Origin of the sequence: Bradyrhizobium australafricanum, assembly GCF_020329495.1 — a bacterium.
GTDB classification, from domain to species: Bacteria; Pseudomonadota; Alphaproteobacteria; order Rhizobiales; family Xanthobacteraceae; genus Bradyrhizobium; species Bradyrhizobium australafricanum.
Genome location: NZ_JAGKJL010000013.1, coordinates 112,825 through 166,861, shown reverse-complemented (window position 1 = coordinate 166,861; position 54,037 = coordinate 112,825). Strand labels below are relative to the sequence as shown.

Genomic DNA, 54,037 nt, shown 5'->3' with positions numbered 1-54,037 from the left:
GTCGATATGGATGAAGCCGATGCTGGCGGTCTCGAAGATGCCGGCCTTGGGTTTGTCAGGCTTGGCGAGCCGGCTGATGCCATTGCGCTGCAGGCAGCGGTGAATGGCGCTGCGGGACAGCTTGGCATTGATGCATCGCTGCATCACCTCGACGATGTCATCCAGCGGCAACTGCAGCGACGTCCGCAGCTCGCAAACCGCCCTTTCTTCGACAGCCGACAGGCTGGTCACCAGGTTCTTCGGCCGGTGCGAGCGATCTTCGACCGTCGTGCGGTCGCGCCAACGATAGATCGTGGTCTCGCTGACCCCCAGTTCCGTCGCCAATTCGGCAACCGACTTCCTGCTGCGCTGGATATAGGCGCGCGTCTTCGGCGTCGTCGTGGCGTTCGCGTGCAGGCTCAGTTCCATGACGCGAAGCGCTCCCTGACAAAGGCCACGCCTCGTTCTACACCGATTCCATCAAACCAATCAGCAGGGACCAAACACGAACGCAGGGACCCATAACCACCGCATTCGGTGATGACCGGGATCGTGGCCCCAGCCAGCGCAACAATTGAGATTCGGGGTAATGGGTCCTGGCTTTCGCCAGGACGACACGGGGTGTGTGGCGCGGCCTGCATCCACAATCGTCGTCCCTGCGAAAGCAACACGCGCTTCGACCAGCCCCGTCCTCCCGAGGTGTGTGCCTTGCGCCGCAAGGCTCGCACCTCAGGGTGACGGGGAGAGAGTTAGCCTTCTACGACTCCCGCCGCGCCAGCGCCATCAGCGTTCCGCTCATGGTCGCGACCAGCGTCTCGACGCCGTCCTGGATCGCGTAGGCGCGGCCGTCGCAGACCGTCAGTGTGCGGCCGGGCTTGACCACGACGCCGCAGAACATGAACCGCTCGCCGCGGGCCGGCGCCAGCAGATTGGTCTTGAACTCCACGGTGAGGATGTCGGAGCCTTCGGGCATCAGCGTGAAGGCGGCGATGCCGCAGGCATTGTCGAGCCCCGCGGTGATGATTCCGGCATGCACAAAGCCGTTCTGCTGGCAAAACTCTGGCGCATAGGGCATCGCAAGATCGACCTCGCCGGGCTCCATGCGCGCGATCGAGATACGAAGCGTCTGCATCGCGCGCTGGCGCGCGAACGTATCGGTCGCGACGGCGCGATAGTTTGGATTCTTCGGTTCGAAACGCGGCATGGCGGTCACGCGATTGCAGGCTCGGACGGCACGAGATGCGGCATCGCCGCGTAGCGGATCGCCGGCGCAAACGGCGTTGACTTCCGCGCGGCACGGTCGATATGCACGGCCGCGATCTCGCAGGTCGCGGCGATCTCGCCGGTCTCCGCATTGCGCATTTCGTGCAGGATACGGATCGACTTGTCGCGGAACTCGACCAACCGGCTCTTGACCTCGACGAGGTCGCCGGCGAGCAGCTCGCGCTTGTAGGAGATGTTCTGTTGCACGGCGGCCATGCCTCGGCCGGACTCGCGCAGGTAGCTCGGCGTCAGGCCGAGCCGCGCGAACATGTTCCAGCTCGCCTCGTCGAACTTGCCGACATACCACATGACGTTCATGTGGCCGATATGGTCGCAGTGCCAGGGATAGACCGTGCCGCGATAGGTCGCCTCGCCCTCCATCGGATCCCTCCTTCGATTTTTGATACGGTAGCGTATCAGGGACGAAGCAGGGTAGCAATACGGTACCGTATCAAAGCATGATCCGGAAAAGTGCGAAGCGGTTTTCCGAAAAGGCCATGCACAAACAAGCGATTAATGCGTGATGACGATCCCATTGCGCATTATGATGCGCGGAGATCGCATGACTGAAAGCAAAGGCGACGTCTGGGTCGCGGCCGGCTTCGCCGAACTCGCGCATAGCGGGGTCGACGGCGTGCGGGTCGAGGTACTGGCGAAGAATCTCGGCGTCACCAAGGGCGGCTTCTACCGCCGCTTCAGGGATCGCGCCGCGCTGCTCGAGGCCATGCTGACGCGCTGGCGCGACGGCCGCATCGCATCGATCGAGAAGCACACCGCGCTCGACGGCACCAGCGCGCGCGAGCGGCTGAAGGCGATCATCACGCTGTATTCGGAGCGCATGAACACCGAGGCGATGGCGGTCGAGCTCGCGATCCGGCAATGGGCGCGCACCGATGAGGCCGCTGCCGCTGCCGCCGCGAGCGTCGATGCCGCGCGGCTGAAGAATGTCGCCCAGCTCTATCGCGCCACCGGGCTGCCGACTGAAGAGGCCGATGCGCAGGCCTTCCTGTTCTACTGCTTCATCTTCGGCCAGAGCCTACTGTTTCTCGAGCGCGGCCCGCGCAAGCGCGCGCAATTGCTGACGCAGTCGGCGGACAAGCTGCTGACGGAAAACCCGTAGAGAGAGTTGCAGCCAATAGAGCCGGTGCAAACGGAAAGCGGCCGGCTTACGCCGGCCGCTCGCCAAACTCGGTCGGCTCGCTCAGGCGCCCTTCAGGCGCTTGTTGCATTCGCTGTAATAGCCGCCGCCCTTCTGGATCCACTTCAGGCCGCCATTGCCGCCGGTGGCCTTGTTGGCGTTGTACTGGTCGACGCAAGTGTGCATGCGTCCCTTGCCTTCGGACTCCTTGGCGTATTTGGGATCGATGGCGTTCGGAAATACGGCGGGTCCTGCCGGCGCCGCCGGTGCCGCGGCGGGCGCCTGCTTGGCTTCCTTCGGCGCGGCCGGAGCGGGCGCGGCGGCTGCCGGCGGCGGAGCGGCGGGCGCCGCAGCCGGGGTCGCGTCGGCGCCGCACTGCGCCTTGCGGAAATCATTCCACTTCTGGCCGCCGAGGGTGCCGGCCGACTTGGCCGCCTGGTACTTGGCGCTGCATTCCTGCGCGGTCAGGGCCTGCGCCGGCGCGCTCGCCGCAAAGGCTGCAAAGCCCGACACCGCAAGCACGCACAACAATCTGGTTTGAATGGTCATCGCTGGTCTCCCGTCATCCCTGGTTTCCCGTTGGTTTCCCGTAGGGAGCATTGGCGTAAGACCATTATCCTAGCGCAACCCCGACTTGCGACAACGCACCTGCGCGCCTGCGCGTTAAAATATTGTGGCGGCGGGACCGCCGCATGTTCATCCACCGTTCAGCATCGTCGCGCGACGTTTCGGCCCTCTTTCCCTCACGAGGTGCCCCATGAAGACGATTTCCACGCTCGCGTCCGCAACCGCCCTGGCCTCCCTGCTGCTGATGGGCGGAGCTTTCGCGCAAACGGCCGCGCCCGCCGCCAAGGACGCCGCTCCGAAGGCCGAGACCAAGGCGCCGGCCGAGAAGAAGCCGCGCACCGCCCAGTCGCTGGAATGCTCGAAGGAAGCCGACGCCAAGGGGCTGCACGGCAAGGAGCGCAAGAAATTCCGCTCCGAGTGCAAGAAGGAGAAGTCGGGCGGCGCCGCCGCTGCGCCCGCGGCGACGAAGTAAACATCCGGGCAGGTTTGATGCGATTCGCTCTCCCCATCGGGGAGGGCAGTCGCAACTGCGCTCATTCGCTCGACGAACCCGTGATGCCCGGCCTTGTGCCGGGCATCTACGTGTTGGATTGCGCGTGGCAAAGGCGTGGATGGCCGGGACACCTGCGCGAAGACGCGCTTCGCGCTTCTGCCCCGTCATGACGAGTTTGTGGCGATACTGATCGCAATCCCCGGCCCGTTTCGAAGGGTGAAAATCTGTGCGCCGGGCGAGCCGGAGCGCAATGCTGCAATCGCGAGATGCATTTGTCGCGTTCACGCGAATTTGCCATAAGGCGGCGTGACCCTGATCCGCGCTTCGATGGCAACGGCCATTCCCGACCGCAGCAAAGTCCTGAACGGGCTCGAGACCCTTGTCATCGGCACCGTCGGCGGCTTGCTGTTTCTGTGGGCAGAATTGCCGGGCGGCCTGATCTCGGGGGCGATGGTCGCGGTCGCGATCGCCGCATTGGCCGGACGGCCGCTCGCGGTGCCGGCGGTGCTGACGCAATCGGTGCTGCTGTTGCTCGGCATCTCCCTCGGCTCGCTGATGTCGCAGCAATTGCTGCAGCACATGAGCTCCTATCCGCTCACCATCGGCCTGCTGGCGCTGGCGACGTTCTGCTCGACCTTCGGCTCGAGCCTCTATCTGCAACGCGTCCATGGCTGGGACCAGACCTCGGCTTTCCTCGCCGGCAGCCCGGGCGCGCTGTCGCAGATCACGATCCTCGCCGCGGAAAAGGGCGCCGACGTCGCGGCGATCGCGGTGGTGCAGACCATGCGCGTGATCATCTTGACCGCGGCGCTGCCGCTGGTGCTGGCGCTGACCGGGGTGACGCATGCAGCGCCGCCGCCATTGCCGACGACGGTCGCCTCGCCGTTCGGCCTCGTCGCGCTGGTCGCCTTATCGATCGGCGTCTCGCTGCTGCTGCGCTGGATCAAATTCCCCGCCAGCTGGATGTTCGGCGCGATGCTCGCCTCCAGCCTGCTGCACGGCTCCGGGCTGGTCGATGGCGGCCTGCCGCCCTGGCTCCGCAACGTCGCGCTGGTCGGCATCGGCGCCATCATCGGCACCCGCTTCGCGCGGATGAAAACCTCGACCCTGCTCAGTCACGTCAATGCCGGGCTCGGCTCGTTTGCGATTGCCATCCTGATCTCGGCCGTGTTCGTCGCGGTGATCGGCTTCACCACCCATGTGCGGCTCGCCGATGTCGTGGTCGCCTTCGCGCCGGGCGCGATGGACGCGATGCTGGCGCTGGCGTTGACGCTGCACATCGACCCGATCTTCGTCGGCGCGCATCATCTGTCGCGCTTCCTGTTCGTCACCATCTCGACGCCGGGCATCATCCATCTGTTCGGCCGGCCGCAGGACGACGTCGACGATTAGCTCTACCAACCGTCATCCTGAGGAGCGCCACCGGGTCCGCGCGAAGCGCGGCCCGATGACAGGCTCCGCGCGTCTCGAAGGATGAACAGCCCGGCTGGTGCCCGTCCATGCTTCGAGAGGGCCGCTTCGCGGCCTCCTCCAGCGACAAAGGCGAAGCCTTTGCGCGGGCATGACGGATAACGAGAAAACCGTACGGCCCGACCTCAGGCCCTCGCGGCCTTCATCACGCCCCAACCGGCGATCGCGGCCATCACGAGCGAGATCAGCACGTTGTAACCGGCCAGCGAAATGCCGAGGAAGCGCCACTGCACCTCGTCGCAGCGCACCACCTTGACCTTGTCGAGCTGGTCCAGCAGCGAGCCGGCCTTGCCGAAATCCACCATCGGGCCGGTGCAATCGGTTGGCCCCGGCCAGAACCCCCATTCGACACCGGCGTGATAGGTGCCGAGCCCGGCATTGGCGAGCGCGGCGAGGCCGAGGATCGCAAGGCCCGCGAGCAGCACCGGACGCGGCGCGCCGCGGGCGGCCGCGAGCGCCACCAGGGCGCCGAGCGGCACCGCGAGGTAATAGGCATAGCGCTGCTCGAGGCAGAGCGGACAGGGCATGATCTCCAGCACGAGCTGGAAGAACCAGGCGCCGGCCAGGGTCGCCGCCGCGATCACGGCAATCGCCAGCGCCGAGGTCAGCGCCGGATTGCCAGCGGCGGAAGCATGCGACGGATGGGCGGTGGCAATCGTCACGTCGGTCCTCCGGGGAGCATCGTTCGGGAGGGTCATGGGCCCTGCTCCAAGGTCGTCGATTGCGGTCGTATCGCGTGAAAATACCGCTGTCGAGGCGCGGGACAATCACATCCGCGCGGGTTGACCGTGACGACCGCCGTCCGCCGCGGTCAGATCGCGTTCAGTCGATGATGCGTGGGAACGCGCAGGCCCCACTGGGTCATCGCCGCCTGCAGCTCATCGGAAAAGAAAAGGCTCGGATTGAGCAGCCTGCGTTCATGCCAGAGATGGGCGCCGACGCTGACACGCTTCAAGACCGTCAGACTGCCATAGCCCTTTTTCGTGGGATTGTTTGCAAAATACGCCGTCGATCCCTCCGACACCTGATGGACGGCGCTTTGTTCCGGCACGAAGCTGTCGATGTAACGGCGGACGATGATGCCGTAATACGGAACGGGGTAGTCCTTGCCCTTCGGCGTGGTGATCCGTAGCGGCCAGAACTGGTGCACGCCCGGCTCCAGCTTCTCGATGATGGCGTGCAAGGTTGCATCGACGGCACGGACGCCGTTGGTCAAATGCAGCAGCGATCCGAGCGATTTGCGTGACTCCTCCATCCTGAATTCCAACGGACGTTCGTGCGGCTCGAGCAGGCCCCTGTCCTCCCTGAACTTGCGAGCCACCTCCCCAATGTAAGCGACGTGCCAGTCGTTCAGCGCCGCCCTTTGCTCCGCAGACATCTGCTCGTCGAAATATTGCTTGAGGCCTTCCTCCCAGCCCACATAGTCGCCGTTCGGGAAGAAGTCGCCGAATTGGCTGCGCTCGTACCATCCCCACACCATGTTCAAGTGCCCCTTGCTTCAAGTGCCCCTTGCTTCATCGAGATCGACGAACCGGACAATACCGTTACGCTCGCGCCTCCGTCTCGAAGTAGGTTGCCGCAGCCGCGGCCAGGCTTGGGGACGGTGGCAGCGGCTGCCGCCGCCGGGCAAACTCTTCCGTGACTGCCATACGGACGGCAACGGCCTCGCGTCGTCCTCGGGGTCACACCCACCGGAAATTCCGCTGCCGGGGCGCGGGACATCCCGCCCGCGCGGGTTGACCATGACGGGCCGCCCGCTATAGTCCGCCGCGCTTCGCGACCCCGGCCTTCCCGGCCGGGACCATTGCGAATGCCCCTGTGGCGGAACTGGTAGACGCGCTCGACTCAAAATCGAGTTCCGCAAGGAGTGCTGGTTCGATTCCGGCCAGGGGCACCATTCAGCGCAGCCGTAGCCGACAAGCCGTCCGCATGAAGGCTCGTCCCGGCGTAGCCCGAAGGGCGAAGCCGAATCCCGCCGCTGGGCGCCATTCGCGTGCGATCGAGGCCGTAAACATTCGAAAGACCTCCCCTTAGCTAGAGGGGGCCGGTTTCCTGCCGCGCCCGAGCGCGAATTGACCGACCGGGCCCTCCACGTGGAATTCAAGCCCCGTCATTTTTGCAAACAGATCGATGTTGCAGGTGCCGATTGCGCAGCCACCAAGGCCCATGTCGGTCGCCGTCAGATAGAACGTCTGGATCAGGTTGCCGACGTCCTTCAGGATCAACGAATATGCGATTGAGCTGTATTTCCAGGAGATCCGCCCAAAGCGCGCGGCGATCGTGATCAAGACCTGCGGTGGACCGGATGCGTCCATGGCAAACTCGGCCGCCGTAGAAAGCGCTTGGAGTTGTTGGGCGGAGGTGTCGATCGCGACAAGCGCGTGGCTGCCCGCGTCATAGTGGTAAAGTCCACGTGCAAGCTCCCCGCAGTTCAAGACCGCCAAGTATAGTTCCAGCTCATACGCGCCGCCTGCCGACGGATAGGGTCTTGCGCTGTAGGTGACCTCGGGACCGCCGTCAAAATCTGCGCCGATCTTCCATTCCGACAGCACGCGGGCTGTCGTGTCGAGAAACTGCGCGAGCTCGGCGAGCGTGACCGGATGCTGGTCGTCGAAATCTCGTATTGAATGGCGTTCGCGCAACAGCTTCGCGAAGTGCGAGGCCGACCCCGACGTGGAGAATTTGCCGAGGTCGATCTTCTTGCCGGGCCAGGGCGGACGCACCGCGGGTAGCGGTGGAACGACGCCCGCATGGGTGAACGCGCCGCCAACTGGATTGGAGTGCCGGCCCTCCGTGCTCCTCGTATGAAACACGAGATCGTGGAAGTCCCAGAGAACGAGATTGCCGTCGCCTTCATTCACCCGAAGGCCGTCGCCGTCTTTCGCATTGAGCTTGATCAGCATCTTGCTGTCGATCAGCAATCCGAGCAGATCGAGGTTCGCGGAGGCCGCATGGCGGCGAAGGTTGCTGATCTTCTGAGGCCGCGACAGGGCAGCGAGGGTGGCAGCGATGGCGGGATCGAAAATCCGAAACAGCGCGCCGGCGCGCGGTGATTCCAGCACCATCTCGCTGCCGAGCCGGCGCAGATAGGCGAAGCGCGACAGCACAATGGTATCACCGCTCCCCAGCTTTGCGCGTTGTGGCCAGTATTCGGCGACCTGCGGCTCGATGACCACGAGGTCTTGCTCGTCACGCGGAGAGCATAAGCGGTATTCGAGAAGTCCATGCCCTGCCAGTCGCCGCACGAGGGCATGAACCTGCCTCGCGAGGACGCCTTTGCCCGCAAAGGAGGCGAGCGGCAGGCCGCTGGTGAGATGTCCCGCACGGTCGACCGCTGCCGCACTGAATTGTCCCAGATTGATCGAGTAGCCGCCCAAGCCTGCAGCGATGCTTCCGTCCGCCTGCATGTGAAGGGAGCAACGACCGTTCAATCGGGCGACGATGACGGGTGCGATCTTCCTGAGCTTCGTTTTCCGGAAGTTGCGCAACGGGCCAGCCTTCAGGTGTGTGGAAGGAATGGCGTGAGCTCGCTTTCCAGTCGCGGACGATTCAGCAATCCGAGCTTCATCGGAACATCGTAAAGTCGGCCGGGCGCGAAGCGGCGATAGAAATGCCGCAACCCCGGAACGAGCACTCTGACGACGGGCACCTGGACATCGGGCCGCGTCTGGTCGAGCACGAGGAAATCAAATCCCGCGCCGGCGGCAATCTCGATGCAGGCATTGACCTGGTCGCGCGCGTTGTCGTGAACCTTGAGGCTCGGCGCCGACGGCACGATCGGATTGTCGCTGGGGATCAGGAACGGATAATCGTCCAGTCGCAGCGGCGTGACACCGTCCAGCGTCGGCTTCTCGCCACTTCCGCCGCCCATCATGCCAATCGACATGAACTGGGTCAGTTCGGTGAGGGAACGCAGCAGGGCTATGCGGCGATCGAAATGCGAGCCGGAACCGAATTCGATATTTTCGTGTCCGTTCTGCATCCAATGGATGATCGCCACGTAAGAGGGAATGCCGAGATCGCTGGTGATGTCGAGCACCCAAAGCCTGCGCCCTGCATCGGCAAGCTGGGCTTGCAGATCCCGCACATAGGGATCTTCGAATTGCGCGAGGTCGACTTCTGCACGTTGCAGCCGGTTGTACCACCAGATCGCGTAGGCGTCGCGTTCGACCAGTTCGAGGAAGCCTTGAACGATGGCTTCCTCCCGGGTGTTGCCGGCGGCGCATCCGTTGGAATCCGTGTGGAAGCCGCCATAGAAGAAGTACAAGAGGCCCGTTGGAAGATGTTTGAAACGCTTGTCCCGTAACGACCAGACCGGCGACCACTCCGTCTTGGTCGAGGGATCGAGCGGCTCAGGCACCAGATGTGAATCGTCCGGCTGCGAGGTATGTCTGTTTTGAAACTGCGCGTCGCTGAAAAGCTGTACTTCATTGGGAAGAAGAGCGTCGCCGGGGACGAAATCGACAAAGCGGCGCTTCGTCCTGATCTCGTCGCCCTGGAAAATACCCGAATAGCGCTCGATCGCCTCCATCAACGCGCTGGCCTCGCCCTGCTCGGCTGTGGAGCCCTTGCCGAAGCTGCCGCCGCTCAATCCGGATCTGAGCTGGTCGACGTTCCAGGCCGGCGCCGAGAAATTGTGGTAGGCGAAAAAGTTCGTGTTCATCGGCAGATCGGCCTCGATCCGCTCGAGCCGCGAGACGACGCCGGTCAGCGGACTGACGTGCTTGCGGAACCGTGCTACGGTGGCTCGCGACGTCACGGCGCGGTAACCGCCGCTGGTCATGACGAGCTTTCCGCCCTCCGCGATCTCGATCGGCGCTGCCGCCCGGCGCGGACTCTGCAGCTTCCTGCTGCCGCAGGTAGGACACTGCGGGCGTCGCGCGACGTAATGCTTGGCAATGACGGCACCGGTCAGGTCGAAGCTTGCGATGTGATCGCGCAGATCGGTACGAAATCCCGAGGCAATCGCTTTTGCAATTTCAACAGCAGCGAAGTGGATGCCGATTTGTCCGACGGCGTCGCCGACCAGGGGCGATACGGCGACCACCTGCGCCGCTCTGCGATCGAGAAATCCCTTGATTTCCCGATTGCGTATCATGCGATCGAACAGGCAAGTCCAGCAGGCGCTCTCGCCCGGCTTGAACACGGGTCCCACCAGCGGAAACACGCCGGACGGCTGCGCCAGCAGCCAGGGCGTCCCATCGCCAAAGCGCTTTCCGTTCAATTCGACGAGCCGCCGGTCAAGATAGTCGCTCGCCAGTGTGATCGTGAGCTTGGGCGACCGCTTGGTGATCCGAACACCGAGCTTGCTCAAGGCCGCGGCAAGTTCGTTGGCGCCTTTGACATCGATGGCTTCGACCCGCACGGGGCAATCGCGGAGATTCTGTTCTGCGACCTCGGGGGGGAGGCCGAGACTCGCCCAATATCCATCGACGGCGCCTGCGAACGCGTGCGGCGCGCCGCTTACGACATATCGGCGCTCCAGCAGCCGCCTGATCGCTTCCTCGATCTTGTCGGCGGGAAAATTCTTTGAGAGCTGGCGAACGATCTCTGCTGCAGCCTTACCATTTTTGCCGATCGCCGCGGCCACCGCACAATAGAGATCACCGTGCAGGAAGAATTTGCGGTTCTCGGAGTAGAGGCAGACCACATCGGGAGGAATCACATAGGCGGTGAAGTTCGGCGCGAATCGCAAAATGCCCTTGCGGCTCTGCTTCGCGGTGCGGCTCTTGCCATTGACTGTCATCGGGGCGGCACGCTGATCCTGTTGCTGTCACTTCCGATCGCCGGCGCGCGGCCGACCATTGGCATCGCGCGGCTTGTGCGCCGCGTTCGGCCACCGGCATTCTGCGAGCAATTTGGATCACACTCGCCCACCGTCGGCAAGCTGATCAGCCAGGCGCGGCGAATGCATAACGAAGCAAAAATTTGGCCGGGTCGTTCGGGCGCCCGGCCAATAAAATCGCGACGTGTCGACGCCCAGCGCTAGCACCAGCGGCAGCGGCCCCAGGATGCACAGCAGCCTGCGCATGAGACCAATGGCACGCCTACGCCGATCCAACCAACGCCGCAGCCGCCACATCCACCGCAACCGACACCGCAGCGGCAGCCTCTGCAGGCCCTGCATCCTCCGCAACCCCTGCAGCCTCCACAAGCTCTGGCGCCTCCGCAGCCACGGCAACCACCGCATCCCCGCGCGAGCAGCACGCGGCCTCCGACGCTTTCATCGTCGATGAGATTGAGGTGGAAGGTGGCGAGACTGACGTCGGCGAGTTCTTCCTCACTGAGCGTCGTCATATGGCCCGGCGCGAAGTTCGGCTTGTGTTGAACGTCGCCGGAGGGCACGGCGGAGGCATATGCGCTGCCCGCGAGCGAAAAAGTCAGACCGGCTAATCCCAGCGCCGGTACCGCGGCGTTGGTCGTTCGCTTCTTTCTCGAAGCTTGCTTCGCCCGCTGCATGGCCGCATCCTCCCAGTTTGGAAGAAAGGACTTCCGAAGCACGATCTTACGCCGAGCGAACGAGGCAGACAAGAATTACGGTATACACAAAATGCAATAGAGCTCGTTCTGATTGCATTCATCTTCATGAACGATATCGCGCAATTTGGTCGATTAAATCGAGAATCCGCGCCCGTGGAGCGGATTGCAACGGGTGCAATTTGATGCAGTGCGCAATCGTCGGCCCGCTTGAACGGGGAAATTAGCTTGGTCGATCAACTCGGACGCTTCGCTTGGTATGAGTTGCTGACGACGAACATGTCGGCAGCAGCCGCATTTTATGGCAAGGTCATCGGCTGGGCGGTGGAAGATGCGTCGACTCCGGAATTCGCCTACACGCTGCTTACTGCAGGCGACGCCCCGGCAGTTGGACTCATGCATCTCCCGGAAGAAGGGCTGCGATTGGGAGCGAGGCCGAGATGGGTCGGCTACATCGCCGTCGACGACGTGGATGCGAAAGCCGTGCAGGTCCGCCGTCGTGGGGGCGCCATTCTGATAACGCCGACCGCCAGCAACATTGGCCGAATTTCGGTGGTCGCCGATCCGCAAGGAGCGACGTTTGCACTGGTTTCCGGGCTGACATATGGCCAACGGCAGTCCAGCGGATTGGACGAGCCTGGACGCGTGGGCTGGCACGAGTTGCTGGCTGAAGACCGGAACAAGATCTTCCCGTTTTACGGCGAGCTTCTTGGCTGGCAGAAGGCTCACGCTGAAGCCGGGCCGGCCGACCTGTACGAATTGTTTTCGGCGGCCGGCCAGACGATCGGCGGAATGCTCACCAAACTTCCGAGCGTATCGCAACCCTGCTGGCTCTATTACTTCAATGTCGACGACATCGGTGCGGCTGCCAAGCGCGTTGATGCTGGCGGGGGCCGGGTCCTCCAAGGTCCAATCGAGTTGCCCGATGGTTGCTGGATCTTGCGATGTGCCGATCCCCAAGGGGCTCTATTTGCGCTACAGGGAGCCTGGGATCAGAAAGGCACTGAGCGACCCTCCGCCTCGGAACTCAATTGGTCCGCGAGGTGGGGTGATGTCGCTTCACAGGGCAAATTGATCCTTCGCAAGACGAAGCGATAGGTCGGAAACGTTTCGACCTCGTCCGCAGCAGAATTATATAGGTGTTTAAATTAGGTAGTGGTGCGCAATTGTATTCTGAATGGTGCACCACGCTTCGCCCTTGCAGGCTTCGCGTGGCGCGGCCGCGAAGCCTGCAAGGGCGAAGCGTGTCCGGCGAAGCTCGAGCAACGCGAAAGCGAAGACGGACGTTTACAATCACCACACCGCACTGATTCACGATCGGCAGCCGATCCTAGGCTGGCCGGCTCGGCAACGCGTCGCTGTCCGACAGCACAACCGCGGCGATCAAATTAGCAGCCATTGCGCGGACCACGCCTGAAGTCTTCGGCAGTGTCGCGGCCGCCGGACGGGACGTACCGGCCATATTTTGGCCATAGCCCGTTTCTTAAACGCCTGCGCGGGCCATGCCCCGTCTTCGTTTTGCGTCGCCTGACCGATGCGGTCGCTTCGCAAGCCAATCGCAGATCATCGCTGCGCTTCCCCCACAACATGGATGGTCTGCCAACAGCAAGAAGGACTTTGTAATGCGTAAACTTCTAGCCGCTGTGGCGGTTCTTTTGGCGTTCGCTTCAACTGCCGAAGCCCGCGGCCGTCACCATCACCATCGGCACTATGCACATTCCGGTCGCCCAGCTGCGTGGTGCGGCTGGTTCATGCGCACCCAAGTCGGCAGCGATCCCGGTCCGCAATTCAATCTGGCCCGATCCTGGGCGCGCTACGGCAGCAATGCCGGCGGCCCTTCGGTCGGTACCATCGTGGTTTGGCGTCACCACGTCGGCAAGATCGTGGGTCAGGAGAATGGCCAGTGGATCGTGCAGAGCGGCAACGACGGGCACGCCGTGCGCACGCGGCCGCGCTCGCTGGCTGGCGCCATCGCATTTCGAAATGCCTACGCTTCATTCTAAAGCGCGATGAGATTGGGTCGAATCGTCATCGCGCCTTAGCCTCTTGTTTGAGCATGATCTCCGCGCAAACGCTGCGCGTTTGTCGCGAGGGAAAACCGCTGCGCACTTTTCCGGATGATGCTTTAGGGAACCTCGACGCTTCAGCTGACATGCGAGCTTGCGACAGCCGGGCGGTATACGAACCGTTCATGATCGCACCTTACGCTGCAGCAGGGTTTCGCCCTGAAGCCCTCAGACGGGCGCCGTCATCTGTGTTGACCAGATGGCGGCGCCTTTTTCAGGAGCCAATTGGCTTGCCCCAGAAGTCGAAAAAAGTTGCGACGGCCGCTCAGACTGTTTCTTACTGGTCGGCCGCTTACGTCAGTCTCTGCAATGGCGTGACGGTTTTCGCTGTGACCGGCGGCGTGCTCGGATTTCTGCTGGTCGCCAAGCACTATCTGTGAACGTCAGCTCTTTCCGAGACTCTTGAGATACGCGCAGAACATGTCGGCCATGGCGTCGGCATAGGTCGCGATCTCGGCGGGCGTTCGCGGGCTCTCGGAAAAATCCTTGCCCACCGTGCTCAGCGTCGTCGTGATCAGATCGCCCGCCGTTGCTCGTACGGCGTCTGACGTCTTCGGCAATGCCTCGCGCATGAACGCTTCGACGATGCGCTCGCCCGATGCCCGCGCCTCGCGCGCCTCGGGCGCATCGCGATAGAGCGGCGCGGCATCGCTCAGCGCGACGCGCACCGCGGCCTCCTCGCATTCGGAGCGGATGAAGGCGGGCACCAGCGAACGCAGCCGATCGAACGGCGGCCGCTTGGCATCCTCGAGGATGTCACGAAGCAGGCTGGTGGTCTGCCGCCTGCGACAGGGCAATATGCGCGAGCTCGAAACCGTCGGCGACATCAAGTCGGCGATCAACGTCTCCGACGATGCGCTGCTGAAGGTGATGTTCAAGGATTGGGGGACGTTTCAGACCCGGCTGGCGCAAGCCATCGAGAAGAAGTCACCAAGCGACGTCAGGCAGACGCTCGAGCCCTGGCTGAAGCGCAACAAGGACTTCATGAAACAGCTGCTCGTCGAAACCCAGGGCAAGGTGGAGAAGCTGCGGCCGCTGGAGGCCCGCTAGAGCAGAAGGAGCGCAGGTCCGCTTCGGCCGGACCCTGCCGCTCAGATCATCGCAGCGACACGTTCCAGGCCAATCAGGCGCGCCAGCGAACGGACCTCGTTCTTCTGATCCTCGCGGAGCTGGAACAGCAGCGGCATCGCCGCCGACTTCAGCTGCTGGACCTCCTCGGAGTCCGGATCGATCGGCATGCTGCCGGATGCGGGATCGCCCTGGCGCTTGGCGTGGATCTTGCGGGCGACGGCGCGCAACGCGGTCTCGACCGCCGGCCAGTAGTATTCCTGCGACGACGACAGCTTCAGCCGGTCCTTGATGCCGGCGATCTGGGCGTCGCTGAGCAGCGCGTAGCTCTTCTGCGGCGCCGGCTTGGCCGCAGCCTTGGGCTTCGGCGGCGCCGGGGCGACCGGCGCGGGTGCGGGCTCGGCGATCTTCGGCTGAGCCGCATCGACGGGGTCGGTGATCTTCGGCAGGCCGACATCGGCCGGCTCGACGGAGGCATAGGCCTGCCGCACCGTGTCAGTCGCGCCCGGGATCGCGGCTTGCGCCCGCAACAGGAGCGGAGACGGATTGGCGGAAGGCTCAATCGGCTGGGGTGCCTCAAACGAGGCCGCGGCAAGCGTGCTGACCGCGAGCTTGTCCTGCTTGCTGGCACGGTTGGCGACCGGTCCAATGTCGGCCTGCGCCGCCGGCAGGCTGTCCCGGCCCAAAATGGCTGTTATCGCGGCGCCGGCGAGGAGGAAGCATGTCAGCGCGGCGAGGGTGATGGCTCTGGTCAAAAACTACTCCATTGCCGGCCGGTGTCACCGCAAACTGCGCGCGAAATGCGGCGGTACCGTGCCGTGACGACGCCAAATAGGTGAAATTGTCCCGAAACGGCCGGAAAATCAGGCCGCGACGTCGAGCTCATAGGCCTCTTGGATATCGGCGACGATCTCATGCGCCGTCCAGAGCGCGCCGGGCTGGACCGTGTGCATGCTGACCGTCCAGTTGGTCCGGCGGGTGCGCGGCGTGCTGACAATGTCGAATTGGACCTGACGGCACAGCGGATGCCGCTGCAGGGCGTAAAACACCCGGGTCCGGAGCTCGTCGAGCGATGCCGGGGTCTTGGAGAGCGCCTCAAAGGCCATGTCGCATTCCCACAAACTGCCGGGCGACCAGCCGTGGCGGCCCGTGACGCTATTGTTGGGACTGGCATGGTTAATGCCGCGTTAAGCGGATGGGCGGGATTTGAGTGCTGCTATTTCGCGAACCAGCGCGCTTTCGAGCACCGGTTGGCGCGAAGGGAACGCGTCAAAGCAGCGACTCTAGAGCCGCACCCGCGCGCTCGCCGCCTCATACTCCGCGATCGTCTGCGCCACGAGTTCGTCGACGCCGAGCACCCCGGTCACCCCGGAGGTGGAATGACCGCCGCTCCAGATATCGCGCCAGCGTTTGGGGCGGCTTTCGCGGGCGCCGATGTCGATGTCCTTGCCGATGTCGATCGCGCCGCGTGCCGGCAGGTCGTCGGGATCGAGACCGGCGGCCTCGATCGAGGGCCGCAGCATGTTGGTCTGCAGGCCGGTGAACGCCGTCGTGAGCATGACGTCGTCGGCGGTGGAGTCGACCAGCATCTGCTTGTACCTGCCGTCCGCCATGCTCTCGCGCGTCGCGATGAACTTGGTGCCCATATAGGCGAGGTCGCAGCCGAGCGCCTCTGCGGCGCGGAGCGCGTGGCCGTCGCTGATGCCGCCGGCAAGCACGATCGGTCCATCGAAGAAGCCGCGCACCGCGCGAACGAACACGAACGGATTGAGCCAGCCGGTCTGCCCGCCCGCACCCGCAGTGAGCAGCACGAGCCCGTCGGCGCCGGCTGCGACCGCGCGCTCGGCATGGCGGATCGAGGCGACGTCGGCGAACACCAGCGCGCCGGCATCGTGCAGAGGGCCAAGTACCGGCGCGGGCGAACCGACCGAGGTGATCACAAGCTCGGGCTTGTGCCGCAGCAGCACGGCGAGATCCTGGGCCAGCCGTGTGTTGGAGCGATGCACGATCAGGTTCGGGCAGATCGGCGCGGCTGCTTGGCCGCTTGCATCGGCATGTGCCTGCAGGCGGCGCGCGATGTCGCCGAGCCAGGCATCGAGCTGTTCCGTCTCACGGCAATTCACCGTCGGAAATGAACCGATCACGCCGTTGCGGCAGGCGGCTACCACCAGTTCGACACCGGAAACCAAGAACATCGGTGCTGCAATCAGCGGCAGCCGCAGGCGACCGCGAAAACGCGCGAGAGGATCGGCGGACAAGTTGTTTCTTCCCATCGTCATTGTGTTAGCGTTGCCGCCAACATTGGCACGACAAAAGCCAAAGACAAAGGCGGGAGGGACAACCAGATGAGCAATCCGCTCTATGCATTTCCGGCGGTGTGCGAACAGACCCTGCGGGCGCTGGCGCGCTATCCATCGCGCACCGCCTTCGCATGGCCGGGCGGCTCGCTCAGCTATCAGGGCGCGACCGACCTGATCGGACGCATGCAGAGCGTGTTCATGCGGCTCGGCTTTGCGCCTGGCACCCGCGTCGCGCTGCTCACCGCCAACCGCGCCGACAGTTGGTGCGCCGGCGTCGCCGCGCAATTGTCGCGGCTCGCGATCACCTGGCTGCATCCGCTGGGCTCGCTCGACGACCAGCTGTTCCAGATCGAGGATTCCGAAGCGCAGATGCTGATCGTCGACGGCATCACGTTTCGCGATCGCGGCGGCGAGCTCACGGCGAAGGCGCAGGGCCTGAAGACCGTGTTCACGCTCGGCCCGGCGGATTACGGCGCCGACCTGTTGCAGGTGGCCGGGGACGCCGGCAGCGCAAGCGCGAAGAGTTTCGCCCGCGCCGACGACATCTCGACCTTGAACTACACCGGTGGCACGACCGGCAAATCCAAGGGCGCGTTGCGCTATCACCGCGAATATGGCGGCTTCGCCGCCGCGATCCTCGCCGATTTCGAGATTCCGGAGACGCCGCGCTACCTCACCGTGGCCCCCATCAGCCATGTCGCGGGCACCAAAGTGCTGCCGACGCTGATGCGCGGCGGCACCGTGCACATGCTGAAAGGGTTCGATCCGGAGGCCGTGTTCACGACCATCGCGCGCGAGAAGATCAACTTCACGCTGTTCGTGCCGACCATGATCTATGTGATGCTGGATCATCCCGCGCTCGACAAGACCGACCTCTCCTCGCTCGAACTCCTGCTCTACGGCGCGTCCGCGATGTCGCCGAGCCGACTGGTCGAAGGCATCGAGCGGATCGGCCCGGTGTTCTCGCAGCTTTATGGCCAGACCGAATGCTATCCGGTCTCGGTGCTGCGCAAGGCGGATCATGACCCGAAGACACCGGACCTGTTCCTGTCCTGCGGCTTCCCGATCGCCGCCTGCCAGGTCAAGATCCTCGATCAGGACGACGAGGAGGTCGCGACCGGCGAGGCCGGCGAGATCTGCGTGCGCGCCACGCATGTGATGGCCGAATACTGGAAACGGCCCGACATCACGGCGGAGACGCTGAAGAGCGGCTGGCTGCACACCGGCGACATCGCGCGCATGGACGAGCGCGGCTACATGTTCATCCTCGACCGCAAGAAGGACATGATCGTCTCCGGCGGCTTCAACATCTTCCCGCGCGAAGTCGAGGATGTCTTGTCGCAACACGCCGACGTCGCGATGGTCGCCGTGGTCGGCGTGCCCGACGACAAATGGGGCGAGGCCGTCACCGCCGTCGTGGTCGCGCGCGAGGGCGCTGTGCCCGACGCCGACGAGCTGATCGGACTGGTGAAGGCGAAGAAGGGCTCGGCGCACGCGCCGAAGCAGATCCAGTTCGTCAAGGAACTGCCGATGACCGGCGTCGGCAAGGTCGACAAGAAGGTGCTGAAGGCGCGCTTCTGGACCGGCCGCGATCGTATGGTGGGGTAGGATGCTCGCACGACGATTGCTGGTCCCGTCATCCTGAGAGGTTGTGACGCTTTTGCTCCGCCGTCATTGCGAGGAGCGAAGCGACGAAGCAATCCATCTCTCCGACCTGCCGGGCTATGGATTGCTTCGCTTCGCTCGCAATGACGCGGATGGAGCTGTGCGCACCGTCACCCTGAGGCGCGAGCGGAGCGAGCCTCGAAGGATGCACGGCCCCGATGTTTCAGCTTGTGCTATCTCCGCTTGCGGCAGCAGCCGGGCCGGCGCCCTTCGAGGCTCGCTCCGCTCGCACCTCAGGGTGACGGGGAGAGAGTGGAAGGTGCGGCAAGGTCGTCAGTGCCGGCCGCACGCTGCTTCACACCCTGCCCGAGCAACTGATCGAGCCGGTCGCGCAGCTGATCCTGGTGGTAGGGCTTGGCCAGCCGCGGCAGGTCGACCTGGGTGCCGTCGGGCAGTTCGGCATAGCCGGTGGCGAGCAGCACCAGAAGCTGCGGCCGCACCTTGCGCGCAGCGGCGGCGAGTTCGATGCCGGTCATGCCGGGCATCACGTGATCGGTCATCATCAGGTCGATCTCCTGGTCGCTCCTGAGGATTTCGAGCGCCTGCGGTCCGGAATTGACGCCGATCACGCGGTGACCGAGGTCCTCCAGCATTTCCATGGTGGACATCGCGATCAACGGATCATCGTCAACCAGCAGGATCACCGCCGAGCGCTTGACCGTTTGCGCTGCAGGCGCCGGGCTCTCGACTTCAGGCACCGCCGTTGCAACCGGCAGCACCAGTGCAGCCGTGGTGCCCTTGCCGACCGCGCTCGACAGCTCCAGCTCGCCGCCGAGCTGCACGGCGAGCCCATGCACCATCGACAGGCCGAGCCCGGTGCCCTTGCCCACCGGCTTCGACGAGAAGAACGGCTCGATCGCGCGCTTCAGCACGTCCGGCGACATGCCGGTGCCGCTGTCGATCACCGAGAGCTTCAAATAGTCGCCAGGCTGCAGCGCCGGATCATTCTTCGCCTGCCAGGCCGCGAGGCGGATCTCGATCACGCCGCCATCCGGCATCGCGTCGCGCGCATTGATCGCAAGGTTTAGCACCGCGAGCTCAAGCTGGTTGCTGTCGACGCAGGCAAGCGGCAGCCCCTCGGGAATGTCGAGCCGCAGCATGATGCGCGGTCCGAGCGAGCGCTCGAGCAGATTGCTCATATCGCGCACCAGCGCGCCGAGATCGACCGGCACCGCGCGCAGATCCTGCTGCCGCGCGAATGCCAGCAGCCGCTGCGTCAACGACGCGCCGCGCTCGGCGCCCTGCAATGCGCCGTCGACCAGCCGACGCAGGCGTGGGTCCTCCGGCAAGCGCTTGCGCAGCAGATCGAGATTGCCCATCACCGCCATCAGCAGATTGTTGAAGTCGTGCGCGACGCCGCCGGTGAGCTGGCCGATCGCCTCCATCTTCTGGGCATGGCGGAGCTGTTCCTGCGCCCGCTCGCGCGCGGCGACCTCCTTCATCAAGTCGGCGGTGCGCTGCTCGACCCGCTGCTCCAGCGTCGCGGTGAGTTCGGCGAGTGCAGTGCGCTCGGCGGCAAGCTGCGCCAGCAATGCCTCGCGCTCGATCTCCGCGGTCTTGCGCGCGCTGATGTCGGAGCAGACGCCGACCAGCGAGCGGATGCCGCCGTCGGGCCGCCGCACCGCACGGGCGCGCACGTCAACCCAATGCTCGGTGCCGTCGGGCCAGACGTTGCGGTATTCGATCTGATAATCCGAGCCGGTGCGCAACGTTTGTTCGACGATCTCGCTCCGGCGCGCGCGGTCGTCGGGATGCACCGCGTCCAGGAGATCCTGATAGGTGAAGGGATCGCCCGGCCTGCGCCCGAAATAGGTCTTGCAGGTCGGCGACGCCTCGAGCTCGAAATCCGGCAGATGAAGCTCGAGCGCGCCGAGATGACCGGCATTGAGCGCGGTCTGCAGCAGACCTTCGCTCTCGGTCAGATCCTCGAGGATCTGACGGGTCTGGTATTGGCGGCGGCGGCCGCGCACCGTCGCGGCGACCAGGCTTACCAGCGTGGTCGGATGAAACGGCCGCTCGATGAAGGTGACATTGCCGAGCGCCCGGCCGAGCCGCGCTGCTTCCGGATTGCGCTCGGGTCCCCCCTTCTCGCTGATCAGCACGATAGGAAAGTCCGACCATGACGGCTGCTCGTTCAGCCAGTGCGTCAGGCCGGCGAGATCGGCGGCCCTGATCACCTCGTCGGCAATGATGGCAAGGCCCGCCCCGCTTGCGATCTGGCGTTCGAGCTCGGCGAGATCACCGCAGATGTTGGCGTAATAGCCGGCTTCCTTGATCAGGTGGGCAGTCTTGACGGCGTCCCGCTCGCTCGCGGCGAGGATGACCGCGCGTTCCGAGGACGGACCAGGCTTCATCGCGTCTGTCCCTGCGGCGGCCGGGCGTCGACACCGTCCGGCACATCACACAACCGCCGGACGGCCATGGCCACGATGCCGGCGGCGGGATCAATACGCATCATGGGACCCCCTAACGGGAGCGAAACTCGCACCTGCCGCCAACCGTTCCCGGGAAGCGGAGTTATTTTTGCCGCAGGGGCAGTCGCTTGGGACTGCCCCTCGGCCGTGGCCGCAGGATCAACGAGCGCGTCCTAGCGCCGCTCGATGACCAGGCTCTGGACCGCCTGGCCGAAATAGCCGCGCTGATCGGCGAGCCGCGACATTGCAAGCCCGGCGCCGTCGGGCCCGATCCAGGACTGGCCGTCGAGCAGGATCCAGTCGCCGACCGGCTCGCGCGCCAGGCTCACCGAGAGATCGGCGTTGATGAAGGTCCATTGGCTGAAATCGAGCGCCGGCGAGGTGCCGTTGGAGAAGTCCGAGGCAACCACTGCCCGCATCGCCTGCGAGACGACGGCGCCCGCGATCAGCGGGCGGTCAACACGGAACCAGATCGCGCCAGGTCCCATCACGCCGAAGCGGCCGCGCGCGGCCCGCATCGAGATGCATTTCACGAACGGACTGTTCGCAAGGTTGCCCGGCTCGATCATACTTTCGTCGGGGCCCGGCAGATCGACCGCAAGCGCGGCGACGTCAGGCGGCAGCTCGGCCGCCTGTTGCTTGATCTTCAGCACGCTGGCCGAAACCACGAGAACGCCGTCGGCAAGCAGCCTGACGCCACAGAGCTGGATCTTGCGGCCGTCGCGCAGGATCTCGCTCGAGACCGTCAGCGGCGCTACCGGCACCGGGCGCATCAGGTCGATGGTGACGCGCGCGATCCGCATCGGCACCGGCGTCGGAAGGGCTTCGGCCGCCCACACCACCAGCGCTGCCGGTGCGGAGCCGTGCTGCATCCGCGGATCCCACGGACCCGCGGCGTCAGGACTGGTGACGACGCGGTCGCCATCAACGCGAAAGATTGGCTCCATCAGGCGAGCGCCGGATCGACCGCGTCTTCATACTCTTTCCTGAACCGGGCGATCAGCTCGGCTGCGGGCACCACCTTGGAGATGCTGCCGACGCCCTGGCCCGAGCCCCAGATCTCCTTCCAGGCCTTCGGCTTGGCGCGCTCGCCGGACGCATCGGTGCCGAAGCTCATCTTCGAGGGATCGGAGGTCGGCAGGTTTTCCGGATCCATGCCGGCCGCGACGATCGACGGCTTCAAATAATTGCCGTGCACGCCGGTGAACAGGTTGGAGTAGACGATGTCCTCGGCGGAGGAATTGGTGATCATGTCCTTGTAGCCCTCGACCGCATTTGCCTCTTTGGTCGCGATGAAGGCCGAACCGATATAGGCGAAGTCGGCACCGATGATGCGCGCCGCGCGAATGGCGCGGCCGTTGGCAATGGTGCCTGACAGCGCGATCGGCCCGTCGAACCACTGCCGCGTCTCCGACACGAACGGGAACGGCGACAGCGTACCGGCATGACCACCGGCGCCGGCCGCGACCAGGATCAGGCCGTCGGCGCCCTTCTCGATCGCCTTGTGCGCGAACTTCTGGTTGATCACGTCGTGGAACACGATGCCGCCCCAGCCGTGGACGGCCTGGTTGAGCTCCTCGCGCGCGCCGAGCGAGGAGATGATCATCGGCACCTTGTGCTTCTCGCAAAGCGCCATGTCGTGATCGAGCCGGTTGTTCGACTTGTGCACGATCTGGTTCACCGCGAACGGCGCCGACGGCCGCTCCGGATGCGCCTTGTCATAGGCGGCGAGCTCTTCCTTGATCCGGTACAGCCATTCGTCGAGCAGCTCCGGCGGCCGCGCGTTCAACGCCGGAAACGAGCCGACCACGCCGGCCTTGCACTGCGCGATAACGAGGTCGGGCACGGAGATGATGAACAGCGGCGCCCCGATCACGGGAAGAGACAGGCGGCCCTTGAACAGAGCAGGCATGGACATTTGAAGCGGATCCTCAAGTGTTGGTCGTTGATTGGTCTCGAATGCTGATCGTCATACCAACAAGGCAATCTTTCCAGTGTCAAGTATTGCGTTTTGGCGCTGCAAAAAGGATGACAAATCCTCATCCTGAAACCGTGTTTTCGCGGGCGCCTGGCATCCCAGACGCAAAGCCTGGCCGTCGCTATTGGCAGACCGCCCGTGTCACGAAATTTTCCGTCTGCAGTCGTTCGGGCCGCGCTTGTGGCCCGGCAGATAGACCAGCGGCGAGCATTTCTCGGAGGCGTCGGTATCGATGCCCTTGCCTTCCCGAAACCCCTTGCTCTGGCACAGCCGGTCGGCGCCGATCTTGCAGTCCGGCGCACCGTTCGAGGCCACCACGCAGGCCGCGCGTCCGGTCACCACCGTCGAGGGGCGCGCGATGTTCGACAAATCGTTGATGGTCTCGCCGGGGCCCTTCAGCGGCGGCAGCGCCGACTTCGACTTCTCGAACAGCTTTCCGATTTCATTGATCAGCCCGGGATTCTCGCGCTCGACCGGCGCGGGCGGCAGCTCGATCTGTTGCTGCTGCGAAGGCGCGACCGGCTGCTGCGCCGGCGACTGCACGCCAAGCGCCGGCGGTACTGTCTGGGCCCAGCTGTGGTCGAGGGTCGTCAGCGACAGCGCAAGACCCGACAGCACAAGACCCGACAGCGCAATGCGCGCCCTTGCACGCGTGGGCCTGACGAGCGTGAGCCCGGCAGGATCGAGCAGGTCCGCGATTCCATCAGCCATCGCGCTGAGCGTAACCCGAAGCCGCGCGCAGGCAAAGCCGCAAGCGGTCGGTCGCTAGTGTCCCGAATCCGAAGTTCGCATCATTTGCCGCACCTTCGGAGCGAACTTCGGATTCGATAAGGACACTAGCAAACTTATGATTCTAGTGTGCTTTATGAATGCGAAGTTCGTGAAAGTGGCTGCCGCGAAATCGCACGAACTTCGCATTCAGCACACTAGATCAGCTTGAATGCGACAACAAAGCCCAGCACCAGCACGATCGCGCCGATCGCGACCCACAGGCCGAGCCGCTTCTCGAGCTCGGCGCGGATGAAATCGCCATAGCGGTTGAGCAGCACCGCGACGAAGAAGAAGCGGCCGCCACGCGCGACGATCGAACACAGGATGAACAGCCAGATGTTGTAGCCGGCAAAGCCTGATGTGATCGTCACGAGCTTGTAGGGGATCGGTGTCAGTCCCTTCAGCAGGATGATCACGGCGCCCCATTCGGCGTAGGAGGCGCGGAACGCGTCGACCTTGTCGGAGAGGCCGTAGAGATGGATCAGCCACTGCCCGAGCGAGTCGTAGAGCAGTGCGCCGATCGCATAACCGAGCACGCCGCCGGCAACTGACGCTGCCGTGCAGACCGCGGCGAACCACCACGCCCGCTTCGGCCGCGCCAGCGACATCGGCAGCAGCATGATGTCGGGAGGGATCGGGAAGAAGGAGCTCTCAGCGAAGGCGACGGCCGCGAGAATCCACAGCGCATAGGGCTTGTCGGCCGCGTCAACGCACCAGTCGTAAATCCGTTTCAACATGGGCGCGATGAACCATCATGGAGCGGATTTGTCCATGCCGGGATTGAGCTGAATCTGGTTGATTTACGGCTACCGTTTGCGCAGCCGGTTCTCCAGCGCGACAATTCGGCGCCGAACCACCGGGACCGGCGCGGGTTTGGGCAGTTTGACCGGCGACTTCGGCAGCTTCTCGGCGATCCCGAGCAGCCGCTCGCGCCGCTCCATCTCGCGCCAGACATCCTCCGGCTTCACGCCGGCCGACGCCCAGAGAACGGCGAGGTTGTAGAACAGGTCGGCGCTTTCGCGAATGACGGCATCCGACTTGCCGCTGACGGCGTCGATCACCACTTCGATCGCTTCCTCGGCGAGCTTCTTGGCCATCTTGGCCGGCCCGCGCTGGAACAGCCGTGCCGTGCGCGACGTAGCCGGATCAAGATCCTTGGCCGCGATCACCGCCTGGTAAAGCCGCTCGATCGAATCACTCATGCTTCGAGCCTAATCGAAACGCGTCGCCAGCGTGTTAACGGCGACGACGAAAAAATCCACCGGCCCGCGGCCGGTGGATTCAATCCTTTGTGACAGTTCTGAGAACCGCCGACGGCTGTCAGTACGGCTGATACGGCAGTTGCGACCGCCGCCCGTAATAGCCGCGGTAACCATAGTACGGTCCGCCGCCGTAATAGACCGGGCCGCCACCATAGTAGACAGGACCACCGTAGTAGCCCGGACCGCCGTAGTAGCCGTAGGAGTCGTAATAGTCGCGGCGGCTCTGGGCAGCGGCGATCGCGAGGCCCGTGCCGACGATCCCGGCGAACGCAGCCGCGGCCGCTGCGCCACCGCCGCCATAGTAGCGACGGCGGGCACTGATGTCGGTCGCGCCGCTCGTGCCTTGTGACGTCGTCACAGCGGTCGCCTTGCCTGTCTGAGCAGAGCCTGCGAACGCCATCGTCGGCTCGACGGCCGTCAACGCCACCGCGGCAACCGTTGCCAATGTGGCTGCGCGGCCAATGGACGAAAAAACACCTTTTCGCGCAAACATTGCAGTCATCCTTTGTGGAAGCCGGCCCGACGGGCCTTGGTTAGCTAACCCACTGCCTCCAGATTAGGTTCCCCAAACCGAATGCAAGCTGAACGACCTGAGGTGAAAACATGGCAAGCCGAAGCCTGGCAGTCATTGGCCGTTCACCTTGCCTGGGGCAAAATGCCTGCAAATAACGCTTGAAACTGACGCTTGCTCTGGCGCATTCGATGTCATGAAGCAGGCGCGCCGGCGCGGCACTTTGTCTCGCCTCCCGGATGTCATGATGCAGGTAAGTCGGACCACCGTTCTCCGCTGGATACTGGCCGGCATGATCGGCCTCGCGGGGGGCGTGTGGCCGGCGTTGACGCCGTTGCGCGCCAGCGATCCGCCGCCGCCGCTCACCATCCAGTTCACGCTCGACCGTCCGCTTGATGCCGCCGCAGCGCCCTTCGTGATGGCGTTATCCGGCGGCCTGTTCGGCGCCGAGGGCCTTGCGGTCGGCACCAACGTCGCGACCAGCTCGGCGGATGCCATCGCGCGCGTCGCCGACGGCTCGAGCGATTTCGCCCTCGTCGACATCAACTCGCTGATCCGCTTTCGCGACAAGCCCGGTGCTGCGCCCGTCAAGGCGGTGTTCGTGCTGTTCAACCAGGCGCCGTATGCGATCATCGCGCGCAAGAGCCGCGGCATCAGGACGCTGAGCGACATGCAGGGCAAGAGCCTCGGCGTCGCCGAGGGCGATCTCTCGATCCGGCTATGGCCCGCGGTCGCGAAGCAGAACGGCATCAAGCTGTCGAGCGTGAAGCAGAGCACGATCAGCGCCGCGGTGCGCGAGCCGATGCTCTCCGCCGGCCAGGTCGATGCCGTTACCGGCTTCTCCTATCTCTCGGCGATCAATTTGCGCGATCGCGGCGTGCCCGCCGACGATCTCGCGGTGCTGCGCTTCGCCGACTATGGCTGCGAGGCCTACGGCTTTGCCGTGATCGTCAGCCCGCGCCTTGCCGCCGCGAAGCCGGATGCGGTGAAAGGATTCGTGCGCGCGGCGATCGGCGGCACCAACCTCGCGATCAAGGATCCGGCCCGCGCCGCCGGCGAGGTCGCGAGCCGGATGGATGGCGGCTCGCGCGATCTGGAGCTGGAGCGGCTGAACGCCATCATCCGCGACAACATCCTGACCAGCGAGGTGAAGCGCGACGGCATCGGCGGCATCGAGGCGGAGCGCTTCGAGCGCGCAATCGACCAGCTCGCGGAGGACTTCAAATTCCAGAAGCGGCCGCACGCCGCCGACATCTTCGACGAGGCTTTCCTGCCGCCGATCGACAGCCGCCTGGTGAATTGAGAGCATGCGAAGCGGCACCAAATGTTCAGCGTCGTCCTGGCGAAAGCCAGGACCCATTACCCCAGCTGTTTGTTGTTGCGCGACGCGGGGGCCACTATCCCGCTCCCAATCAAATTCGGTGGCTATGGGTCCTGGCTTTCGCCAGGACGACGGCGTAGGGAGCCGCTCGCCACAATCACCCTCACCCTGAGCATGACGCGCTGTCACCGCTGGCCCTGCATCGCGAACCCTGATTAAATTGCATTCCCGCCTGATCGGGCGCCCACCGCTGACGAGTGCCGCCGGCATGTCCATGCTTCGCCTCTATACCCGCGTCCTCGAACTGCTCGGCAAGGAGGCGCGACTCGGCTGGATCCTGGCCATCGCCAACGTGCTGCTCGCCGGCGCGCAATTCGCCGAGCCGGTGCTGTTCGGCAAGATCGTCGACGTGCTGTCGGGCCGGCCGGTCACCGGGCTGTTCGCGACCTCCTCGGCATGGCCGCTGCTCGTCGCCTGGGCGGCGTTCGGCCTGTTCACGATCGGCTGCAGCGCGATCGTGGCGCTGCAGGCCGACCGGCTGGCGCACCGCCAGCGCCAGGCGGTGCTGACCGATTATTTCGAGCACATCCTGCAGCTGCCGCTGACCTTCCATTCCGGCACCCATTCCGGGCGGCTGATGAAGGTGATGCTGAACGGCACCGACGCGCTGTGGCGGCTCTGGCTCGGCTTCTTTCGCGAGCATTTCGCCGCGATCATGTCGCTGATCGTGCTGCTGCCGCTTTCGCTCTACATCAACTGGCGGCTGGCGGTCCTGCTGTTCGGGCTCTGCGTCGTGTTCACCGTGCTGACCACGCTGGTGGTGCGCAAGACCTACGGCATGCAGAGCGAGGTCGAGGCCTATTACAGCGACCTCTCGGCGCGCGCCTCGGACGCGCTCGGCAATGTCGCGCTGGTGCAGAGCTTCGTGCGGATCGATTCCGAGGTGCAGGGCCTGCGCTACGTCGCCGACAAGCTGCTCGCGGTGCAGATGCCGGTGCTGTCATGGTGGGCACTGGTCACCGTGATCACGCGCGCCTCGACCACGATCACGGTGCTTGCGATCTTCACCGTCGGCATCGCGCTGCATAACCAGAACCTCACCACGGTCGGCGAGATCGTGATGTTCGTCTCGTTCGCCACCATGCTGATCCAGAAGCTCGAGCAGGTGGTCAGCTTCATCAACAACGTGTTCATGGAAGCGCCGCGCCTGCAGGAGTTCTTCGACGTGCTCGACGCGGTGCCGGCGGTGCGCGACCGGCCCGGCGCGGTCGATCCCGGACGGCTGTCCGGCCTCGTCGAGTTCGACGACGTCTCGTTCTCCTATGACGGCAAGCGGCCGGCGATCGAGGATCTCAGCTTCACCGCCCTGCCGGGCCAGACCATCGCGCTGGTCGGCTCGACCGGCGCCGGCAAATCCACCGCGATCGCGCTGCTGCATCGCGCGTTCGATCCGCAATCGGGCATCATCAGGATCGACGGTATGGACATACGCGCGCTGAAGCTGACGGCGCTGCGGCGAAACATCGGCGTGGTGTTCCAGGAGGCGCTGCTGTTCAACCGCTCGCTCGCCGACAATCTGCGCGTCGGCAAGCCCGACGCGACCGATGAGGAGCTGCGCACCGCCGCGGCGCGCGCGCAGGCGCTGGATTTCATCGAGCGCAGCGAAAAGAAGTTCGATACCCATGCCGGCGAGCGCGGCCGCATGCTGTCCGGCGGCGAACGCCAGCGGCTGTCGATCGCGCGTGCGCTGCTGAAGGATCCGCCGATCCTGATCCTCGACGAGGCCACCAGCGCCCTCGACGCCGTCACCGAGGCCAAGGTGAATGCCGCTCTCGACGAAGTGATGAAGGGCCGTACCACCTTCGTGATCGCGCACCGCCTGTCCACCATCCGCCACGCCACCCGCATCCTGCTGTTCGACCAGGGACGGGTGATCGAAAGCGGAACTTTCGATGAACTGGTGGCGAAAGGCGGGCGTTTTGCCGAACTGGCGCGGGCCCAGTTCATGGTCCAGGAACAGGCGCGCGCCGGCATCGAGACACCATAATTCCCGCCTTTCCAATTGAGGCGGCTGCCGAAATTCAGCCGATTTCGTCCACGATATAATTCCCCGGCCTCTGTTCTCTGCTGGCAAGCCGGTATAGGGTTTGCATCGCCGCAATGCGGCGCCGGACACGCTTGAAACCCGTACGTCACAATCGCAAGACCTCCTTTTTTCAAGGCGGGTCTCAAAGGACCGGAACCGGATTCGTGCACCTTCCTCGCCCGTCATTGAAATGGATTCTGGCCGTCGCGATGCTCGCCGTCGCCGCGCCGCAAATGGCGCAAGCCGAGGCACTGCTGGTTGTCGAGGCCGATTCCGGAAAGGTGCTGCAGGCCGACAATGCGACGATGCCGTGGTACCCGGCTTCGCTCAGCAAGATGATGACGGCCTATGTGACGCTGAAGGCGGTCAAGGACGGCCGCGTCTCGCTCGACACGCTGCTCACGGTGTCGCCGACCGCGTCGTCGCAGTCGCCCTCGAAGATGGGCTTCCGGCCCGGCACCCAGGTCACCGTCGACAACGCGCTGAAGATGATGCTGGTGAAGTCGGCCAACGACATGGCCGTGGTGCTGGCCGAGGGCATCGGCGGTTCGATCGACGGCTTTGCCGGGATGATGAACCAGACCGCGCAAAGGCTCGGCATGACGCAAACGAGCTACGTCAATCCGAACGGCCTGCCCGCCGACGGCCAGATCACCTCGGCGCGCGACATGGCGATCCTCGCCCGCGCCATCATCCGCGACCTGCCGGAATACGAGTATTTCGTCCACATCCCGTCGATCCGCTTCGGCCGCCGCATCACCCAGAACTTCAACAAGCTGATCGGCCGCTATCCCGGCGCCGACGGCTTCAAGACCGGCTTCATCTGCGCCTCCGGCTACAATCTCGTGGCGTCGGCGACGCGTGACGGCAAGCGGCTGATCGCCGTGGTGCTCGGCGCCTCCTCGGGCCGCATGCGCGCGATCCGCGCCGCGCAGCTCCTGGACCGCGGCTTTGCCAACAATGGGATGGCGTGGCTGCGGCCCTCGCTCGGCACCGTCGACAATCTGGTGCCGATCGATTCCACGCCGCCGAACCTGCGCGAGGAGATGTGCGGTCCCAAGCACAAGCGGCCCGCCAGCGACGAGGACGCCGAAGACACCGTCGCCAGCGCCGGAAGCTCCAGCACCAATGGCGACGGCGGCGTCAGCTTCTTCGCCTCGGGCCTGCAGGCTGCGATGCCGACCAAGCCGGCTGACATGCTGGCGCAGCCCGCCGCGGCCTCCGAGCCGGTCGTGGTTTATACGGGGCCGACCAAGACCGGTGCTGCGTTGATCGCCGCGGTCGAGGCCGACACCGAGAAGATGCAGCCGGTCAAGCGCGCCAAGGGCAAGCACAGCCGCGTCGCGGGCAAGAAGCCCGATGCGGCCGATGACGCGAAGGCCGACACCAAGGGCGCCTCCAAGTCGGACAACAAGCCGGCGGCCAAGCCCGCGCGTCACGCCAACGCCAAGCCGGATGCCGCAGCTGCGAAGACGGCCGCGGCCGACAAGCCCGCCGCCGCAAAGCCTGCCGGCAAGCCGGCGGCGGCAAAGCCGGCTGCCAAGCCCAAGACTGCGGCCGACAAACCCAAGGCTGCCGACAAGCCGAAAGCCGACGCCAAGCCGGCCGGCTAGCGCAGCGCCCGCCCGTCATTTCCGACCGTCATTTTCTCCAATGCGTCGATAACGCGCAGCGGCTTGCCATTGGCCGCGGCATCGCTCAATACTGCCTGAAATAACGCGGCCAAAGGTCGGAAAACCCGGAAGCAATCCGGGACATCAGCCAAATTTGAGAGAGGGGATTGACCATCATGGAGCGCATCTGGCTCAAGCATTATCCGGCCGGCGTGCCCGCGGATATCGACGTCACGCAATATTCGTCGCTGGTCGAATTGCTGGAAGAGAGCTTCAAGAAATTCGCCGATCGCAAGGCGTTCATCTGCATGGACAAGGCGATCACCTATCGCGAGCTCGACGGGATGTCGACGGCGCTCGGTGCCTACCTGCAGAGCAAGGGCCTGCAGAAGGGCGCACGGGTCGCGCTGATGATGCCGAACGTGCTGCAATATCCGATCGCGACCGCCGCCGTGCTGCGCGCCGGCTTTGCCGTGGTCAACGTCAACCCGCTCTACACCCCGCGCGAGCTCGAGCACCAGCTCAAGGATTCCGGCGCCGAGGCGATCATCGTGCTGGAGAACTTTGCCACCACCGTGCAGAAGGTGCTTCCCAACACCGCGGTCAAGCACGTGATCGTCGGCAGCATGGGCGACCTGCTCGGCCTCAAGGGCGTGATCGTCAATCTGGTGGTGCGCCGGGTGAAGAAGATGGTGCCGGCCTGGTCGATTCCCGGCGCCGTCGGCTTCAACGAGGCGCTGTCAGCCGGCCGCGCCGCCAAGCTCAACAAACCGACGCTGACGCTCGATGACGTCGCCTTCCTGCAATATACCGGCGGCACCACCGGCGTCTCCAAGGGCGCGACCCTGCTCCACCGCAACATCCTGGCCAACGTGCTGCAGAACGACGCCTGGCTGCAGCCGGCGCTGGCGAAGCCGCCGATCGTCGAACAGATGGTCATCGTCTGCGCGCTGCCGCTCTATCACGTCTTCGCGCTCACCGCCTGCTATCTGCTGGGCATGCGGGCCGGCGGCACCAATCTGCTGATTCCGAATCCGCGCGACATGGCGGGCTTCGTCAAGGAGCTGTCGAAGTACCAGGTCAGCTTCTTCCCGGCGGTCAACACCCTCTACAATGGCCTGCTGAACACGCCCGGATTCGACAAGCTCGACTTCTCCAAGCTGAAGATCGCCAACGGCGGCGGCATGGCGACGCAAAGGCCGGTCGCCGAGAAATGGTTGAAGGTCACGGGCATCTCGTTGTCGGAAGGCTATGGCCTGTCGGAGACGTCGCCGACCCTGACGTGCAATCCTGCAACGATCGAGGAGTTCTCCGGGACGATCGGCCTTCCCGTCCCCTCGACCTGGCTCTCGATCCGCGACGATGACGGCAATGAATTGCCGATCGGCGAGGCCGGCGAAATCTGCGCCAAGGGCCCGCAGGTGATGGCGGGCTACTGGAACAGGCCGGACGAAACCGCGCGCGTGATGACCGCGGACGGCTATTTCCGCACCGGCGACATCGGCGTGATGGACGAGAAGGGCTACACCAAGATCGTCGATCGCAAGAAGGACATGATCCTGGTCTCCGGCTTCAACGTCTATCCGAACGAGATCGAGGAAGTGATCGCAAGCCACCCGGGCGTGCTCGAATGCGCCGTGATCGGCGTGCCCGATGCGAAGTCCGGCGAAGCGGTGAAGGCCTTCGTGGTCAAGAAGGACCCGAACATCACCGCCGAGGACATCATCAAGTTCAGCGCCACCCAGCTCACCGCCTACAAGGTACCAAAGCAGATCGAGTTCAGGACCGACCTGCCGAAGACCAATGTCGGCAAGATCCTGCGCCGCGAGCTGCGCGACGAGAAGAAGGCCGCGGCCTAAGGCGTGAGTGGACTGACGTTCGATGTCTGACGCAAGCCTCGCGACGCCGGCTGACGTGCTTGGCTTCTGGCGGAATGCCGGCCGCGACCGCTGGTACAAGCACGACGACGCCTTCGATGCCGAAATCCGCAGCCGCTTCCTCGCCACCTGGCAGAAGGCGGCTGCCGGCGAATTGTCGTCATGGGAGGCGAGCGATGAGGGCGCGCTGGCGCTGACCATCGTGCTCGACCAGTTTCCGCGAAACCTGTTTCGAGGCGACGCCAGGACCTTTTCAAGCGATGCGCTGGCGCGTGAAGTGGCAAGGCGCGCCATCGACCGCGGCGTCGATGCGCGGACCGACCCCGTGCTGCGCGAATTCCTCTATCTGCCGTTCGAGCATTCGGAGGACCTCGACGACCAGCAGCGCTGCGTGACGCTGTTCGGGCAATATGACTGCCATCCCGACAACCTGAAATACGCCGAGGACCACGCCGACATCATCCGCCGGTTCGGCCGCTTCCCGCACCGGAATCGCGTGCTGGGCCGGCAGACCACGGCCGAGGAGCAGGCCTTTCTCGACGCCGGCGGGTTTTCCGGCTGATGACGGAACGGTGACCGGAGCCTTTTCCGTTCCGATTGCATCGGAACGGGGCTCTAGATTCTTGTTTTGACGCGTTTTCTTCACGCGAACCGGTATCCACTTCGCTCGAAAACGCTTTGGCCTCCGGCATTGCCGTTCTTCGGCGAGCCCGTATTGTGCCGTGCTGTAGCCGGGTTTAAGACAGTTCCGCTTCACCGAGGGAGAACAACGATGACGATCAATGTTGGCGACAAGCTGCCGGAAGCCAAGTTTCGCGTGATGACCGCCGAGGGTCCGCAGGTCAAAACCACCGACGATATTTTCAAGGGCAAGAAGGTCGCCCTGTTCGCGGTGCCCGGCGCCTACACCGGCACCTGCCACAAGATGCATCTGCCGAGCATCTTCCTCAACGCCTATGCCATGAAGAACAAGGGCGTCGACACCATCGCGATCGTCTCGGTCAACGACGCCTTCGTGATGAACGCCTGGAAGCGCGACACCGACCAGCGCGACGAAGCCGTCTTCCTCGCCGACGGCAACGCCGACTTCGCCAAGGCGATCGGCATGGAGCTCGACGCCTCCGGCAACGGCCTCGGCATCCGCTCCAAGCGCTACTCGATGCTGGTCGAGGACGGCGTGGTGAAGAAGCTCAACCTCGAGCCCGCCCCGGGCAAGGTCGAGGTCTCCGGCGGCGACACGCTGCTCGGTCAGCTCTGAGCCGACGCTTCTTCCCTTCTCCCCTTGTGGGAGAAGGTGGCGCGGATGCAATCCGCGCCGGATGAGGGGTCTCTATCCGCGGAGACAGACCCCTCACCCGTCCGCGATGCTGCGCATCGCGTCCACCCTCTCCCACAAGGGGAGAGGGAAAGATCGCCGAAATTTAGGGAATCGTAGGATGGGTAGAGCGCAGCGAAACCCATCGCCTTCGTGCCGTGCATTGAGATAATGGGTTTCGCTTCGCTCTACCCATCCTGCGCACCCGGCTCGCTGCGGCCCTAATTCTTCAACTTCGCCATCGCCACGCCCTCGCGCGCCAGCTCGTCGGCGCGTTCGTTCTCGGTGTGGCCGGCGTGGCCCTTGATCCAGTGCCAGCGCACCTCATGGGGCTTCAGCGCGGCATCGAGGCGCTGCCACAGCTCGACATTCTTGACCGGCTTCTTGTCGGCGGTGCGCCAGCCGTTGCGCTTCCAGCCATGGATCCAGCCGGTGATGCCCTGGCGGACATACTGGCTATCGGTGGTGAGATCGACCACACAGGGCTTCTTCAGGGCTTCCAGCGCCGAGATCGCCGCCATCAGCTCCATGCGATTGTTGGTGGTGTGCGCCTCGCCGCCCTTCAATTCCTTCTCGACGTCGCCAAATCTGAGGATCGCGCCCCAGCCGCCCGGCCCCGGATTTCCGGAGCAGGCACCATCGGTGAAAACAGTCACATGCGGCTTTTCGCTCACGCCGCGCACCCGGCCGGCGTGACGCCGTAGTCGTTGATAGCAGCGACGCTCTGCTGGAAGCGCAGCTTGCGGACATATTCCAGCGGGTCCTTCGGCTGCACCAGCGCGCCTTCGGGCACGTTGAGGAAATCGACCAGCCGCGTCAGCAGGAAGCGCATCGCGGCACCGCGCGCGAGCAGCGGCAGCGCGGCCTCTTCCGCCGCCGACAGTGGGCGCTCGCGGCCGTAGGCGTTGAGCAATGCGCGCGCCTTGGTGACGTTGAAGGAATGATCCGGCTCGAAGCACCAGGCGTTGAGGCAGATCGCGACGTCGTAGGCCAGGATGTCGTTGCAGGCGAACGGGAAGTCGATCAGGCCCGAGAGCCTGTCGCCCAGAAAAAACACATTGTCGGGAAACAGGTCGGCATGGATGACGCCGACCGGCAGATCGGTTGGCCAGGCGGCTTCGAGATGATCGAGCTCGCGCGCGATGAAATCGTGCAAGCCCGGCTGCACGCTGTCGGCCCGCGCGGCGGCGAGATCGAACAGCGGCCGCCAGCCGGCGACCGACAGCGGATTGTTGCGGACCAGCGGAAAATCGCGGCCGGCAACGTGCATTTTGGCCAGCGCCTCGCCGACGCCGGAGCAATGCGCCACGTTCGGCCGCCGCGGCCACACGCCCTCGAGGAAGTTGATGATCGCGGCGGGCCGGCCGGCGAGCCGGCTAGTAACCTCGCCCTTGCGGTTGCGCGCCGGCTGCGGGCACGACACGCCGCGCTCGGCGAGATGGCCCATCAGCGACAGGAAATACGGCAGGTCGTCCTCCGCCACGCGCTTCTCATAGAGCGTGAGGATGTAGGCGCCCTGGCTGGTGTGCAGCAGGAAGTTCGAATTCTCGACGCCCTCGGCGATGCCCTTGTAGGAGAGCAGTTCGCCGATGTCGTAGCTTTTGAGGAATTCCGCGAGGTCTTCGGCGGCAACGTCGGTGTAGACCGCCATATGGTCTATTCCGCCGCGGCAGCGTCAGGCCGCAGCGAACGCGGCAGCGGGAAGAACTCGTTCTCCTCCGCGGCCGAGACCGTCTCCACGTGCAGTTCGTAGCGCTCGGCGAAGGCGCCCATGATCTCCTCGACGATCACCTCCGGCGCCGATGCGCCCGCGGTGATGCCGAGGCTCGTGATGCCTTCAAAGCGCTGCCAGTCGATGTCGCTGGCGCGCTGGGCGAGCACGGCGATCGGGCAGCCCTCGCGCTCGGCGACCTCGCGCAGGCGCTGCGAGTTCGACGAGTTCGGCGCGCCGACCACGATCAGGGCGTCGACCACCGGCGCCACCTTCTTCACCGCGAGCTGACGGTTGGTGGTCGCGTAGCAGATGTCTTCCTTGTGCGGACCGTTGACGTTCGGGAAGCGCTGCTTGAGCAACGTCACGATCTCCGCGGTGTCGTCGATCGACAGCGTGGTCTGGGTCACGAAGGCGAGGTTGTTGGGGTCCTTCGGAACGAAGGTCTTGGCGTCCTCGGCGGTCTCGATCAGGGTCACGGCGCCAGCCGGCAGCTGCCCCAGCGTGCCGACCACCTCGGGGTGGTGGGAATGCCCGATCAGCAGGATCTCGCGGCCGCGCTTGAAATGGATCGCCGCCTCGCGGTGGACCTTGGTCACCAGCGGGCAGGTCGCGTCCAGCGAGAAGAAATTGCGGGATTTGGCCTCGGCGGGAACCGATTTCGGAACGCCGTGGGCCGAAAACACCACCGGCGCGTTGGTATCGTCTGGGATTTCGGCCAATTCCTCGACGAAAATGGCGCCTTTGGTCTTCAGGCTGTCGACCACATACTTGTTATGGACGATTTCGTGCCGGACATAGACCGGCGCACCATAAATGGTGAGGGCACGTTCGACCGTGTCGATGGCACGGACCACCCCGGCACAAAAGCCGCGGGGGGAACAAAGCACGATTCTAAGGTCGGGTTTTTTGGCTGACATCGGGCTGTCTCGGGGCAATCTCGGGACCGAATCACCCCTCGCCGGCGGGCGGGGAACGGCCAATTTGAGTAAGGACTTGGGACTGCTTTCGGGCGCTGTCAAGGCGATTTTGCTGGCCCATTGCGCCATTCCCCCCGGAGGGCTTATATAGGCCCTATAATTCCCGTCATCGCCGATGACTACCAGCTTCGCCTCGACAGAGGTGGGCGAAGCACAAAGGAGATTTGCCATGAGCAACGCACCGCTGATGCCGAAGGCGACTGCCGTGTGGTTGGTCGACAATACCGCCCTGACCTTCGATCAGGTGGCCGATTTTACCAAAATGCACCCCCTCGAGGTCCGCGCCATCGCCGACGGCGACGCCGCCCAGGGCATCAAGGGCATGGACCCGATTTCCAACGGCCAGCTGACCCGCGAGGAGATCGAGCGCGGCGAGCGCGACCAGAACTACCGCCTCAGGCTCCAGGAGAGCAAGGTGGTGCTGCCCTCCGCCGCCAAGAAGAAGGGCCCGCGCTACACCCCGGTGTCGCGCCGCCATGAGCGTCCGAGCGCGATCCTCTGGCTGGTGCGCAACCATCCCGAGCTGAAGGACGCCCAGATCATGCGTCTGGTCGGCACCACCAAGACCACGATCGCCAGCGTGCGCGACCGCACCCACTGGAACGCCTCGACCCTGACCCCGATGGACCCGGTGACGCTCGGCCTGTGCTCGCAGATCGAGCTCGATTTCGAGGTGCAGCGCGCCGCCAAGGAGAAGCCGACCACCACGGTCTACGGCGGCGCCACGCTGCTGCCGGCCTCCGAGACCACGCGCAAGGACGAGCTGGACGACCAGCCGATCGAGCGCCACGACGATCTCAACGTCGATGCCGTGTTCGCCAAGCTGAAGACGATCGGCGGCAAGAAGCCCGCCGACGAGGAAGAGTAAGCGCGGATCGCGCAACTCGAGGAGCAGAACACGAAACGCGGCAGGGCAACCTGCCGCGTTTTTGCTTGGAAGCGCATGCGATGGCGTGACGACGGCCGTCGGCGCGGCTCAATGCCGGTCGGGATTGTTCATCATGTATTCGCCGAGATCGCGCTGCCGCCGATCGGTGCGGGCTTCGGCGTTCTGGCGCTGCACGTCGCGATTCTTGCGGCAGGCGACATAATCAGGCGAGCCGACCGCCACCTTGCCGCCGGCCTGGCAATACTGATCGTCGTCCCCCATGCTCTCCGCGATCGGCGATCGGCCGCGTTCGAGGCAGCCCGCAAGCAGCGGCAGGGCGAGCAGCAAGGCGAGAGGCGCGCGTGCGGAAATGGATCGCATCCGTGGGTCCGTATCTCGTGGCATATGACAGGGAGGCCGGGATGACCCGGCAATCCATCAAAATCAAGGCCGTTTTGCTTCCGAATGCGGAAGTCTTGTTCCACAGGTGCCGACCTCAGGCGCGGGAGATGCCAGCACTCCCTCGCCCCGCTCTTGCGGGGTCGAGACGAGCGCTGCTCGCTCTTAGAGGGTTGGGGTGAGGGGCCGCCTCCGCAGAATGAATGCAGCGAACGTGCGGAGCCTCCCCCTCACCCGCATCGCATTGCCATGCGATCCGGCCTCTCCCCGCAAGCGGGGCGAGGCAACAAGAGCTACGCCTTCCCCTTCAGCGCCTCGCCGATTTCGTCGAGCACCTTCGGGTCCTCGATCGTCGCCGGCATGGTCCAGGGCTCGCCGTCGGCGATCTTCTTGATGGTGCCGCGCAGGATCTTGCCGGAACGGGTCTTCGGCAGCCGCGCCACCGTGATCGCGAGCTTGAACGCGGCGACCGGCCCGAGCTTGTCGCGCACCAGCGCCACGACGTCCTTCTCGACCTCGGCGGGCTGCTTGGTCACGCCGGCCTTCAGCACCAGGAAGCCGCAGGGCACCTCGCCCTTGATCGCGTCCTTGACGCCGAGCACGGCGCATTCGGCGACATCGGGATGCGAGGCAAGAATCTCCTCCATGCCGCCGGTGGAGAGCCGGTGGCCGGCGACATTGATGATGTCGTCGGTGCGGCCCATCACCCAGACATAGCCGTCCTCATCCTTGTAGCCGGCATCCGAGGTCTTGTAGTAGCCGGGGAATTCCGAGAGATAGGCGTCCCTGAAGCGATCGTCCTGCTGCCATAGCGTCGGCAGGCAGCCCGGCGGCATCGGCAGCTTGATGACGATCGAGCCCATCGTGCCGGCCCCGACCGGCTTCGCCGCCTCGTCGACGATGTCGACCTGATAGCCCGGCATCGGCACCGTGGGCGAGCCGTGCTTGACCGGCAGCTGGCCGAGCCCGACCGGATTGCCGGCGATGCACCAGCCGGTCTCGGTCTGCCACCAATGGTCGATGACCGGCACCTTGAGCTGCTGCTCGGCCCACTCCACCGTCGGCGGATCGGCGCGCTCGCCGGCGAGGAACAGGGTGCGGAAGCTCGAGAGATCGTAATTCCGGATGAACTTGCCTTCGGGGTCTTCCTTCTTGATCGCGCGGAACGCGGTCGGCGCAGTGAAGAAGGCGACCGCCTTGTGCTCGCTTATCACGCGCCAGAACGCGCCGGCATCCGGCGTGCCGACCGGCTTGCCCTCATACATGATGGTGGTCGCGCCGTGGATCAGCGGGCCATAGACGATGTAGGAATGGCCGACCACCCAGCCGATGTCCGAGCCGCACCACCAGATCTCGCCGGGCTTCACGCCATAGAGATTGTGCATCGACCATTTCAGCGCGACGAGATGCCCGCCATTGTCGCGCACCACGCCTTTCGGGATTCCGGTCGTGCCCGACGTGTAGAGGATGTAGAGCGGATCGGTGGCGGCTACCGGCACGCAGGGCGCGGCCTTGCCGGCGTCCAACGCGGCGCGGCGCAGCGTCGCCCAATCATGATCGCGGCCCGCGGCGAGCTCGCAAGCCTGCTGCGGCCGCTGCAGGATGATGCAGGTCTCGGGCTTGCTGCCGGCAAGGCGGATCGCCTCGTCGAGCAGCGGCTTGTATTGCACGATGCGCCCGGGCTCGATGCCGCAGCTCGCCGAGAAGATCAGCTTCGGCTTGGCGTCATCGATGCGGGTCGCGAGCTCCTTGGCCGCGAAGCCGCCGAACACCACGCTGTGCACCGCGCCGATCCGCGCGCAGGCGAGCATCGCGACGACGGCCTCCGGCACCATCGGCATATAGAGGATGACGCGATCGCCCTTCGCCACGCCGAAATCCTGCATCACCGCAGCCAGCGTCTGCACCTCCTCCAACAATTCGGAATAGGTGAACTTGGTGATCGTGTTGGTGAGCGGCGAATCGTGGATCAGCGCGACCTGGCTGGCGCGGCCGCCGGCGACATGGCGATCCAGCGCGTTGTAGCAGGTGTTGACCACGGCGCCGGCGAACCAGCGCCCGTAGGCGCCCATTGAGGGATCGAAGATCTTCTTGGCCGGCTCGATCCAGTCGATCTCGCGCGCCGCGTCCGCCCAAAAGCCCTCGGGGTCCCGGAGCGAGCGGGCATACACCTCATGATACCGGCTCTGCTGGATATTCATCGCGTTTCTCCCTCGCGCGGTCGCGCGTCATTTGCCGACCATTGTCACGGGAAGTGGCGCCGTTTCAAGCCGAAATGGCCGCGACCTTCGGCCGGGTCGGAGCAAAGCGTTTTCGAGCGAAGTGGGTCCCGGTTCGCGTGAAGAAAACGCGTCAAAACAAGAATCTAGAGCTCATTCCGCTTCAATCGGAACGGAGCACTAGTAGCCGTCGACCCCATTGATCCGCTGCAGCCGCTCGCGCATCGCCTTTTCCAGGTCGTAGCCCGGCTTGCCGAAGTCGGCATTGCGGCGGGCGATGAACTGATCCTGCACGCGCTGCAGCTCGCGCGCCTGGTGCGGATTCTGCGCCTCGCGCACCGTGCGGAACGTCGATGCGACGATCTCGCGATCGAGATCGGCAAGCGTGGGATTGGCACAGATCGCCTTCTCCACCGGCCGGCGCGCCTTGCGGCAATCGAAGCTCGGCTTGCCGGCGACCGCCATCATGGCGCCGATCCGCTCCAGCTCCAGCGACAGCGATTTGTAGTTGGCCCTGGCGGCGGCGTGATTGGGGTCGAGCTTGACGGCAGCACCAAAATCCAGGATCGCCTTCGGCCGGTCGCCCTTGCGGCGCCACAGCTCGCCGCGCGCATTATGCGCATCGGCAAGCGATGGATCGAGCTTGAGCGCGGTGTCATAGTCTGCGATCGCGCGATCGATCATCTGCTTGCGGTCATAGGCGCCCGCCCGCGCCATCAGCGCCTTGACGCGATCGGGCCTCGTCGCCTTCTCATTGTCGATCAGCGCGCCGCAGACATCGATGATCTTGTCGTCGTCGGCGGCCGCTGCCGCCGCGATGCAGGGGCCGGCATTGGCCTGCACATCCTCGCCCGGCTCGCTGCCGGTGGCGCGCGCAACGCCCGACATCAGCGCGCCCGACAGGCCGACACAGACCAGCATCGCGGCCAGATTTGCAGGTTTGTATCGCATCCCGATCGCCGACAAATCGTCCCTCTTCCGCGCCCGAACCGCCGGCCTCCGATGCCCGGCGGCGCGCCATTTGCCGCAAAACCACACGCTGGATTATACGTCAATTGCGACGATCGGCTGCATCGGGGGTTCGGCTTGCTCACATTCGAATGGATCATCGGGCTGTTGCTCGCGGCGGTGGCGCTATCGGCGCTGGCGCGGCGGATCAAGGTGCCCTACCCGACCTTCCTGGCGCTCGGCGGCGTGCTGCTGACGCTGCTGCCGTGGGCCCCGACCTGGGCGCTGGAACCGAAACTGGCGCTGGCGCTGTTCGTCGCGCCGGTGCTGCTCGACGCCGCGTTCGACACTTCGCTGCGCGATCTCCGCAACAACTGGCTGCCGGTCTCGACGCTGGTGGTGGTCGCGGTCGGCGTCACCACAGCGGCGGTCGCGGTGGTCGCGCATTGGCTGCGCCCGGACATGCCGTGGGCGGTTGCGATCGCACTCGGCGCCATCGTGGCACCGCCGGACGCGGCCGCGGCCACCGCGATCCTGCGCCAGGTCAACCTGCCCTACCGGATCCAGAAGATCCTCGAAGGCGAAAGCCTGCTCAACGATGCCAGCGCGCTGCTGATCTATCGTGTCGCGGTCGGCCTCGTCGCCGCCGAGCACATGAAGATCCGCGAGTTCGTGCCGTCCATCACGATTGCGCTGGTCGGCAGCCTCGCCGCCGGCTTCCTGTTCGCGCAAGTCTGGATGATGATCACGCGTCGCATCACCGAGGCGCCGAGCGCGATCATCACGCAGTTCGGCGGCACCTTCATGGTGTGGATCATCGCCGAGCATCTCGGGCTGTCCGGCATCCTCACCATCATCGCCTATGCGATCACCATCTCGCGCACCGCACCGGCCCGCACATCGGCGCGGCTGCGCGTGTCGTCCTACGCGGTGTGGGAAACCGTCGTGTTCGTGCTCAACGTGCTCGCCTTCATGCTGATCGGCCTGCAGCTGCGCCCGATCTGGTCCGGGCTCGACGACGAGGTGCGGTGGAAATATTGCAGCTTTGCCGCCGCGATCCTCGCCGTCGTGATCCTCGCCCGCATCCTCTGGGTGATGCCCTACGGCGCGCTGCTGCGCACACTGAAGGCGCGCAACCTGCTGCCCGCCCATGTGGTGGACGCCGTGCCGACCTTGAAGCGCGGCTTCATCGTATCCTGGTGCGGGATGCGCGGCATCGTCACGCTGGCGGCGGCGTTTGCACTGCCTGAATGGTTTCCGTATCGCGATCTGATCCTGCTGACGGCGTTTGCCGTGGTGCTCGGTTCGCTCGTGATCCAGGGACTGACGCTGCGGCCGTTGATCCTGGCGTTGAATTTCGCTGACGACGATCCGGTCGGACGCGAGGCGGCCCATGCCCGCGGCGTGGTGTTTCGCGCCGCGCTCGACGAGATCGACGCCGACCCGTCGGAAGAGGCCGAGATCCTCCGGCTCGAATATCGCGCCGTGCTGCTGCGCGCCGAGAATGATCCCGACGGCGGCCTGACCTCACGCGAGCTGCCGTCGGATCCGCTGCGCCGCCGCGCCATCGCCGCGGCGCGTCAGGCATTGCTCAATCTGCGCCGCACCGAAGCGATCGGCGACGACGCATTCCATCTGGTCGAGGAAGAGCTCGACCGCGCCGAGCTCAGCGTGGAGGCCTAAAGCGCCATGAGGTTAGGATGAATAGCCGCCGCGACAGCACTGCGCTCCTCTCCCCGTTCTTTACGGGGAGAGGGTTGGGGTGAGGGGCTGTCTCCGCGTAACCGGCGATAGCTGCATTTGCGGAGAATCCCCCTCACCCGGAATGCATCTAGCGATGCATTCCGACCTCTCCCCGCACGCGGGGCGAGGTAAAGCGAAGTTCGCTGCTCAGGCGCCCGACTTCACGCCCCCGACTTGGAGGTGATGCCGCCGTCGACCACGAGCTCGATGCCGGTGACGTATTTCGACTCGTCCGACGCCAGGAACAGCGCGGCGTTGGCGACGTCCCAGGCGTCGCCCATGTGCCCCATCGGCACCTGCGCGTCGCGGGCGCGCCACATCGCCTCGACATCGCCCTTGGCGTAGCTCTGCGCCAGCCCGGCCGAATGCGCGACCATCGGCGTCTTCATCAGTCCGGGCAGGATCGCGTTGACGCGCACATGCTTCGAGGCGAACTCGACCGCAGTCGACCGCGTCATCTGGTTCATCGCGGCCTTGCTCGCGTTGTAGCTGACATAGGAAATGCCGACATGGCGGATCGAGGCGATCGACGAGATGTTGATGATCGAGCCGCCGCCCTGCTTGATCATGATGGGAATGACGTGCTTCATCGACAGATAGGCGCTCTTGAGGTTGACTGCGAAGACGCGATCCCATTCGGCTTCCCCTACTTCCACCACGCTGCCGACCTCAGCGATGCCGACATTGTTGTCGAGCACGTCGACGCGGCCATAGGCCTTCAGGCAGGCCGCGACCATCGCCTCGACCTCGCCGGCGCGCGAGACATCGGCGGTGAATGCGGCAGCCTTGCCGCCTTCGCCGGTGATGATGCCGACGGTCTCCTCCGCCGCGGCACCGTTGCGATCGACGCAGAGAACGCTGGCGCCCTCGCGCGCAAAGGTGACGGCGGTCGCCTTGCCATTGCCCCAGCCGGGCCCGATCGAACCCGCGCCGACCACCATCGCAACCTTGCCCTTGAGCCGATCCATCGGTCTTTCTCCCTTGTTGTTCTTGTCGTGACTGTAGCCCGGATGAGCGAAGCGATATCCGGGAGCGCTATCCCCCGCATATCGCTCCGCTCATGCGGGCTACGAATACTTACTACGGATTCTCGCAAACACTCATCGTCGTGACATTAGCACCGATCGGATGCCCGAAAATCTCCGATAACGTCTGGCAGCGTCCCTCCTGGCACAGGTGCCATTCACCCGCGGCGCCGGAATTGCCGAGCACGACTTCCGCCCTTGGCACCGGCGGCGGCGACCATTGAAACCAGCCATCGACGAGGCGCGCCTCCGGCGGCGGCTCCATGCCGGCGCCCGTGCCCTTGACGCGCGCCTGTTGCAGCGTGAGCCCGGCCGGCGTGACCAGCCAGTCCTCCTGCCAGGCGCTCTTCTCGATCGAATGCGTCCAGGCGAGCGTGAAGGCCGCAATCGACAGCGCCTTCACGACTCCCGCGGAAGCGAGGCAGAGGCTCAAGCCGCCGCCACCGCATTGCGCGGACGCTGCCGCCATTGCCACAGCACGACAGCAGCGGCGAGCGTGAAGCCCGCTGTATCCGAGAACGGAAAATCGCCGAGCAGGCAGAGCGCGGCGCCGAACGCGACCAGGATCTCGATGAAAGTCAGCCGCGTGAACAGGAAGCCGATCGCGACGATGCCGAACAGGGCGATCGCCACGAGCGCCTTGAAGGTCGCCAGCGCCACCGCGCCGTAGAAGCCGAGCTGCGCCTGCATCGGATCCCCGGTCTGCAGCATCAGTGCCGGCGAATAGACGAAGATGAACGGAATGACGTAGCCGGCAAGCGCGATCCGCATCGCCTCCCAGCCGATCTTGTCCGGGTTCTCCTTGGCGATCGGCGCCGCCGCCAGGGCCGCGAGCGCGACCGGCGGCGAGAGGTCGGCCATGATGCCGTAATAGAACGCAAACATGTGGCTTGCGATCAGCGGCACGCCGAGCTTGGCGAGCGCCGGTGCAGCCAGCGCCGCGGTGATGATGTAGGTCGGGATCGTCGGAATGCCGGTGCCGAGCAGGATCGACAGCAGCATGGTCATGATCAGTGCCAGGAACAGGCTCTTGGCGCCGAGCCCGATGATCCAGCTGCCGAAGATGGTGCCGACGCCGGTCTGCGTCATCATGCCGATGATGGTGCCGACGATGGCGCAGGCCATGCCGACCGTCAGCGCCGACTTGGCGCTGTCGGCGAGCGAGTCGCGGCAGGCTTTCAGCGTGGCGCGGCCGCCGCGGGTGATCGCCGCGATGACGATCAAACCGGCGACGACGCTCGCGACCGGAACGATCTCGATGCCGTGACGCGAGACCGCGGCAACCACCAGCGCGAGGCCGATCCAGAAGATGTAGCGCACGATGGTGTTGGAGAAGCCGAGCGTGATGCTGGCGCCGAGGATCAACGCGACCGTGAGCGCAAGTCCCATGCTGCCGGCATAGAGCGGCGTGAAGCCCTCGAACAGCATGTAGACCAGCGCCGCGAGCGGCAACACCAGGTACCAGCGCGCCACCAGCGCCTTCCAGGCGCTCGGGATCTCCGAGCGCTTCATGCCGACGAGGCCGTGCTTGCCGGCCTCCAGATGCACCATCCAGAACGCCGAGGCGAAGTAGAGGACCGCCGGGATCACCGCTGCCTTGACGATCTCCGAATAGGGCACGCCGAGCGTCTCGGCCATGATGAAGGCGACCGCGCCCATGACGGGCGGCATGATCTGGCCGCCCATCGAAGCGGTGGCCTCGACGCCCGCGGCGAAGGCGCGGCGATAGCCGAACTTGATCATCAAGGGGATCGTGAACTGGCCGACGGTGACGACGTTGGCGACGCCCGAACCCGAGATCGTGCCCATCATGCCCGAAGCGAACACCGCGACCTTGGCGGGGCCGCCGCGGGTGCGGCCGAACAGGCCGAGCGAGACATCGGTGAACAGCTGGATCATGCCGGCGCGTTCCAGGAACGAGCCGAACAGGATGAACAGGAAGATGTAGGTCGCCGAGACGTAGATCGGCACGCCGTAGAAGCCCTCGGTGCCGAACGAGAGATGGGTGACGATCTGGTCGAAGTCATAGCCGCGGTGATTGAACGGCGACGGCAGATATTGCCCGAAGAACCAGTAGAGCAGACACGCGCCGCACATCAGCGGCAGCGCCGCCCCCATCAGCCGCCGCGTGCCCTCGAAGATCAGGACCGCGAGCAGCGTGCCGACCGCGAGGTCCATGTTGGTCGGATCGCCGTCGCGGGCGATCAGGTCGGCATAGAAGATCCACTGGTAGAGCCCGCAGAGGAAGCCGGCGGCGCCGACGATCCAGCTCACCGCGCGGCCGAAATCGGTCTTGGCGGTAAAATTGCCGATCAGGCCGAAGGTCAGGAGGATCAGGAAGCCGACATGGACGCCGCGCACCACCTGGCTCGGCAGGTAGTTGAAGGCTGCGACATAGAGCTGGAATACCGCAAAGGCGAGACCGATGGCATAGGCCAAGTGCCCCCAGGCGCCCGGGCCGAAGCCTTCCGGAAAGCCATGCTCGAAATTGTCGAATTCAACCTTGATGGGCTGCTCGCCCTCAACCTGCTGCTGCATATGATCAGTCCCCCGCCGTGCCAACGGCGCTTATATCCACTGAGTCCGCCCACCGAAAGCCGGGACAGGAAAAACGCGCCACGTCATTGCGAGCGAAGCGAAGCAATCCATCGCGCCACAAGGGGAGAGATGGATTGCTTCGTCGCTTCGCTCCTCGCAATGACGGCAAGGAGCAGACGTTCCGGCCTTACTTGATCAGGCCCTTCTCCTTGTAATACCGGATCGCGCCGGGATGCAGCGGCACCGGGCTGCCGGTCGCGGCCGCCTCGAGCTTGATCTCCTTGCCCGCGGCGTGAGCATTGGCGAGTTCCGGCAGCGATTCGTAGACCAGCCTGGTCATCTGATAGGCGAGATCGTCCGACACCGCGCTCGAGGTCACGAGGTAGTTCACGACCGCGGCGGTCGGCACGTCCTTGTCCTGGCCCGTATAGGTGTTGGCCGGGATGATCACGGAGACGAAGGGCGGGCCGATCTTGTCGACGGTCTCCTTCGGCACGGCGACCACGGTGATCTCGCTCGAGGTCGAGAGGTCCTTCAGCGAGGCGACGCCGAGGCCGGCGGACTGCAGCGTGGCGTTGAGCTGGCGGTTCTTCATCAGATCCACCGATTCGGCGAACGGCAGGTACTCGACCTTGCCGAGATCCTTGTAGCTCATGCCGGCGGCCGCCAGGATCGCGCGCGAGTTGAGCTCGGTGCCGGACTTCGGCGCACCGACCGACAGGCTCTTGCCCTTGAGATCGGCGAGTGTCTTGATGCCGCTCTCGGCGGTCGCGACGATCTGGATGTAGTTCGGATAGATCGCGCCGATGGTGCGCAGCTTGTCGAGCTTGTTCTTGAAGCCGGCCTCGGCGTCGCCTTCCCAGGCGGCTTTGAGCGAATCGCCGAGCGTGAAGGCGATCTCGCCGCGGCCCTGCTGCAGCAGCACCAGGTTCTCGACCGAGGCCTTGGTCGCCTGCACCTGGGTTTTCACGCCGGGGATCTTGTCGCCGTAGATCTTCCCCATCGCGACGCCGAGCGGATAGTAGACGCCGGAGGTGCCGCCGGTGAGCACGTTAATGAACTGCTCGGCCTGTGCGACAGGCGCGGACAAAACGCTGGCTGCCACGATCGCAGCAGCCATCAACCTGGAATTCATGAGTATTATTCTCCCCTTAAGCCGGCCGGAAATTGGCCGGACACCCCCGCCGGGTCAACCCATCCAAATGACGCATGCGCGGCGGAAATCCCCGATAGCAACACCACTTTACCTGCGCGGGAACTCTCCGCGCGACCGGGCGACCGCTTCGAGCTGGTTGCCGCGACCCGGGCGCTGGCGGCCGCTAACGGCTCGGTATTCGCGCCGGCGATCGCCGCGGTGACTCTCGGCATTGTCGGACCCAAAGCGTTCGCGGCGCGGACCGGCCGCAACGAAGCAGCGAAGATCGCCTTGCGGCCCAAGAATGTCGGCTTGAGCACCGCTGTTGCCGGATTCATTGTCGTCCATGCAGGTTGCAGCGCTGCATTCCTGTTCCTTGCAGCTATCGCTTGTGCCGCGCTGATCGGCCACTGCGCGTTGATGCGGGAGACGTTGCGAACAACAGCGACGACGTCACGCACATCTGCATTGGCATCACAAAACGGATGATCTGATTCGTCATCGGCGCTCTGCGGAGCACTCTGCATGATGCGATCCGATGTCCGACAATGACGCAATTCCGCGTCGGCGTCGACGCGACAACACAGTCATTAACGCCGTCTCTCGATGACACACGCGCACAGTGTTTCTGCCGATGTGCAAAGTCGGACGCGATCGCGCTCATGAATGTCAGATGACGCATTTGTTGCAGGTGTAACAGCGGTGAGACGCCGCGATTCCAGCGCCATTTGAATCGAATTGAATCCTTTAAGGTTAGCGGGGCAATCAATGTATGATCCAGAAATTTCCATGATTGCCGCCGCTCTAGGATGTACGAGTCAAGCCGGGGTAACTACGGACAAGGCGGGGCATGAATCACATCAGTCACATCGAACGCACGCGAGCCGGCTGGTTCGGACATCGCAAGCTGACCCCACGCGCATGCATTGCGGACAGCAAAAAACACCTTCGGACCTTCCTCGCCGAGGCGCTGGAAGACCTCGGCTTCATCACCAGTGAATGCAGCCAGGCTTTGGAACTCGACACCGTTCTGGACGCGGAACGGCCCGATCTCCTTGTGCTCGGCGTGTCCGTGGATGGCATCGAAGTCAGTAAAATTCTCGAGACTTTGGTGAGAAAGGACTATGGCGGCAAGGTCCTCGTCATCGGGCAGCCGGACTCGATCATCGTCAAGGCGGTCCGGCAAATCGGCGATGAGTACGGCATCGCCATGCTGCCGGCGCTCTCGACGCCGTTCAGCGCCGGGACCCTTCGCGACAGTCTTGCGTCGTTGATGCCGCTTGAACCCGCGCCGAGCCCGGCGGTGGACGTGCCCGAAGCGCTGAAGGCCGGCTGGCTCGAGCTGTGGTATCAGCAGAAAATTCATCTCCGGACGCTGGTGCCGAGCGGCGCCGAGGCGCTGATCCGGATGCGCCATCCGGCCTGGGGCGTCGTGCCGCCGGCCTACTTCATTCCGGACGAAAGCGATCCGCATTTTCATGCACTGTCCGAATTCGTGATCGAACGCGCAATCGAGGACTGGCGCTATCTCCTCGAGCAGACCGGGCCGGTCAATCTCTCGATCAACCTGCCGATCTCCTTCCTTGCCGACGATCATGCCGTGCGCGAGCTCTGTTACCGGATGCCGGATCATGCGGCCTTCGCGGGCCTCTTGATCGAGATCGACAGCACCGACGTGGTCGATCATCTGGATCTGGCGATCGATGTCGCCCGGCGCGTTCGACTGCACAATATCGGCATCTCGATCGACAATGTCGGCGCGAACTGGCCGTCTTTGCTGGGACTGCCGAACTTTCCGTTCGTCCAGCTCAAGGTCGACCATCAATTCGTCACCGGCTGCGCGGATCAGCGCCTGAAGCAGACGGTGTGCCGGCGTGTCGTAGAGCTGGCCCACGACAACGACGCGCAGGTCGTGGCCCAGGGGGTCGAGACGCGCGCGGACTTTCTCGCCGCGCACGAAATGGATTTCGATCAGGTCCAGGGCTACCTGTTCGGCAAGCCGATGGGCGTCAAGAAGTTCGCCCGCTCACGCATGCATTTCTCGGAGAAGGAGCCGGCCTCCTGAGGCGCGGCGTCGTCAGGCTCGAACGTCGCGATCGATCGCGCGCAGCGCTTCGCCGCGCGCGATCAGGCGTTTTGCATTGGAATAGGTCGGCACCTCGAGCAGCGAGCCGTCAAGTTCGACGCGCCCAAAGCCCTTTGTCCGCGCCGCTTCGAACGCCGCGACGATCTTGCCCGCCTGGCGCAACTCCTCCTCGCCCGGCGTCAGGACGCCGTTGACGATCGAGGCATGCGCGGGATCGACCAGGCTCTTTGCGGTGTAACCCAGCCGGCGCGCCCAGATCGTATCGCGTTCGACGCCTTCAGCGTCGCTCCAGGTGTAGGGACAATCGACCGCGACGACATCAGCGGCGCGACATTCGACGATGAAGCGCTGCCGCGCGTAAGCCAGTTCCAGGCCGTCGCTGCCGCGCTCGGCACCAAGATCGGCGGCGAGGTCTTCGGAGGCCATCAGGCAACCGATGACGCGCCGGCTCGCCATGGCGATCGCACCGGTCTGCACCAGACCGCGCGCGAACTCGATATTCGGCAGCAGCGACGTCGATCCCTCGGCGATACCGTAGTCACGCTCGAACCGCGTCACCGCCTCGTCAAGCCTGACGACATGGTGCGGCTCGGCGACCTTCGGCAGCGCGACGATATCCGGACGTCCGCGCATCACGGCGGCGAGATCGTCGATGCCGTCCTGGTCCAGCGGATTGACGCGGACCGCGACCATCACGCCCTGGTCGCGCCAGGCCGCGTAGAGCTCGGCCGCCAAGGCCCGCGCCTTCGGGCGCAGCGATGGCGGGGTAAAATCCTCGAGCTCGTGGATCAGCACGTCGGCGCCGCTGGCGGCCGCGTGCTGCAGCACGTCCTCGTTGGCGCCTTCGAGAAACAGCCAGGAGCGGCACAGCGGGGCCGGGCGCAGCTTGCGCATCACGCGGCCCGCGCCGCCGTCACTGGAACGTCATGTCGAGGCATTTCGAGATGTCGGAGCCGAGGCCGGACGAGATGGTGATGCAGCCGCGGATCTTCTGGGTGTTGACGTCGTTCGCCCAGATCGCATAGCCGCCGGGACCGAAGAACGAGTTGGTGTTCGGCGGCTCGGTCTCGGTGGCGTCAAAGGTGTAATTGCCGTCGGTCTCGAAGATGCGCGGCTTCTTGGTACAGCCGCCGTCGGCCTGCACGTTGATGACCTCCTTGTTGTCCCGCGTCAGCGCCAGCGAGACCTGGCAGCGGAAGTATTCCGAGGTCTTGGCGTTGAACAGATAGGCGTAGGACTTGCAGGTCGCGGTGTTGAGCTTGCCGGCGGACAGGCCGCGGCTGCAGGAGATCCGCTGATTGTTGGAGAGCTTGAACTCGTCCGCCTGCGCGACTGACGCCAGCGTCATGAACGACAGAGCGACACCGATTCCGATCTTCATGACGTGGTTCATCCTGATCATCCCAAGGTAGTGTTTCCGGCAATCAAAGCGTTTGTAAACGGTAACGCGAAAATAGTCGCCAAGCTTGATGCGGGAAATCACAAAGTCGGCGATCCGCGAGCGGTCGCGCCGATTGTCGTATTGACGCGTGAACATCGTTCGTGATTTGTTCAAAAACGTGGGGACGACGCCGTTTTCTCGGCCGGAGGTGGATCATGACGCATTTTTTGACCAAGACTTTTATTGCGACTGCGGCGTTTGCCGCGCTGGCGACCTGCGCGTTCGCGCAGGAGGCTGCGCCCTGGGAGCTGAAGCCCGACATGGGCTACGCCTATGACAAGGACGGCAAAACCTGGTCCTACAAGATGGGCACCAACAACGCCGGCACGCTGCTGAAGGGCGCCAAGAAGGTGCCGAAGGGGACGCTGTTCTTCATCGGCCAGAACGGCCAGCTCTACATGCGCTCCGGGCCCTATCTCGAGGGCGACGGCAAGTTCAAGTTCGGCTCGAATTAGAGCGTTTTCGAGCGAAGTGGACGCCGGTTCGCGCAAAGAAAACGCGTCAAGAAGAGTCTAGGGCTTCGGTTCTGATTCAATCAGAACCGAAATGCCCTAGCGGTTTTCGGCAGGCGTCAGAACGTCGCGGCCAATTCCTTCGCGCCCGGCTTGTTGCTGTTGAAATCCATCCGCTCATTGGTGACGGCAAGCAGCCTGGCCACCGTGTTGTGGCGGATGGCGACCGGGTTGCGCTCGTAGCCGGAGCGCTGGAAGAAATTCGCGGTCGGCACCTGCTCGCGCATCGCCTGCGGCATGGTCACCATGTCGAGCCCGGTGCCGTCGCCGGTCAGGTTCATCATCTCGAGCTCGGCCGCCGTCAGCGGCCGGCTGTAGCCCTTGTTGCGGGCGAAGGTCACCGAGGTCAGCAGCTTGTGGGTCTGCAGCATCGGGCCGACATCGATGTCGAGCACCATGGCATGGCACGCCCAGCCCTGCGGCGTATCGGCGAGGCGCGCATGCGCCGACCAGTCGTCGGGCACGGTGCGGGTGAACGCGACCATCTTCTTCAGCACCGCGAGCTTGTGCTCCATCGCCTTGCGCGCGGGCCCCTGCGTCCTCGCGACCCGCTCGGTCAGATCCCGCACGAATTCATGGCCCTGCTCGGCCAATAGCTCGACGGTGTTGGTGGTCAGCAGCTGGTTGTAGCCCATCGCGGTGGAGATGGCCCGCTTGCCACCGTGCTCGATGCCCGCCTGCACGTCGTAAGTGCCGGTGCCGCCAGTCTCGAACGAATAGACCCGCACCGCCTGCTCCGGCGTCAGCCCCGCGGCGCGCGCGTAACGGGCATAGGCGCGCTTGAACTCGACCTCGCTGGCCGGCCGCTGCGGCGTGAACTGGAATTGCTCGGCCGCCGCCCTGATCAGATCGGAGGCCACCGGAAGCGTCTTGGGCGGACGCGGCGGCTTGCCTTCCTCCTCTTCCGGAGCCGGATTGACCGGCCGCTTCGGACCCTCATAGACCGGCGGCTGCTGCAGCACGTAATCGTCCAGCGAGATCTGCACGCGGTCGCGCCGCTTGGCATTGCGGCCGCGCCTCTTCTCGGCGATCGCGTTCCAATAGGCGCTGGCGTCCTGCTCGAAGGCGGCGCGCGCCTCCTGATATTCCTGCAGCTTGCGGCGATATTCCATGATCGCCTGCGGCGATGCCTGAGCCATCGCATTGGCGACGGAAGGCGGCAACGCGCCGGCCTCGCCGGCAAAGACGGACGGCGCGCTGGCGGCGAGCGCGAGCGCGACAAATCCAGGGCACAGGCGAATCAATTGCGGGCGCATGGCCTCGTTGTAGCAAGCACGGCCGCGAAGTCAGCCCGGAATTGTCCGGATCGCAGCGGCCGGATGCCGCGATCAATGCAGAATATTCGCCACAATGCGGTGTTCTCCGAGGAAAGCCTTGGAGAAAGCCCTGGAGATCGCGATGAGAATGGCACTCTGGCTCGTCGCCGCCTGCGCGTTGACGCTCGCCGCACCGGCGCGCGCCGAGCGTCCGGACTGCGGGTCATTTCCGGATACGCGTTCACGTTTCACCTGTTACGAAAATGTGTCGCGGGCGCCTCCGGAACCGGAGGCTGCGGCGCATTCGCCTGGTGCGCAGGGGAAATCAATAAAGATGAACGCCCGCAAGCGGCATCACAAATAGCGGCATCGTTGCGGCCTACTTCCATGCGAATACCGGCTGCTCCAGTTCAGCGACGCGGGTGCTGCGACCGGCCAGCACCTCGCGAAATTGATAGATCAGCGCGGCAGTCGGCGCATGGATCTGCTGGCCACCGAGGCGGAAGCGGATCACGCGGCGCGAGCTTTCCGGGATCGTGGCGAAGCTGAACGCGTCCTCCAGCTCGATCGCATCGAGGCCGATGCGATGGACGGAAGCGACCTCGTCCGGGTTCGGGATGATCGCCGCATGCGCGCCGGCCCAGACCACGACCGGCGTGATCAGATAGCCGGACCGCGTCGGATAATCGTCGAGCATGCCGAGCACGTCGCGCTCCGACAGCGCGAGCCCGAGCTCCTCATGCAGCTCGCGCAGCGCGGCCTCGGCCTGCGTCTCGCCGGCATCGCAGCGCCCGCCCGGCAGCGCCCATTGCGCGCTGTGGGCGCGCAGGCGCGCGCTGCGGCGGGTCAACAGGAACGCCGTGCCGCCGCCGTCGTCGCCTTCGGTCAGCGCGATCGCGACCGCCGCGCGCTTCAGCGTCGGCGCGGCGTCCGCCGGCGCCAGGCGTGCGAATGCGGCACAGAGCTCTGCGATATTCCGCCGGGTGGCATCGTCAAATGTGCGGGCCATTGACCTTGACTACAACACAACAGCGTTTGATGAAATGACTGCTACCACATGCCTCCTGCGATCAATCATCAGCAAGCAACGGACCCCAACTCATGACGGCCAAGGCCTCGGACAAACTCAAATCCGACGGCTGGAAGATCGCCGAAACCACGGGATTCCTGACCCTGATCGGCCCGTTGTGGGAACGGTTGAAGGACGGCGCGCTTGAACTCGCGCTGATCACCGAGGACAAGCACCACAATCGCCGCGGCCTCGTGCAGGGCGGCGTGATCATGACCTTCGCCGACCGCGCCTGCGGCATGGCCGCACGCTACGTCTCGGGCAAGCCGACGCTTGCGACCGTGCAGCTCGACACCCATTTCGTCGAGGCCGGCAAGATCGGCGAGATCCTGACGACGCGGCCGCGCGTGGTACGCTCGACCCGCAGCCTGATCTTCATCACGGCCGAGGTGACCGTCGACAAGCGCTGTATCGCGATGGCCAACGGCGTGTTCAAGATTTTGAAGAACGAGAGTTGATCCTTTGTCATTCCG

General features: G+C 64.7%; 53 protein-coding genes, 1 tRNA gene and 1 pseudogene. 21 read left to right on the top strand and 34 right to left on the bottom strand.

Annotation, left to right across the window (positions count from 1 at the left end; translation table 11 throughout):
- The 3 genes from J6525_RS14605 to J6525_RS14595 all read right to left on the bottom strand — a co-directional run.
- Positions 1-408, bottom strand: a 408-nt coding sequence (locus J6525_RS14605) for a helix-turn-helix domain-containing protein (protein WP_225645211.1), incomplete at its 3' end; no start/stop codon positions are given.
- Positions 409-736: 328 nt separating this feature from the next.
- Positions 737-1,183, bottom strand: coding sequence for a PaaI family thioesterase (locus J6525_RS14600; protein ID WP_225645210.1), 447 nt, complete (start codon positions 1,181-1,183; stop codon positions 737-739).
- A gap of 5 nt (positions 1,184-1,188) precedes the next feature.
- The gene (locus J6525_RS14595) at positions 1,189-1,623 is read right to left on the bottom strand and encodes an acyl-CoA thioesterase (protein ID WP_092087963.1); all 435 of its coding nucleotides are present in this window, start codon (positions 1,621-1,623) and stop codon (positions 1,189-1,191) included.
- A 181-nt stretch (positions 1,624-1,804) separates the two neighbouring features.
- Here J6525_RS14595 and J6525_RS14590 point away from each other — a divergent pair, with 181 nt between their 5' ends.
- Complete coding sequence (locus J6525_RS14590) at positions 1,805-2,362, top strand: TetR/AcrR family transcriptional regulator (RefSeq protein ID WP_092088007.1); 558 nt, start codon at positions 1,805-1,807, stop codon at positions 2,360-2,362.
- 81 nt (positions 2,363-2,443) lie between these two features.
- Here J6525_RS14590 and J6525_RS14585 read toward each other — a convergent pair whose 3' ends face one another.
- Positions 2,444-2,929, bottom strand: coding sequence for a hypothetical protein (locus J6525_RS14585; RefSeq protein WP_076824984.1), 486 nt, complete (start codon positions 2,927-2,929; stop codon positions 2,444-2,446).
- A 208-nt stretch (positions 2,930-3,137) separates the two neighbouring features.
- Here J6525_RS14585 and J6525_RS14580 point away from each other — a divergent pair, with 208 nt between their 5' ends.
- Together J6525_RS14580 and J6525_RS14575 are read left to right on the top strand one after the other, a co-directional pair.
- Positions 3,138-3,419, top strand: a complete 282-nt coding sequence (locus J6525_RS14580) for a PsiF family protein (RefSeq protein ID WP_028342570.1) — start codon at positions 3,138-3,140, stop codon at positions 3,417-3,419.
- A 327-nt stretch (positions 3,420-3,746) separates the two neighbouring features.
- A complete protein-coding gene (locus J6525_RS14575; protein WP_376708517.1) occupies positions 3,747-4,832 on the top strand; it encodes an AbrB family protein in 1,086 nt (361 codons plus the stop codon).
- 203 nt (positions 4,833-5,035) lie between these two features.
- On the opposite strand, the gene J6525_RS14570 is transcribed toward J6525_RS14575, so the two are convergent.
- Both J6525_RS14570 and J6525_RS14565 read right to left on the bottom strand, forming a co-directional pair.
- Positions 5,036-5,608 carry a disulfide bond formation protein B gene (locus tag J6525_RS14570; protein WP_225645209.1) on the bottom strand — a complete coding sequence of 191 codons (573 nt, stop codon included), beginning with the start codon at positions 5,606-5,608 and terminating at the stop codon, positions 5,036-5,038.
- Between the two features lie 113 nt (positions 5,609-5,721).
- On the bottom strand, positions 5,722-6,330 hold the full coding sequence (locus J6525_RS14565; protein ID WP_225645208.1) for an imm11 family protein: 609 nt from the start codon (positions 6,328-6,330) through the stop codon (positions 5,722-5,724).
- Between the two features lie 392 nt (positions 6,331-6,722).
- Between J6525_RS14565 and J6525_RS14560 the strand changes: the two genes are divergently transcribed.
- Positions 6,723-6,807 (top strand) — tRNA-Leu (locus tag J6525_RS14560).
- 133 nt (positions 6,808-6,940) lie between these two features.
- On the opposite strand, the gene J6525_RS14555 is transcribed toward J6525_RS14560, so the two are convergent.
- Together J6525_RS14555 and J6525_RS14550 are read right to left on the bottom strand one after the other, a co-directional pair.
- On the bottom strand, positions 6,941-8,317 hold the full coding sequence (locus J6525_RS14555; RefSeq protein WP_225645216.1) for a SagB/ThcOx family dehydrogenase: 1,377 nt from the start codon (positions 8,315-8,317) through the stop codon (positions 6,941-6,943).
- A 92-nt stretch (positions 8,318-8,409) separates the two neighbouring features.
- Positions 8,410-10,656 carry a TOMM precursor leader peptide-binding protein gene (locus tag J6525_RS14550; protein WP_225645207.1) on the bottom strand — a complete coding sequence of 749 codons (2,247 nt, stop codon included), beginning with the start codon at positions 10,654-10,656 and terminating at the stop codon, positions 8,410-8,412.
- A 959-nt stretch (positions 10,657-11,615) separates the two neighbouring features.
- On the opposite strand from J6525_RS14550, the gene J6525_RS14545 reads away from it, so the two are divergent.
- The 3 genes from J6525_RS14545 to J6525_RS14535 all read left to right on the top strand — a co-directional run bounded on the left by J6525_RS14545 (position 11,616) and on the right by J6525_RS14535 (position 13,833).
- Entirely contained in the window at positions 11,616-12,485 is an 870-nt protein-coding gene (locus J6525_RS14545; protein WP_225645206.1) for a VOC family protein, read from the top strand.
- A gap of 653 nt (positions 12,486-13,138) precedes the next feature.
- Complete coding sequence (locus J6525_RS14540) at positions 13,139-13,390, top strand: C40 family peptidase (RefSeq protein WP_028342576.1); 252 nt, start codon at positions 13,139-13,141, stop codon at positions 13,388-13,390.
- A gap of 53 nt (positions 13,391-13,443) precedes the next feature.
- Positions 13,444-13,833: a hypothetical protein gene (locus tag J6525_RS14535; RefSeq protein ID WP_225645204.1), complete on the top strand. Its 390-nt coding sequence runs from the start codon at positions 13,444-13,446 to the stop codon at positions 13,831-13,833.
- Positions 13,834-13,836: 3 nt separating this feature from the next.
- On the opposite strand, the pseudogene J6525_RS14530 reads toward J6525_RS14535, so the two are convergent.
- A pseudogene (locus J6525_RS14530) lies at positions 13,837-14,235 on the bottom strand (TetR/AcrR family transcriptional regulator); the annotation flags it as partial.
- Between the two features lie 16 nt (positions 14,236-14,251).
- On the opposite strand from J6525_RS14530, the gene J6525_RS14525 reads away from it, so the two are divergent.
- Complete coding sequence (locus J6525_RS14525) at positions 14,252-14,503, top strand: hypothetical protein (protein WP_225645202.1); 252 nt, start codon at positions 14,252-14,254, stop codon at positions 14,501-14,503.
- A 41-nt stretch (positions 14,504-14,544) separates the two neighbouring features.
- Here J6525_RS14525 and J6525_RS14520 read toward each other — a convergent pair whose 3' ends face one another.
- The 3 genes from J6525_RS14520 to J6525_RS14510 form a co-directional block, all read right to left on the bottom strand.
- Positions 14,545-15,276, bottom strand: a complete 732-nt coding sequence (locus J6525_RS14520) for a hypothetical protein (protein WP_225645200.1) — start codon at positions 15,274-15,276, stop codon at positions 14,545-14,547.
- 108 nt (positions 15,277-15,384) lie between these two features.
- Entirely contained in the window at positions 15,385-15,627 is a 243-nt protein-coding gene (locus tag J6525_RS14515) for a hypothetical protein (RefSeq protein ID WP_225645198.1), read from the bottom strand.
- Positions 15,628-15,804: 177 nt separating this feature from the next.
- Positions 15,805-16,800 carry an NAD(P)H-dependent flavin oxidoreductase gene (locus tag J6525_RS14510; protein WP_376708515.1) on the bottom strand — a complete coding sequence of 332 codons (996 nt, stop codon included), beginning with the start codon at positions 16,798-16,800 and terminating at the stop codon, positions 15,805-15,807.
- A gap of 66 nt (positions 16,801-16,866) precedes the next feature.
- Here J6525_RS14510 and J6525_RS14505 point away from each other — a divergent pair, with 66 nt between their 5' ends.
- The gene (locus tag J6525_RS14505; RefSeq protein WP_225645193.1) at positions 16,867-18,429 is read left to right on the top strand and encodes an AMP-binding protein; all 1,563 of its coding nucleotides are present in this window, start codon (positions 16,867-16,869) and stop codon (positions 18,427-18,429) included.
- A 290-nt stretch (positions 18,430-18,719) separates the two neighbouring features.
- Here J6525_RS14505 and J6525_RS14500 read toward each other — a convergent pair whose 3' ends face one another.
- The 7 genes from J6525_RS14500 to J6525_RS14470 form a co-directional block, all read right to left on the bottom strand.
- Positions 18,720-20,840 (bottom strand): ATP-binding protein, encoded by a 2,121-nt coding sequence (locus J6525_RS14500; RefSeq protein WP_225645191.1) that lies wholly within the window; start codon positions 20,838-20,840, stop codon positions 18,720-18,722.
- Positions 20,841-21,073: 233 nt separating this feature from the next.
- Positions 21,074-21,847 carry a thioesterase family protein gene (locus J6525_RS14495; protein ID WP_225645189.1) on the bottom strand — a complete coding sequence of 258 codons (774 nt, stop codon included), beginning with the start codon at positions 21,845-21,847 and terminating at the stop codon, positions 21,074-21,076.
- Positions 21,847-22,818, bottom strand: coding sequence for an NAD(P)H-dependent flavin oxidoreductase (locus tag J6525_RS14490; RefSeq protein WP_092087934.1), 972 nt, complete (start codon positions 22,816-22,818; stop codon positions 21,847-21,849). Before J6525_RS14490 ends, J6525_RS14495 begins: the two co-directional genes overlap by 1 nt.
- Before the next feature lie 201 nt (positions 22,819-23,019).
- Positions 23,020-23,589 (bottom strand): hypothetical protein, encoded by a 570-nt coding sequence (locus J6525_RS14485; RefSeq protein ID WP_446471728.1) that lies wholly within the window; start codon positions 23,587-23,589, stop codon positions 23,020-23,022.
- 215 nt (positions 23,590-23,804) lie between these two features.
- A complete protein-coding gene (locus tag J6525_RS14480) occupies positions 23,805-24,386 on the bottom strand; it encodes a YqaA family protein (protein ID WP_092087930.1) in 582 nt (193 codons plus the stop codon).
- Between the two features lie 69 nt (positions 24,387-24,455).
- Positions 24,456-24,851 carry a phosphoribosyl-ATP diphosphatase gene (hisE, locus tag J6525_RS14475; protein WP_028342591.1) on the bottom strand — a complete coding sequence of 132 codons (396 nt, stop codon included), beginning with the start codon at positions 24,849-24,851 and terminating at the stop codon, positions 24,456-24,458.
- 118 nt (positions 24,852-24,969) lie between these two features.
- Positions 24,970-25,404 carry a hypothetical protein gene (locus tag J6525_RS14470; protein WP_038386174.1) on the bottom strand — a complete coding sequence of 145 codons (435 nt, stop codon included), beginning with the start codon at positions 25,402-25,404 and terminating at the stop codon, positions 24,970-24,972.
- A gap of 265 nt (positions 25,405-25,669) precedes the next feature.
- On the opposite strand from J6525_RS14470, the gene J6525_RS14465 reads away from it, so the two are divergent.
- The 6 genes from J6525_RS14465 to J6525_RS14440 all read left to right on the top strand — a co-directional run bounded on the left by J6525_RS14465 (position 25,670) and on the right by J6525_RS14440 (position 33,577).
- Entirely contained in the window at positions 25,670-26,725 is a 1,056-nt protein-coding gene (locus J6525_RS14465) for an ABC transporter substrate-binding protein (protein WP_225645186.1), read from the top strand.
- Positions 26,726-27,011: 286 nt separating this feature from the next.
- A complete protein-coding gene (locus J6525_RS14460) occupies positions 27,012-28,790 on the top strand; it encodes a glucan ABC transporter ATP-binding protein/ permease (RefSeq protein ID WP_092087924.1) in 1,779 nt (592 codons plus the stop codon).
- A 203-nt stretch (positions 28,791-28,993) separates the two neighbouring features.
- On the top strand, positions 28,994-30,442 hold the full coding sequence (locus J6525_RS14455) for a D-alanyl-D-alanine carboxypeptidase family protein (protein ID WP_376708514.1): 1,449 nt from the start codon (positions 28,994-28,996) through the stop codon (positions 30,440-30,442).
- A 176-nt stretch (positions 30,443-30,618) separates the two neighbouring features.
- A complete protein-coding gene (locus tag J6525_RS14450; protein WP_092087920.1) occupies positions 30,619-32,301 on the top strand; it encodes a long-chain fatty acid--CoA ligase in 1,683 nt (560 codons plus the stop codon).
- A gap of 22 nt (positions 32,302-32,323) precedes the next feature.
- Positions 32,324-32,881 (top strand): DUF924 family protein, encoded by a 558-nt coding sequence (locus J6525_RS14445; protein ID WP_225645183.1) that lies wholly within the window; start codon positions 32,324-32,326, stop codon positions 32,879-32,881.
- A gap of 210 nt (positions 32,882-33,091) precedes the next feature.
- Positions 33,092-33,577: a peroxiredoxin gene (locus J6525_RS14440; RefSeq protein ID WP_018269652.1), complete on the top strand. Its 486-nt coding sequence runs from the start codon at positions 33,092-33,094 to the stop codon at positions 33,575-33,577.
- Between the two features lie 278 nt (positions 33,578-33,855).
- Here J6525_RS14440 and rnhA read toward each other — a convergent pair whose 3' ends face one another.
- Genes rnhA through ispH form a run of 3 tightly spaced genes read right to left on the bottom strand, consistent with a single transcriptional unit; the run spans position 33,856 to position 36,265 of the window.
- A complete protein-coding gene (rnhA, locus tag J6525_RS14435) occupies positions 33,856-34,308 on the bottom strand; it encodes a ribonuclease HI (RefSeq protein WP_225162956.1) in 453 nt (150 codons plus the stop codon).
- Complete coding sequence (locus J6525_RS14430; protein WP_225645181.1) at positions 34,305-35,285, bottom strand: homoserine kinase; 981 nt, start codon at positions 35,283-35,285, stop codon at positions 34,305-34,307. The genes rnhA and J6525_RS14430 overlap by 4 nt, the downstream gene beginning before the upstream one ends.
- Before the next feature lie 5 nt (positions 35,286-35,290).
- Positions 35,291-36,265, bottom strand: a complete 975-nt coding sequence (gene ispH / locus J6525_RS14425) for a 4-hydroxy-3-methylbut-2-enyl diphosphate reductase (protein ID WP_225162958.1) — start codon at positions 36,263-36,265, stop codon at positions 35,291-35,293.
- A 229-nt stretch (positions 36,266-36,494) separates the two neighbouring features.
- Between ispH and J6525_RS14420 the strand changes: the two genes are divergently transcribed.
- A complete protein-coding gene (locus tag J6525_RS14420; RefSeq protein ID WP_076825203.1) occupies positions 36,495-37,193 on the top strand; it encodes a DUF1013 domain-containing protein in 699 nt (232 codons plus the stop codon).
- Positions 37,194-37,301: 108 nt separating this feature from the next.
- On the opposite strand, the gene J6525_RS14415 is transcribed toward J6525_RS14420, so the two are convergent.
- From J6525_RS14415 to J6525_RS14405, 3 genes are all read right to left on the bottom strand, one after another.
- Positions 37,302-37,574 (bottom strand): hypothetical protein, encoded by a 273-nt coding sequence (locus J6525_RS14415; protein WP_075969207.1) that lies wholly within the window; start codon positions 37,572-37,574, stop codon positions 37,302-37,304.
- A gap of 311 nt (positions 37,575-37,885) precedes the next feature.
- Positions 37,886-39,793 carry a propionyl-CoA synthetase gene (locus J6525_RS14410; RefSeq protein WP_225645180.1) on the bottom strand — a complete coding sequence of 636 codons (1,908 nt, stop codon included), beginning with the start codon at positions 39,791-39,793 and terminating at the stop codon, positions 37,886-37,888.
- Positions 39,794-39,991: 198 nt separating this feature from the next.
- A complete protein-coding gene (locus J6525_RS14405; protein ID WP_092087908.1) occupies positions 39,992-40,762 on the bottom strand; it encodes a tetratricopeptide repeat protein in 771 nt (256 codons plus the stop codon).
- Between the two features lie 135 nt (positions 40,763-40,897).
- On the opposite strand from J6525_RS14405, the gene J6525_RS14400 reads away from it, so the two are divergent.
- Positions 40,898-42,442 carry a cation:proton antiporter gene (locus J6525_RS14400; protein WP_028342605.1) on the top strand — a complete coding sequence of 515 codons (1,545 nt, stop codon included), beginning with the start codon at positions 40,898-40,900 and terminating at the stop codon, positions 42,440-42,442.
- 221 nt (positions 42,443-42,663) lie between these two features.
- Here the strand turns inward: J6525_RS14400 and J6525_RS14395 are convergent, their stop codons facing one another.
- From J6525_RS14395 to J6525_RS47465, 5 genes are all read right to left on the bottom strand, one after another.
- A complete protein-coding gene (locus J6525_RS14395) occupies positions 42,664-43,470 on the bottom strand; it encodes an SDR family NAD(P)-dependent oxidoreductase (RefSeq protein ID WP_225645178.1) in 807 nt (268 codons plus the stop codon).
- Positions 43,471-43,582: 112 nt separating this feature from the next.
- The gene (locus tag J6525_RS14390; protein WP_225645176.1) at positions 43,583-43,996 is read right to left on the bottom strand and encodes a DUF1850 domain-containing protein; all 414 of its coding nucleotides are present in this window, start codon (positions 43,994-43,996) and stop codon (positions 43,583-43,585) included.
- Complete coding sequence (locus tag J6525_RS14385) at positions 43,957-46,065, bottom strand: TRAP transporter permease (RefSeq protein ID WP_225645174.1); 2,109 nt, start codon at positions 46,063-46,065, stop codon at positions 43,957-43,959. The genes J6525_RS14390 and J6525_RS14385 overlap by 40 nt, the downstream gene beginning before the upstream one ends.
- 187 nt (positions 46,066-46,252) lie before the next feature.
- Positions 46,253-47,200: a TAXI family TRAP transporter solute-binding subunit gene (locus J6525_RS14380; protein ID WP_225645171.1), complete on the bottom strand. Its 948-nt coding sequence runs from the start codon at positions 47,198-47,200 to the stop codon at positions 46,253-46,255.
- A gap of 5 nt (positions 47,201-47,205) precedes the next feature.
- Positions 47,206-47,727, bottom strand: a complete 522-nt coding sequence (locus tag J6525_RS47465) for a hypothetical protein (RefSeq protein ID WP_376708512.1) — start codon at positions 47,725-47,727, stop codon at positions 47,206-47,208.
- A gap of 323 nt (positions 47,728-48,050) precedes the next feature.
- Here J6525_RS47465 and J6525_RS14370 point away from each other — a divergent pair, with 323 nt between their 5' ends.
- Positions 48,051-49,265 carry an EAL domain-containing response regulator gene (locus J6525_RS14370; protein WP_092087896.1) on the top strand — a complete coding sequence of 405 codons (1,215 nt, stop codon included), beginning with the start codon at positions 48,051-48,053 and terminating at the stop codon, positions 49,263-49,265.
- A gap of 12 nt (positions 49,266-49,277) precedes the next feature.
- Here J6525_RS14370 and J6525_RS14365 read toward each other — a convergent pair whose 3' ends face one another.
- The gene (locus tag J6525_RS14365; RefSeq protein ID WP_225645169.1) at positions 49,278-50,180 is read right to left on the bottom strand and encodes an HpcH/HpaI aldolase/citrate lyase family protein; all 903 of its coding nucleotides are present in this window, start codon (positions 50,178-50,180) and stop codon (positions 49,278-49,280) included.
- A 19-nt stretch (positions 50,181-50,199) separates the two neighbouring features.
- A complete protein-coding gene (locus tag J6525_RS14360) occupies positions 50,200-50,679 on the bottom strand; it encodes a hypothetical protein (protein WP_225645168.1) in 480 nt (159 codons plus the stop codon).
- Positions 50,680-50,882: 203 nt separating this feature from the next.
- On the opposite strand from J6525_RS14360, the gene J6525_RS14355 reads away from it, so the two are divergent.
- A complete protein-coding gene (locus tag J6525_RS14355) occupies positions 50,883-51,182 on the top strand; it encodes a hypothetical protein (RefSeq protein ID WP_225645166.1) in 300 nt (99 codons plus the stop codon).
- Positions 51,183-51,298: 116 nt separating this feature from the next.
- Here J6525_RS14355 and J6525_RS14350 read toward each other — a convergent pair whose 3' ends face one another.
- Positions 51,299-52,495: a hypothetical protein gene (locus J6525_RS14350; protein WP_225645165.1), complete on the bottom strand. Its 1,197-nt coding sequence runs from the start codon at positions 52,493-52,495 to the stop codon at positions 51,299-51,301.
- 118 nt (positions 52,496-52,613) lie between these two features.
- Between J6525_RS14350 and J6525_RS14345 the strand changes: the two genes are divergently transcribed.
- Positions 52,614-52,859 (top strand): hypothetical protein, encoded by a 246-nt coding sequence (locus J6525_RS14345; RefSeq protein WP_225645162.1) that lies wholly within the window; start codon positions 52,614-52,616, stop codon positions 52,857-52,859.
- Positions 52,860-52,874: 15 nt separating this feature from the next.
- Here the strand turns inward: J6525_RS14345 and J6525_RS14340 are convergent, their stop codons facing one another.
- Positions 52,875-53,504, bottom strand: coding sequence for an NUDIX hydrolase (locus J6525_RS14340; protein WP_225645160.1), 630 nt, complete (start codon positions 53,502-53,504; stop codon positions 52,875-52,877).
- 92 nt (positions 53,505-53,596) lie between these two features.
- On the opposite strand from J6525_RS14340, the gene J6525_RS14335 reads away from it, so the two are divergent.
- On the top strand, positions 53,597-54,022 hold the full coding sequence (locus J6525_RS14335; protein ID WP_225645158.1) for a PaaI family thioesterase: 426 nt from the start codon (positions 53,597-53,599) through the stop codon (positions 54,020-54,022).
- Positions 54,023-54,037: the final 15 nt, after the last annotated feature.

Coding starts and splice junctions, on each gene's coding strand:
- J6525_RS14600 (WP_225645210.1), bottom strand. CDS start 1,183: ATGCCGCGTTTCGAACCGAAGAATCCAAACTATCGCGCCGTCGCGACC.
- J6525_RS14595 (WP_092087963.1), bottom strand. CDS start 1,623: ATGGAGGGCGAGGCGACCTATCGCGGCACGGTCTATCCCTGGCACTGC.
- J6525_RS14590 (WP_092088007.1), top strand. CDS start 1,805: ATGACTGAAAGCAAAGGCGACGTCTGGGTCGCGGCCGGCTTCGCCGAA.
- J6525_RS14585 (WP_076824984.1), bottom strand. CDS start 2,929: ATGACCATTCAAACCAGATTGTTGTGCGTGCTTGCGGTGTCGGGCTTT.
- J6525_RS14580 (WP_028342570.1), top strand. CDS start 3,138: ATGAAGACGATTTCCACGCTCGCGTCCGCAACCGCCCTGGCCTCCCTG.
- J6525_RS14570 (WP_225645209.1), bottom strand. CDS start 5,608: ATGACCCTCCCGAACGATGCTCCCCGGAGGACCGACGTGACGATTGCC.
- J6525_RS14555 (WP_225645216.1), bottom strand. CDS start 8,317: ATGCAGGCGGACGGAAGCATCGCTGCAGGCTTGGGCGGCTACTCGATC.
- J6525_RS14550 (WP_225645207.1), bottom strand. CDS start 10,656: ATGACAGTCAATGGCAAGAGCCGCACCGCGAAGCAGAGCCGCAAGGGC.
- J6525_RS14540 (WP_028342576.1), top strand. CDS start 13,139: ATGCGCACCCAAGTCGGCAGCGATCCCGGTCCGCAATTCAATCTGGCC.
- J6525_RS14535 (WP_225645204.1), top strand. CDS start 13,444: ATGATCTCCGCGCAAACGCTGCGCGTTTGTCGCGAGGGAAAACCGCTG.
- J6525_RS14525 (WP_225645202.1), top strand. CDS start 14,252: ATGCGCGAGCTCGAAACCGTCGGCGACATCAAGTCGGCGATCAACGTC.
- J6525_RS14515 (WP_225645198.1), bottom strand. CDS start 15,627: ATGGCCTTTGAGGCGCTCTCCAAGACCCCGGCATCGCTCGACGAGCTC.
- J6525_RS14510 (WP_376708515.1), bottom strand. CDS start 16,800: ATGACGATGGGAAGAAACAACTTGTCCGCCGATCCTCTCGCGCGTTTT.
- J6525_RS14505 (WP_225645193.1), top strand. CDS start 16,867: ATGAGCAATCCGCTCTATGCATTTCCGGCGGTGTGCGAACAGACCCTG.
- J6525_RS14500 (WP_225645191.1), bottom strand. CDS start 20,840: ATGAAGCCTGGTCCGTCCTCGGAACGCGCGGTCATCCTCGCCGCGAGC.
- J6525_RS14495 (WP_225645189.1), bottom strand. CDS start 21,847: ATGGAGCCAATCTTTCGCGTTGATGGCGACCGCGTCGTCACCAGTCCT.
- J6525_RS14490 (WP_092087934.1), bottom strand. CDS start 22,818: ATGTCCATGCCTGCTCTGTTCAAGGGCCGCCTGTCTCTTCCCGTGATC.
- J6525_RS14485 (WP_446471728.1), bottom strand. CDS start 23,589: ATGGCTGATGGAATCGCGGACCTGCTCGATCCTGCCGGGCTCACGCTC.
- J6525_RS14480 (WP_092087930.1), bottom strand. CDS start 24,386: ATGTTGAAACGGATTTACGACTGGTGCGTTGACGCGGCCGACAAGCCC.
- hisE (WP_028342591.1), bottom strand. CDS start 24,851: ATGAGTGATTCGATCGAGCGGCTTTACCAGGCGGTGATCGCGGCCAAG.
- J6525_RS14470 (WP_038386174.1), bottom strand. CDS start 25,404: ATGTTTGCGCGAAAAGGTGTTTTTTCGTCCATTGGCCGCGCAGCCACA.
- J6525_RS14465 (WP_225645186.1), top strand. CDS start 25,670: ATGCAGGTAAGTCGGACCACCGTTCTCCGCTGGATACTGGCCGGCATG.
- J6525_RS14460 (WP_092087924.1), top strand. CDS start 27,012: ATGTCCATGCTTCGCCTCTATACCCGCGTCCTCGAACTGCTCGGCAAG.
- J6525_RS14450 (WP_092087920.1), top strand. CDS start 30,619: ATGGAGCGCATCTGGCTCAAGCATTATCCGGCCGGCGTGCCCGCGGAT.
- J6525_RS14445 (WP_225645183.1), top strand. CDS start 32,324: ATGTCTGACGCAAGCCTCGCGACGCCGGCTGACGTGCTTGGCTTCTGG.
- J6525_RS14440 (WP_018269652.1), top strand. CDS start 33,092: ATGACGATCAATGTTGGCGACAAGCTGCCGGAAGCCAAGTTTCGCGTG.
- J6525_RS14430 (WP_225645181.1), bottom strand. CDS start 35,285: ATGGCGGTCTACACCGACGTTGCCGCCGAAGACCTCGCGGAATTCCTC.
- ispH (WP_225162958.1), bottom strand. CDS start 36,265: ATGTCAGCCAAAAAACCCGACCTTAGAATCGTGCTTTGTTCCCCCCGC.
- J6525_RS14420 (WP_076825203.1), top strand. CDS start 36,495: ATGAGCAACGCACCGCTGATGCCGAAGGCGACTGCCGTGTGGTTGGTC.
- J6525_RS14415 (WP_075969207.1), bottom strand. CDS start 37,574: ATGCGATCCATTTCCGCACGCGCGCCTCTCGCCTTGCTGCTCGCCCTG.
- J6525_RS14410 (WP_225645180.1), bottom strand. CDS start 39,793: ATGAATATCCAGCAGAGCCGGTATCATGAGGTGTATGCCCGCTCGCTC.
- J6525_RS14405 (WP_092087908.1), bottom strand. CDS start 40,762: ATGCGATACAAACCTGCAAATCTGGCCGCGATGCTGGTCTGTGTCGGC.
- J6525_RS14395 (WP_225645178.1), bottom strand. CDS start 43,470: ATGGATCGGCTCAAGGGCAAGGTTGCGATGGTGGTCGGCGCGGGTTCG.
- J6525_RS14390 (WP_225645176.1), bottom strand. CDS start 43,996: ATGGCGGCAGCGTCCGCGCAATGCGGTGGCGGCGGCTTGAGCCTCTGC.
- J6525_RS14385 (WP_225645174.1), bottom strand. CDS start 46,065: ATGCAGCAGCAGGTTGAGGGCGAGCAGCCCATCAAGGTTGAATTCGAC.
- J6525_RS14380 (WP_225645171.1), bottom strand. CDS start 47,200: ATGAATTCCAGGTTGATGGCTGCTGCGATCGTGGCAGCCAGCGTTTTG.
- J6525_RS47465 (WP_376708512.1), bottom strand. CDS start 47,727: ATGCAGAGTGCTCCGCAGAGCGCCGATGACGAATCAGATCATCCGTTT.
- J6525_RS14370 (WP_092087896.1), top strand. CDS start 48,051: ATGAATCACATCAGTCACATCGAACGCACGCGAGCCGGCTGGTTCGGA.
- J6525_RS14365 (WP_225645169.1), bottom strand. CDS start 50,180: ATGCGCAAGCTGCGCCCGGCCCCGCTGTGCCGCTCCTGGCTGTTTCTC.
- J6525_RS14360 (WP_225645168.1), bottom strand. CDS start 50,679: ATGAACCACGTCATGAAGATCGGAATCGGTGTCGCTCTGTCGTTCATG.
- J6525_RS14355 (WP_225645166.1), top strand. CDS start 50,883: ATGACGCATTTTTTGACCAAGACTTTTATTGCGACTGCGGCGTTTGCC.
- J6525_RS14350 (WP_225645165.1), bottom strand. CDS start 52,495: ATGCGCCCGCAATTGATTCGCCTGTGCCCTGGATTTGTCGCGCTCGCG.
- J6525_RS14340 (WP_225645160.1), bottom strand. CDS start 53,504: ATGGCCCGCACATTTGACGATGCCACCCGGCGGAATATCGCAGAGCTC.
- J6525_RS14335 (WP_225645158.1), top strand. CDS start 53,597: ATGACGGCCAAGGCCTCGGACAAACTCAAATCCGACGGCTGGAAGATC.